This is a genomic window from Pseudomonas sp. P108 (assembly GCF_032613195.1).
Taxonomy (GTDB): Bacteria; Pseudomonadota; Gammaproteobacteria; order Pseudomonadales; family Pseudomonadaceae; genus Aquipseudomonas.
In genome coordinates this window covers 55,114-109,648 of record NZ_CP126692.1, presented here as the reverse complement: position 1 = coordinate 109,648, position 54,535 = coordinate 55,114, and the positions used below count along the sequence as shown (strand labels likewise).

General features: G+C 53.9%; 64 protein-coding genes (2 of these 64 running past the window's edge). 12 read left to right on the top strand and 52 right to left on the bottom strand.

The features are described 5' to 3' along the window. The 3 genes from QOM10_RS30105 to QOM10_RS30095 form a co-directional block, all read right to left on the bottom strand. Nucleotides 1–784 carry the beginning of a phosphoadenosine phosphosulfate reductase family protein gene (locus QOM10_RS30105; RefSeq protein ID WP_316918517.1) on the bottom strand. 1,409 nt of this gene lie to the left of the window's left edge, so only the first 784 of its 2,193 coding nucleotides appear in the window; its start codon is at nt 782–784; its stop codon lies beyond the left edge, outside the window. 512 nt (nt 785–1,296) lie between these two features. Further along, on the bottom strand, nt 1,297–1,725 hold the full coding sequence (locus QOM10_RS30100; protein WP_316918516.1) for a hypothetical protein: 429 nt from the start codon (nt 1,723–1,725) through the stop codon (nt 1,297–1,299). Next, nucleotides 1,718–2,206 carry a phage protein NinX family protein gene (locus tag QOM10_RS30095; RefSeq protein ID WP_316918515.1) on the bottom strand — a complete coding sequence of 163 codons (489 nt, stop codon included), beginning with the start codon at nt 2,204–2,206 and terminating at the stop codon, nt 1,718–1,720. The genes QOM10_RS30100 and QOM10_RS30095 overlap by 8 nt, the downstream gene beginning before the upstream one ends. 317 nt (nt 2,207–2,523) lie before the next feature. Here QOM10_RS30095 and QOM10_RS30090 point away from each other — a divergent pair, with 317 nt between their 5' ends. Next, the gene (locus QOM10_RS30090; protein ID WP_316918514.1) at nt 2,524–2,922 is read left to right on the top strand and encodes a hypothetical protein; all 399 of its coding nucleotides are present in this window, start codon (nt 2,524–2,526) and stop codon (nt 2,920–2,922) included. A gap of 263 nt (nt 2,923–3,185) precedes the next feature. Here the strand turns inward: QOM10_RS30090 and QOM10_RS30085 are convergent, their stop codons facing one another. The 10 genes from QOM10_RS30085 to QOM10_RS30040 form a co-directional block, all read right to left on the bottom strand. Continuing rightward, entirely contained in the window at nt 3,186–3,524 is a 339-nt protein-coding gene (locus tag QOM10_RS30085) for a hypothetical protein (protein ID WP_316918513.1), read from the bottom strand. Nucleotides 3,525–3,984: 460 nt separating this feature from the next. After that, a complete protein-coding gene (locus tag QOM10_RS30080; protein ID WP_316918512.1) occupies nt 3,985–4,605 on the bottom strand; it encodes a hypothetical protein in 621 nt (206 codons plus the stop codon). A gap of 443 nt (nt 4,606–5,048) precedes the next feature. Continuing rightward, nucleotides 5,049–5,540, bottom strand: a complete 492-nt coding sequence (locus tag QOM10_RS30075) for an RES family NAD+ phosphorylase (RefSeq protein ID WP_057451319.1) — start codon at nt 5,538–5,540, stop codon at nt 5,049–5,051. Then, nucleotides 5,537–6,004, bottom strand: a complete 468-nt coding sequence (locus tag QOM10_RS30070) for an antitoxin Xre/MbcA/ParS toxin-binding domain-containing protein (RefSeq protein ID WP_057451320.1) — start codon at nt 6,002–6,004, stop codon at nt 5,537–5,539. The genes QOM10_RS30075 and QOM10_RS30070 overlap by 4 nt, the downstream gene beginning before the upstream one ends. Nucleotides 6,005–6,090: 86 nt before the next feature. Next, nucleotides 6,091–6,429 carry a hypothetical protein gene (locus tag QOM10_RS30065; protein ID WP_316918511.1) on the bottom strand — a complete coding sequence of 113 codons (339 nt, stop codon included), beginning with the start codon at nt 6,427–6,429 and terminating at the stop codon, nt 6,091–6,093. A 255-nt stretch (nt 6,430–6,684) separates the two neighbouring features. Further along, nucleotides 6,685–6,999 (bottom strand): hypothetical protein, encoded by a 315-nt coding sequence (locus tag QOM10_RS30060; protein WP_316918510.1) that lies wholly within the window; start codon nt 6,997–6,999, stop codon nt 6,685–6,687. An 18-nt stretch (nt 7,000–7,017) separates the two neighbouring features. Then, nucleotides 7,018–7,260 (bottom strand): hypothetical protein, encoded by a 243-nt coding sequence (locus QOM10_RS30055; protein WP_101165661.1) that lies wholly within the window; start codon nt 7,258–7,260, stop codon nt 7,018–7,020. A 14-nt stretch (nt 7,261–7,274) separates the two neighbouring features. After that, complete coding sequence (locus QOM10_RS30050; protein WP_101165663.1) at nt 7,275–7,460, bottom strand: hypothetical protein; 186 nt, start codon at nt 7,458–7,460, stop codon at nt 7,275–7,277. A 519-nt stretch (nt 7,461–7,979) separates the two neighbouring features. After that, nucleotides 7,980–8,399: a hypothetical protein gene (locus tag QOM10_RS30045; RefSeq protein WP_133125547.1), complete on the bottom strand. Its 420-nt coding sequence runs from the start codon at nt 8,397–8,399 to the stop codon at nt 7,980–7,982. Then, complete coding sequence (locus QOM10_RS30040) at nt 8,396–8,743, bottom strand: hypothetical protein (protein WP_316918509.1); 348 nt, start codon at nt 8,741–8,743, stop codon at nt 8,396–8,398. The genes QOM10_RS30045 and QOM10_RS30040 overlap by 4 nt, the downstream gene beginning before the upstream one ends. A 151-nt stretch (nt 8,744–8,894) precedes the next feature. Here QOM10_RS30040 and QOM10_RS30035 point away from each other — a divergent pair, with 151 nt between their 5' ends. Continuing rightward, nucleotides 8,895–9,317 carry a hypothetical protein gene (locus tag QOM10_RS30035; protein WP_133125548.1) on the top strand — a complete coding sequence of 141 codons (423 nt, stop codon included), beginning with the start codon at nt 8,895–8,897 and terminating at the stop codon, nt 9,315–9,317. A 24-nt stretch (nt 9,318–9,341) separates the two neighbouring features. Here the strand turns inward: QOM10_RS30035 and QOM10_RS30030 are convergent, their stop codons facing one another. From QOM10_RS30030 to QOM10_RS30020, 3 genes are all read right to left on the bottom strand, one after another. Then, nucleotides 9,342–9,785: a hypothetical protein gene (locus QOM10_RS30030; protein WP_316918508.1), complete on the bottom strand. Its 444-nt coding sequence runs from the start codon at nt 9,783–9,785 to the stop codon at nt 9,342–9,344. Nucleotides 9,786–10,215: 430 nt separating this feature from the next. Next, entirely contained in the window at nt 10,216–11,007 is a 792-nt protein-coding gene (locus QOM10_RS30025) for a hypothetical protein (RefSeq protein ID WP_101165671.1), read from the bottom strand. 210 nt (nt 11,008–11,217) lie between these two features. Continuing rightward, nucleotides 11,218–11,598, bottom strand: coding sequence for a hypothetical protein (locus tag QOM10_RS30020; protein ID WP_057451328.1), 381 nt, complete (start codon nt 11,596–11,598; stop codon nt 11,218–11,220). Between the two features lie 1,009 nt (nt 11,599–12,607). Between QOM10_RS30020 and QOM10_RS30015 the strand changes: the two genes are divergently transcribed. Both QOM10_RS30015 and QOM10_RS30010 read left to right on the top strand, forming a co-directional pair. Beyond that, on the top strand, nt 12,608–13,633 hold the full coding sequence (locus QOM10_RS30015) for a hypothetical protein (RefSeq protein WP_316918507.1): 1,026 nt from the start codon (nt 12,608–12,610) through the stop codon (nt 13,631–13,633). A 1,298-nt stretch (nt 13,634–14,931) separates the two neighbouring features. After that, on the top strand, nt 14,932–16,209 hold the full coding sequence (locus tag QOM10_RS30010) for a sensor domain-containing diguanylate cyclase (RefSeq protein WP_316918506.1): 1,278 nt from the start codon (nt 14,932–14,934) through the stop codon (nt 16,207–16,209). 6 nt (nt 16,210–16,215) lie between these two features. On the opposite strand, the gene QOM10_RS30005 is transcribed toward QOM10_RS30010, so the two are convergent. Genes QOM10_RS30005 through QOM10_RS29985 form a run of 5 tightly spaced genes read right to left on the bottom strand, consistent with a single transcriptional unit; the run spans nt 16,216 to nt 20,475 of the window. After that, nucleotides 16,216–17,484 (bottom strand): hypothetical protein, encoded by a 1,269-nt coding sequence (locus QOM10_RS30005; protein ID WP_316918505.1) that lies wholly within the window; start codon nt 17,482–17,484, stop codon nt 16,216–16,218. Nucleotides 17,485–17,499: 15 nt separating this feature from the next. Beyond that, the gene (locus QOM10_RS30000; protein ID WP_316918504.1) at nt 17,500–18,162 is read right to left on the bottom strand and encodes a hypothetical protein; all 663 of its coding nucleotides are present in this window, start codon (nt 18,160–18,162) and stop codon (nt 17,500–17,502) included. Between the two features lie 19 nt (nt 18,163–18,181). Continuing rightward, nucleotides 18,182–18,487 (bottom strand): hypothetical protein, encoded by a 306-nt coding sequence (locus QOM10_RS29995; protein WP_057451333.1) that lies wholly within the window; start codon nt 18,485–18,487, stop codon nt 18,182–18,184. Further along, nucleotides 18,480–19,844 (bottom strand): hypothetical protein, encoded by a 1,365-nt coding sequence (locus QOM10_RS29990; protein WP_057451334.1) that lies wholly within the window; start codon nt 19,842–19,844, stop codon nt 18,480–18,482. Before QOM10_RS29990 ends, QOM10_RS29995 begins: the two co-directional genes overlap by 8 nt. Nucleotides 19,845–19,851: 7 nt before the next feature. Continuing rightward, a complete protein-coding gene (locus tag QOM10_RS29985) occupies nt 19,852–20,475 on the bottom strand; it encodes a hypothetical protein (RefSeq protein WP_101165679.1) in 624 nt (207 codons plus the stop codon). Nucleotides 20,476–20,913: 438 nt separating this feature from the next. Here QOM10_RS29985 and QOM10_RS29980 point away from each other — a divergent pair, with 438 nt between their 5' ends. The 4 genes from QOM10_RS29980 (at nt 20,914) to QOM10_RS29965 (ending at nt 24,974) form a co-directional block, all read left to right on the top strand. Beyond that, nucleotides 20,914–21,228: a hypothetical protein gene (locus QOM10_RS29980; protein WP_156395684.1), complete on the top strand. Its 315-nt coding sequence runs from the start codon at nt 20,914–20,916 to the stop codon at nt 21,226–21,228. Between the two features lie 1,070 nt (nt 21,229–22,298). Continuing rightward, nucleotides 22,299–23,351 carry a hypothetical protein gene (locus tag QOM10_RS29975; protein WP_133125550.1) on the top strand — a complete coding sequence of 351 codons (1,053 nt, stop codon included), beginning with the start codon at nt 22,299–22,301 and terminating at the stop codon, nt 23,349–23,351. 10 nt (nt 23,352–23,361) lie between these two features. Next, entirely contained in the window at nt 23,362–24,393 is a 1,032-nt protein-coding gene (locus QOM10_RS29970) for a ParM/StbA family protein (protein WP_057451338.1), read from the top strand. After that, complete coding sequence (locus QOM10_RS29965; protein WP_057451339.1) at nt 24,390–24,974, top strand: hypothetical protein; 585 nt, start codon at nt 24,390–24,392, stop codon at nt 24,972–24,974. The genes QOM10_RS29970 and QOM10_RS29965 overlap by 4 nt, the downstream gene beginning before the upstream one ends. Before the next feature lie 313 nt (nt 24,975–25,287). Here the strand turns inward: QOM10_RS29965 and QOM10_RS29960 are convergent, their stop codons facing one another. From QOM10_RS29960 to QOM10_RS29830, 27 genes are all read right to left on the bottom strand, one after another. Continuing rightward, nucleotides 25,288–25,737, bottom strand: coding sequence for a hypothetical protein (locus QOM10_RS29960; RefSeq protein ID WP_057451340.1), 450 nt, complete (start codon nt 25,735–25,737; stop codon nt 25,288–25,290). Then, nucleotides 25,734–26,249, bottom strand: a complete 516-nt coding sequence (locus tag QOM10_RS29955) for a hypothetical protein (RefSeq protein ID WP_316918503.1) — start codon at nt 26,247–26,249, stop codon at nt 25,734–25,736. The genes QOM10_RS29960 and QOM10_RS29955 overlap by 4 nt, the downstream gene beginning before the upstream one ends. Then, nucleotides 26,246–27,151, bottom strand: coding sequence for a hypothetical protein (locus QOM10_RS29950; protein ID WP_057451342.1), 906 nt, complete (start codon nt 27,149–27,151; stop codon nt 26,246–26,248). The genes QOM10_RS29955 and QOM10_RS29950 overlap by 4 nt, the downstream gene beginning before the upstream one ends. Before the next feature lie 82 nt (nt 27,152–27,233). Next, on the bottom strand, nt 27,234–29,276 hold the full coding sequence (locus QOM10_RS29945; protein WP_316918502.1) for a hypothetical protein: 2,043 nt from the start codon (nt 29,274–29,276) through the stop codon (nt 27,234–27,236). A 10-nt stretch (nt 29,277–29,286) separates the two neighbouring features. Then, the gene (locus tag QOM10_RS29940; RefSeq protein ID WP_101165694.1) at nt 29,287–30,666 is read right to left on the bottom strand and encodes a hypothetical protein; all 1,380 of its coding nucleotides are present in this window, start codon (nt 30,664–30,666) and stop codon (nt 29,287–29,289) included. A gap of 10 nt (nt 30,667–30,676) precedes the next feature. After that, nucleotides 30,677–31,552, bottom strand: a complete 876-nt coding sequence (locus tag QOM10_RS29935; protein ID WP_057451345.1) for a TlpA family protein disulfide reductase — start codon at nt 31,550–31,552, stop codon at nt 30,677–30,679. A gap of 11 nt (nt 31,553–31,563) precedes the next feature. Next, nucleotides 31,564–32,373 carry a hypothetical protein gene (locus tag QOM10_RS29930; RefSeq protein WP_156395686.1) on the bottom strand — a complete coding sequence of 270 codons (810 nt, stop codon included), beginning with the start codon at nt 32,371–32,373 and terminating at the stop codon, nt 31,564–31,566. Further along, nucleotides 32,345–33,046, bottom strand: a complete 702-nt coding sequence (locus QOM10_RS29925; RefSeq protein ID WP_234831345.1) for a hypothetical protein — start codon at nt 33,044–33,046, stop codon at nt 32,345–32,347. The genes QOM10_RS29930 and QOM10_RS29925 overlap by 29 nt, the downstream gene beginning before the upstream one ends. Then, on the bottom strand, nt 33,043–33,702 hold the full coding sequence (locus QOM10_RS29920) for a hypothetical protein (RefSeq protein ID WP_116893015.1): 660 nt from the start codon (nt 33,700–33,702) through the stop codon (nt 33,043–33,045). The genes QOM10_RS29925 and QOM10_RS29920 overlap by 4 nt, the downstream gene beginning before the upstream one ends. Next, nucleotides 33,683–35,044: a hypothetical protein gene (locus QOM10_RS29915; protein ID WP_316918501.1), complete on the bottom strand. Its 1,362-nt coding sequence runs from the start codon at nt 35,042–35,044 to the stop codon at nt 33,683–33,685. Before QOM10_RS29915 ends, QOM10_RS29920 begins: the two co-directional genes overlap by 20 nt. After that, nucleotides 35,037–35,423, bottom strand: a complete 387-nt coding sequence (locus QOM10_RS29910) for a hypothetical protein (RefSeq protein ID WP_082534437.1) — start codon at nt 35,421–35,423, stop codon at nt 35,037–35,039. The genes QOM10_RS29915 and QOM10_RS29910 overlap by 8 nt, the downstream gene beginning before the upstream one ends. Continuing rightward, nucleotides 35,404–38,292 (bottom strand): VirB4 family type IV secretion system protein, encoded by a 2,889-nt coding sequence (locus tag QOM10_RS29905; RefSeq protein WP_057451350.1) that lies wholly within the window; start codon nt 38,290–38,292, stop codon nt 35,404–35,406. Before QOM10_RS29905 ends, QOM10_RS29910 begins: the two co-directional genes overlap by 20 nt. Further along, nucleotides 38,289–38,789 (bottom strand): hypothetical protein, encoded by a 501-nt coding sequence (locus QOM10_RS29900; protein ID WP_057451351.1) that lies wholly within the window; start codon nt 38,787–38,789, stop codon nt 38,289–38,291. The genes QOM10_RS29905 and QOM10_RS29900 overlap by 4 nt, the downstream gene beginning before the upstream one ends. After that, nucleotides 38,777–39,097, bottom strand: coding sequence for a TraV family lipoprotein (locus QOM10_RS29895; protein ID WP_057451352.1), 321 nt, complete (start codon nt 39,095–39,097; stop codon nt 38,777–38,779). The genes QOM10_RS29900 and QOM10_RS29895 overlap by 13 nt, the downstream gene beginning before the upstream one ends. 11 nt (nt 39,098–39,108) lie before the next feature. After that, on the bottom strand, nt 39,109–40,671 hold the full coding sequence (locus QOM10_RS29890) for a conjugal transfer protein TraB (RefSeq protein ID WP_316918500.1): 1,563 nt from the start codon (nt 40,669–40,671) through the stop codon (nt 39,109–39,111). After that, a complete protein-coding gene (locus QOM10_RS29885) occupies nt 40,668–41,459 on the bottom strand; it encodes a hypothetical protein (RefSeq protein ID WP_057451354.1) in 792 nt (263 codons plus the stop codon). The genes QOM10_RS29890 and QOM10_RS29885 overlap by 4 nt, the downstream gene beginning before the upstream one ends. A gap of 2 nt (nt 41,460–41,461) precedes the next feature. Continuing rightward, a complete protein-coding gene (locus tag QOM10_RS29880) occupies nt 41,462–42,097 on the bottom strand; it encodes a hypothetical protein (protein WP_057451355.1) in 636 nt (211 codons plus the stop codon). Between the two features lie 2 nt (nt 42,098–42,099). After that, nucleotides 42,100–42,483 carry a hypothetical protein gene (locus QOM10_RS29875; RefSeq protein WP_057451356.1) on the bottom strand — a complete coding sequence of 128 codons (384 nt, stop codon included), beginning with the start codon at nt 42,481–42,483 and terminating at the stop codon, nt 42,100–42,102. A gap of 1 nt (nt 42,484) precedes the next feature. Then, nucleotides 42,485–42,895 carry a hypothetical protein gene (locus QOM10_RS29870; RefSeq protein ID WP_057451357.1) on the bottom strand — a complete coding sequence of 137 codons (411 nt, stop codon included), beginning with the start codon at nt 42,893–42,895 and terminating at the stop codon, nt 42,485–42,487. A 2-nt stretch (nt 42,896–42,897) separates the two neighbouring features. Then, nucleotides 42,898–43,242: a hypothetical protein gene (locus tag QOM10_RS29865; protein ID WP_057451358.1), complete on the bottom strand. Its 345-nt coding sequence runs from the start codon at nt 43,240–43,242 to the stop codon at nt 42,898–42,900. 91 nt (nt 43,243–43,333) lie between these two features. After that, nucleotides 43,334–43,675, bottom strand: a complete 342-nt coding sequence (locus QOM10_RS29860) for a hypothetical protein (protein ID WP_057451359.1) — start codon at nt 43,673–43,675, stop codon at nt 43,334–43,336. 102 nt (nt 43,676–43,777) lie between these two features. Next, on the bottom strand, nt 43,778–45,580 hold the full coding sequence (locus QOM10_RS29855; RefSeq protein WP_057451360.1) for a type IV secretory system conjugative DNA transfer family protein: 1,803 nt from the start codon (nt 45,578–45,580) through the stop codon (nt 43,778–43,780). Then, on the bottom strand, nt 45,577–47,757 hold the full coding sequence (locus tag QOM10_RS29850; protein WP_316918499.1) for a helix-hairpin-helix domain-containing protein: 2,181 nt from the start codon (nt 47,755–47,757) through the stop codon (nt 45,577–45,579). Before QOM10_RS29850 ends, QOM10_RS29855 begins: the two co-directional genes overlap by 4 nt. After that, nucleotides 47,754–48,251 (bottom strand): hypothetical protein, encoded by a 498-nt coding sequence (locus QOM10_RS29845; protein WP_316918498.1) that lies wholly within the window; start codon nt 48,249–48,251, stop codon nt 47,754–47,756. Before QOM10_RS29845 ends, QOM10_RS29850 begins: the two co-directional genes overlap by 4 nt. Before the next feature lie 203 nt (nt 48,252–48,454). Further along, complete coding sequence (locus QOM10_RS29840; protein WP_057451363.1) at nt 48,455–48,727, bottom strand: HU family DNA-binding protein; 273 nt, start codon at nt 48,725–48,727, stop codon at nt 48,455–48,457. A 71-nt stretch (nt 48,728–48,798) separates the two neighbouring features. Continuing rightward, nucleotides 48,799–49,080, bottom strand: coding sequence for a hypothetical protein (locus QOM10_RS29835; protein ID WP_316918497.1), 282 nt, complete (start codon nt 49,078–49,080; stop codon nt 48,799–48,801). Between the two features lie 10 nt (nt 49,081–49,090). Next, nucleotides 49,091–49,429 (bottom strand): hypothetical protein, encoded by a 339-nt coding sequence (locus tag QOM10_RS29830; protein ID WP_316918496.1) that lies wholly within the window; start codon nt 49,427–49,429, stop codon nt 49,091–49,093. Nucleotides 49,430–49,591: 162 nt separating this feature from the next. Between QOM10_RS29830 and QOM10_RS29825 the strand changes: the two genes are divergently transcribed. Beyond that, nucleotides 49,592–49,792 (top strand): hypothetical protein, encoded by a 201-nt coding sequence (locus QOM10_RS29825; RefSeq protein WP_316918495.1) that lies wholly within the window; start codon nt 49,592–49,594, stop codon nt 49,790–49,792. 149 nt (nt 49,793–49,941) lie between these two features. Here the strand turns inward: QOM10_RS29825 and QOM10_RS29820 are convergent, their stop codons facing one another. Then, nucleotides 49,942–50,526, bottom strand: coding sequence for a DUF2441 domain-containing protein (locus QOM10_RS29820; RefSeq protein WP_316918494.1), 585 nt, complete (start codon nt 50,524–50,526; stop codon nt 49,942–49,944). Nucleotides 50,527–50,697: 171 nt separating this feature from the next. Here QOM10_RS29820 and QOM10_RS29815 point away from each other — a divergent pair, with 171 nt between their 5' ends. The 3 genes from QOM10_RS29815 to QOM10_RS29805 all read left to right on the top strand — a co-directional run bounded on the left by QOM10_RS29815 (nt 50,698) and on the right by QOM10_RS29805 (nt 52,165). Further along, nucleotides 50,698–51,099: a TraR/DksA family transcriptional regulator gene (locus QOM10_RS29815; RefSeq protein ID WP_057451368.1), complete on the top strand. Its 402-nt coding sequence runs from the start codon at nt 50,698–50,700 to the stop codon at nt 51,097–51,099. A 394-nt stretch (nt 51,100–51,493) separates the two neighbouring features. After that, nucleotides 51,494–51,892 carry a hypothetical protein gene (locus tag QOM10_RS29810; RefSeq protein WP_316918493.1) on the top strand — a complete coding sequence of 133 codons (399 nt, stop codon included), beginning with the start codon at nt 51,494–51,496 and terminating at the stop codon, nt 51,890–51,892. A gap of 9 nt (nt 51,893–51,901) precedes the next feature. After that, on the top strand, nt 51,902–52,165 hold the full coding sequence (locus tag QOM10_RS29805) for a hypothetical protein (protein ID WP_316918492.1): 264 nt from the start codon (nt 51,902–51,904) through the stop codon (nt 52,163–52,165). Between the two features lie 579 nt (nt 52,166–52,744). On the opposite strand, the gene QOM10_RS29800 is transcribed toward QOM10_RS29805, so the two are convergent. The 3 genes from QOM10_RS29800 to QOM10_RS29790 all read right to left on the bottom strand — a co-directional run. Continuing rightward, the gene (locus QOM10_RS29800) at nt 52,745–52,987 is read right to left on the bottom strand and encodes a hypothetical protein (RefSeq protein WP_316918491.1); all 243 of its coding nucleotides are present in this window, start codon (nt 52,985–52,987) and stop codon (nt 52,745–52,747) included. A gap of 32 nt (nt 52,988–53,019) precedes the next feature. Continuing rightward, nucleotides 53,020–54,096, bottom strand: coding sequence for a hypothetical protein (locus QOM10_RS29795; protein ID WP_316918490.1), 1,077 nt, complete (start codon nt 54,094–54,096; stop codon nt 53,020–53,022). 213 nt (nt 54,097–54,309) lie between these two features. Beyond that, on the bottom strand, nt 54,310–54,535 hold the final stretch of the coding sequence (locus QOM10_RS29790; protein WP_316918489.1) for a hypothetical protein. The gene runs 272 nt beyond the window's last position; the window shows 226 of its 498 coding nt (coding positions 273–498); the start codon falls outside the window, past its right edge; it ends in the stop codon at nt 54,310–54,312.

Here is a 54,535-nt window from a genome sequence, read left to right as displayed (position 1 = left end):
ACAACTCGACCAACTGGTTGAAGTTGTCGTAGGTCTCGATCTTTTCCGAACGCACGTAGCCGATGAACTCGAACACGTCGAACTGCGAGAAATTGGCGATAGGGCTGAGTACCAACTGACCGTCTTCCATCACGTCCACCGCGTCTACGGCACTCTCACCACGGTTAGCCATTGCACGACCGCGAGTCGCCGATTCGTCGAAGCGGGTGCCGATCAGCGACACGATCTGAACGGCCTTGGCCTTTACGCCGGTCTCTGCCGCAATGTGCTTGCGCACCTGTCGCTTGAGTTTGTCCAGTGGGTAGGCCTTGGTCATTTGCTGGCATTTGGTGTTGTTACCCACGCTCATGATGGTACGACCACCAATCACCGAGACGAGGTAGTCCATGCTCAGCCCCGGCGAAGCCAGCCAGACTCGCATTGGAATACCGCTGACCTCCGCATATTCATTCATGCGCTTGATCATCAGCTTGTTGTAAGCCGTGACCACCGGATTTTCCATGAGGGTGTCTGAGTGACAGATATTCAAGGTCGGAACACTCACGCCCTCGGCGATCAGCTCACGCATAGCAATCAGCGCTATGGACAGTGTTACAGATGAGTCCTTCCCACCGCTCCAGGCCACGGACAGGTGACGGCCAGCCAGTACCTGCGCTTTGATGGCCTGCACCGCGATGGCAACCTTCTCCATCATGGATAGTTCCAGGATGGGCGCCGGGGCGGCGTTCTCAAAGGTGACAGTCTCGGTAACGTCCAAGAGTGCGATGGTCTGTTGCATGCCCATGTCGGTGAGTCCGTGGCTTGATTTCGATGTAGCCATCATCAGGGTGAAAAGGCTGTGTCACCGCCAAGGGTGCAAATCCCAAACAACTGCTCAAACCCCATACATGGAAGTGAGCAACACCCTAAGTCCGAGAGTAGGCTCCGACCCCGAAAAGGGTTCTGGGCGACCTGACTCCCAGACATGGGAAACGGGAATGACCGCGGCATGGGTACAAGCTATCGATCTAGGGTTTGAGGATCATCCCAACCCTGAACATTTATGCCGTGTGCGTGAACTGGGCGAGTGGGTGAGGAAGGAAGTGGTGAGCGTCTGGATGGATTGTGCGGCTGCTTACTGTGAGAGCAGCCAACCGGGAACAGCGGTCTCTTCCGAGCGGCACCGTTTCAGCGACGGCCTTCTTTCCCAGCGCTTGTGACGGGAATGCAGTCACGTCGCGCCCAAGCCCTGTAATGGGAATCGAGAACTGCAAGCGCAGCTCCGATTGCGGAGGGTGCTCGCAATCGGAGGAAGTCTTAGACGTTGGAAGGCGCTGGCGCTGCCCTGGGTGTCTGCGGCGTGAAACTGGGGCAACTGTAGTTCGGCCCGGTCTTTAAAGCGGTTTGCAGACCGTAGTCGTCATGGACGTGAGCAATGATCTGGCAACCGGTGGTGCTGGCCACGGCCTCACCCTGGATCGTGTCGATGAAGTCGCAATTACCGCTTGAATCCCACCAGCGGCATGTCTGGCAGACGCGCTTCGTCGATGTTGCCGCTGCATCGCGGGCCACTAATAACTCATCGAGCAGCGCGGCTACCCCGGAGTGACTGAATGGCCCCAGCATGCTGGTAGCATCACACCAGCGGTCTGGCTCACCTTGAACGCCCTCACTCAGGTACTGCCAGCCATCGCCAGTTTTGCGCAGCTCCACCTCACCGACCTGCAAGGTTGGGAAGTCACTCATCTGCGATGCCCCCAGCAATGGCAACTTCGGCGGAGCGGCTTGAGCAGATCAACTCAGCTGGCACGCTGACCACTGGCCCGCGAACGAACGCAATGATTGCGCGGCAAGCGGCAACCATAACGCCGTGACTTGTCTGGTGGGTCGTATCGCTTCGTCCGCAATGCGCGCTCCCCCAGAATTTGCCGTCGCCTAGACCAGATTCATGATTCCCCAAGACAATGGGATATTTCAGGATCAGAGGGCCGAGTTGGCTCCAGTTGGTGGAGGGGCTGTAAGTGAGCGTAGCTCGCGGGCCAGTAGATCCAGGGCCAATCTTGCACTTCATGCCATGCAGTTCGTCATGCCATATCCAGTAGCCGCCGTTCGCAGTGCGACCGAACGCCATGGGATCGTGACGGATGGGCAGCTCTTCGATGGTGGCCATCACCCAGTCCAGCGCAGCATCGATCAGGCTGCCTACTTGTACTTCAACCATTGCCATCGGTGTGTTCCTTGCTCCAGTGATGTGCCTATTGTCAGGCCATGGAGCGTGTGTCACCGCGCTGTAGGGCCGTCACACGGGAATGCTGAGAACCCAAACTAGGTTGTCAGGGCGAGGAAGAAGTAGGCATGCCCAGCCATGGTTGGGATTGCCGTACACGCGGCATTGTTATGCCCCCGCAAGACAGGGTTACCTGCAACCTTGCTTCGTTATACTTGCTTGTGAGAGTCCGACTAAGGTCAGAATTCCAGCCATGACGCCGTGGGCATTGCAAATGCTGCTACGGCATACTCAAACCGAAATGCAAAGGCGCAGTCGTGAACTCAGGACAGAAAAGAGGACTTTTCGCAGCATCGATAGCGATATCAATTTGTGTGGCTACAGTTTCACTGGCGGTCACCTGGAGCAACCACTTAGCCATCGTTGCACTGAAAACCGAACAAGACCGGCTTGATCAGGAAAGACTGAGGTCAGAGATAGCCCTCATGTCGAAAGCCTTTTTCAGCAGCATGAAACTTGCTGACTCTAAGGGTGGGCCTGATCTGACTGATGAGCAGTGGCGTGCGCGAGTCAGAGAATTCGCTAAGGCCTCGTGCAGTGGCTTTGAACAAGGCTACGCAGAGGCCGACAAAAGCAGAGCCAAGCCGGAAGATATAGCGATTTTTAACCCCATGATTATTGCGTGTGCTGGAATTCAAAAGACTCAGGACAACTGATCAATTCCCCAACTGCGAGACACAAATGCCTAGCAGCATTCTCTGCTCCCTATCCTGGGGTTTTAGAAGCTCTGCTACCCCAAGGGCTGCGTTGGGAAGTGCCGCTCTCTTCACCAACGGTAATGGACGTGAAACTCTGTGCCATCCAGCGAGCCGCAGCCTACCGCTGCGGCCAGAACGTCATCGACGTAGAAGTGCAGGTAGTGTGCTCTGTGACGCTCAGGCACGACGCTGGGCATTCGGGGAAAGGGTGTAGGCGCTCACTACTTGCTTACCTCTGAGTCGCTAGGCACCAGCGTGCAGGCACTAGCTATCATGAAGCCCACGCCAGCTATTTTGTGTTCGTGCTTCGGCCCAAAGGACTGGAGGTGAGCACGGACGCAATTGTTCAGCGCCTCGGGCGTGAAGCCTTCATTGAACTCAATGGTGCCGGGCGGCAGTTTGGTGCCGTAGAAAATGGCGGAAGCCAGTTCGGTGTAAATGTTTCCGTTCTTGAATTCATCAGGAATGTCAGCCCATGCCGGCAACAGTCTTTCAGTGGAGAAAGCCACTTCCGGCTTCGTGATGGACGCGATCTGCTCAGGGGTGAGGGAGTAAGCCATGCTCAGTCTCGGTTCCCATTTTGGGTTTGTGTATTTAGACAGTGGCCTGTGCTGAGGCCGGTTCGACAAGTGTACCTGTAGAACCGGCCCCCATTGCGTCAAGCCCGCTTAGGATTGGTGATCTTGACGGCTCACCAACGGTAATGGACGTGAAACACTGTGCCATCCAGCGAGCCGCAACCTACCGCTGCTGCCAGAACGTCATCGACGTAGAAGTGCAGGTAGTGTGCTCGGGTGTGCTCTGTGACCTCAAGGCGGCGCAGCTGAGCGACCGTGATAGGTGAATCTACCTCGACCGCCGCAAAGTAGGCCGATTCTCCCTTGCAGTGCCAAGGTCGGTTTATGGCGGAGATATGCGCTCCGTCTGGACAAAGGGGTGCAAGATGTTGAGCAATCCACTCCCGGATCGCATCGGCGCTGATGGCAGCGACAGTCGTTGTCGTGATCGTGTTTGTCACCATCACGCTGCCTCGCTCGACTCAGCGCACGCAGCAGGATTTTTCCAGCGGATTGCCTCAGCAATCAAAACCTCGAATTGGAAGCCAGGATCGGTGCTTACCTTCACGGTGTCGCCACGATTTTGTGCGATAGCCAGCGTGTAGGCGTCGGCCTGTTCTTTTTCCAGTAGTGAAAAGTACGCCTCGGGTTTGATGTTCGGGTTCAGGTGGTCATCGGCCAACAGCGAGCTGCCACCGTGGTTGTGGCTCAGCCCGAAAGTCATAGCGACATACATTGGCTCGCCGGCAGTGCGGTGCAGTTGACCGTCAATGATGAGCCAGTCGGTGGAACATGCCTGTAGGTGAGCTGCGATGCCATCCTTGCCCTCGTGTGCGCCGACGTAGATCCCAAAATGGGTGTTCGAGAGCATGGCGCTGTCGGTGATCAGGTTCAGCTCAGTGGGCATTACCGGGTAGCGCACTGCGCGGCGGTGTGAGCAGCCATGTACTGGCACGTCGGCCCATAGGCGCCCATCGAACCAGCGGTAGGAGACTGCCTCCATGTAGTTGCCGGACACAAAGTCCATTTCAGCGCCGAGAATCGCTACCGGTGCCTGCTCGCTGGTCACCTCACGGATCGACATGACTGCAACGCCGTCATCGAAACGCTGTGCGCGAGGCTTACGGCAGCGTGGGGGGATGACCTGGGCGACGTAGCTGTAATAGATAGTGCATTGCATGATGAGGCTCCGGTAGGGCTCGCCGGGCGGTGCCCAGCGCATTCGATACGCCCACTATCCACGCCCGATTGTTGTGTCATCGGTACACAGGCGCTCATCCCAAAAAATCCCCAGTTCACAGGTTCGGGTCGCAGGCGCGGTGGTAGTGATGCATTGACCAGACGGGGAGGGGCGTAGCGTGCTCTCAGGCTGCTCAGGGGTGAGCTGACACGGAACAGCGAGGTCTAGATCCGTTGTGTTGGAATAATCCCGACGCGGAGTGGGGGCAGCTGCGTGGAACCGCCTGCCGCCCCTAGGAGATTGTCATTGATCCCTGAAACCCACATCCGCCGCTGCGGCGTTGCGGGTCAGGGTTTAACTAGACGGGTGTCCAGACCGAAGCGCTCTTGCGCGATTAGCCGGTAATGGCCTTCTGCAAGGTCACAGCTGACCAGCAAGTTCCATGAATGGCGGGTGACTGCGGAAGGGATCAGCACAAAGGGATGCTGCGCCAGCAAGGCGTCAGCAAACTTCTGTTGGTTCGGTGACGCGCTGGCGCTCGACAGCCACACCGGGTTCGGTACGTCCTCTGGCTGCACAACGTGAATCAACGACGGATCGAGAACTTCGAAACAGGTCAGGACGTGCGGCACGGTGTCCAGGGCATCAAAGCCAGAATGCACTGCTACTTCGAGGATGGCGGTCGATGGGTCAGCAGATGCGTAAACGACGTTACGCCCAGCAGGGTTCCACCGGCCACCTATCTTGTGCGCACCGATGCCGCTATCCCATGTGTCTTTGAATTCCTCGCGGTCGAGGCGCCAAGCGTGCCAAGAACCTGACCATGGCAAAGGGTTCATTGGTATACGCCATATCGGATGCGCTCAAGGTAATCCTCGACGGCCTGAAACCCGACAGGGTTGTCGATCACGTCTAGGGGTACGGTGCCATCCAAATACTTGCAGGGGCGACCCAGCCATTCCTCTGCCAGCTTTTGAGAGCCAAACACGTTGATGGCATGCTCAAGCACCTTGGCATACTGGAATGCTACGGCGCTCTGTTGGGAATTGAGTTGGGCCGGCTGCTTGGCGCCTTGGCGCTGGAGCGTCCTGATCGACTTTCCAACGATGCGGCTCATGATTTTGTTGGTAGCAAACAACTCAGAGAGCGAAAGCATGTCCTGTACGTCTTTCAGGGCAAAGCCTTTGTTGGTGAGCTGGTAGAGCATCACCGGGCTGAGTTGGCCCATGTCGATGCGCAGCAGGTACTCGGTAGGCCTGCGGGCGGCTGGGGCTTTGTTGGTACGGGCTTCTGCGGTAAGCATGGGGTTATCCTCCATGTGCGACATATGACGCCAGTGTAGCGCCAATTGTCGCGTTTCGCACGACGAAGCGTTGAACGGTTGCTGAATCATGCGAATGCAGTGCCTCCAGCCAACTCACGTCCGGCATCAATGGCGGCATCAGCTTGCCGTGTTGTGAGGTCGTAGCTCAGGGCGATGGTACGAGCGCCGTCACCACAGAAGGTTTGGCGGTAGGCGTCCAGGCAGACGCCCGCGCCATAGTTTGACACTGCTCGCTTAGCCTTGGCCGTCATGTTGGTAGGCCCAGCGCCAGTACCCTTGTCGTCGCTATGCGACAGCAATACCTGATCCCCCTCAACCAACAGCACCCCAGCTTTCGGATGCCGCGTCATGTACTGGTTTGATTCCTTAATCCCGGACTCAGTGTTTGGGAACTGAGCAACCACAAGGTAGCTCCGTCCTAGATGTTGCACAAACTTCGGCTCGGGGGTTGGCATCGCTCATTCTCCACGTTGGTTTCGATGTGGTGATCATGAGGGGGAATGCGCTGTGTCATCGTTTCGGCGTGAAGATGCCCGATTCCCATGGCAGGGATCGAGGTTGGGCGTTGGGGCGAGAACGTGTCTTCGCTGGGAAGGTGCGGCTGGGTGGGTGACTCATTACTCGAAGCGCCAGTGTGAAAGCTGGCGCTCGTCCAAGAATCAAGCCCGCCCGGCTTTGTAATAACCGTCGGCCCACGCAGCTGAGTTCTTTAGCCCCATGCAGGCAAGACACTTATCGGCTGCCTTCCAGCCATACAGCCACTTCTTGAGCACGTCGAACGACATGTGAGGCTCAACGTCTGGGGCCTTTGCTACCACAGCCTGCAACTGGCGCAGGTTGGCGATTTCAGCCGCAACGCTGCAATCCATGCTGTCGAGGTAGTCTTCAACAAACGGGTTGCCGCTGTTGATGATGCCGGCCTCAAGCTGCTTAGCCATTTGAGCAATGTAGCCATTTTGAATCCTGGTGCTCATTGAGGTGTCTCCGAAGGCTCAGCCGGCGAGGGCGGCGCAGCTGCGCACAAAGTGATGAGGGTCATTGGCGAGTGCATTGCGAGCTTGCTCGTCACAGATGCTCCAGTGGTCATTGGCGACCTTGCAGCGCCCGATGCGATCCAGCGTTTTCAGGTCGGCAGATGTGATGCTTCCACTGCTGGCCAGTGCATCGACACGGGCCTCGCGCTCGGCATAGATGACTTTCGCTTCTTGTGGAGACGGTTGGCGGCGCTTGTTCATGACTGTCTCGCAAATCAGCGGGTGACGGCGCGAATTACGCCGGTAGGGGTTTCGTAACGGGCAAGATCGGCGCCGGGCGCGACCATGACGCCATTGCCCACGCCGGCCAGCTCGCGAGCCTCGTAAACTGCATAGGCCTCAGTGGCAACGTCCTTCTGATAGTACGTCTGCCCGTCGCGCTCGATTAAAACTCTGAACATGATCTATCCCTTAACTTGAGGGGGGTGGCTTTGAGAGGGGTAGCTTAAGAGGGAGAAGGGCGTGTCATTTTTGCACGCTGGCGCTGAGGACAAATGCTCAACACCAACTCTGGGAGTTCAGAACGAGGCGGGGAAATATCAGATCATTTCAAAAGCCGGAGACGACGGAGTGCTCGGATATGCTGCGTAAACCCCTTGCAAATGCACAGCTATGGGAATTTAGTCTTTTTGGGTTGTGTTACCTGAAAGTAGATCCGCAACAGCAGCCATTATGTGCCTGACGAATAGTGATGAGACGAAGAATCCCAAGAGGCCCGGCAGGCAGTAGGCCTGCAACGTGAAGTCTCCTTTGAAGGGGTTGGCGGCTACAGCTGCGTTACCGAAGGCTAGTATGCAGAGTCCTCCTATGATGAGGCAGATAGTGAGATTGCAGAGCTGAAAGGTATTCAAGGTGGCATCCTCTGATTGAAAGCCCAGTCTACTCACACCCTGATTGGCGTTCACTCGAACTGGTTCCGGTTACTCATTTCCGGTGCGAGTGATAATTCGAGGCCAAGATGCCGATTCTTTATCATCAGCCGAATCACAGCCACGCCCCACGCCGAGCGCTGAGGCGATCTGTGCCGAGAGTTCGCTGCCAAGCTCGATCAGCCTTGCGTCGTGCAGGATCGCTCCATCGCTGCTCGGGTGAGCCTTCCGGTAGAGGTAGCCAAGCGGATTACGAACCAACCCACATCCTGACTTGCCATCTGTGGACTCCAGGGCGACACATGGCCCGGTGTGGCAGTCCAGATATTCGCTGGCTAGATCGCAGGGTTCGACGGTGCAGCAGTAACCGCACCCATTACAGGGTTGGCCGAACTGGGGTTTGCGTTGTGAAAGCGGCATTGAATTCATCACTTGAACCTCACCTGCGCCATTCTGAGAAACCTCGATCACCGCTGGGTCATCCCTTTGATGGCATCAGCAGCGTCGTACAGCCCCAAGCGGTTGGCGAAGGTGTGTAGGTCAGCCAACTGATTGCGGTTGGAATCTTGGCGTTGCGGTTGCTGAGGGATGCCGGCAAGTATCTTGCTCAGATGCTGTGGCATGCTCCGGGCTGCCGGCGCGTCGTCGATCCGCTCACCGGCCCGGCTGAACACGGCATGCGGCTCCACGTCGAAATCATGTTCGTCCTGGGCGCGACATTGAGCGCAGGTGGCGTTCCGATCCCCATTGGGATCGTCGTCCAGGATGCAAAGCTCCGTCCCACAGTCGATGCAGTTACCACGGTCGTCGGTCATCACCACTACCTCTGAGATTTGTTGGTCGCCCATGATAGGCCCGAACAGGCCTGTGCCACCTTCGGGTGCTTTCTCGGCAGGCCAGATTCTCGCCCTTCAACATTGGTATTGAGAACCGGGCACGCTCAAAACCGAATGCCGGCAGCGAGGTGTGCCGCCGATCACCGAGTTGGACTATCTGCATCCACTTCGGGGGAAAGTGCGGGGGGGAGGCGTTAAAATCACCACCCATGGGCGCTATGTGCTTGCGCCGTCACTCCCGCCTCCAGGAACCCAATACGAAATGCTCCATGCTGTCATGCACCATTCGAACTCACAAAAGCCGTACTGTCTGCTTACCGTGATCACGGTCATGGCATTGGCTGCATCCATCCACGGTACGGATAAGGCAGTGATGGAAACTGGTTACCGGATGCTCGGGAAGATGAAACCGCAATACGTGAAAGTCATCCTCGACATTATCAACTCCCCATCACCCTTGAAGCACATGAACGCCTTCGTGGCCAGCCTGCCTGACCGAATCCTCACAATGAAGGTGCAGCATCCTGCGCTGCCGATGCTTAACGCCGGCTAAATGCGGAAAAATCTTCAAGTCAGATTATTGGGGGTCGGAGACAAGTGTAAGCGCTGTGGTCTCCACCCACGCAGCCGCTCGCAACCAATCTACAAACGCTTGCACGTCCTGGCCACTGTGCTCTTGCAACTTCCCCATCCGGCCATCAAATTCGCATAAGACAAACGCATCCCCTTCATAGGGGCCATCCTGAAAGTAGTCGCTACCTGTGTTGTCGGGATCAAGCATCTGCTCGATGTGCCGCCCATGCAGATCATCTAGATACTGGTCGGTGCGCCAGCCACGGGGAAGTCGCAGGGCCTCGCCCGCTTTCTTCGTCAGCCCGAAATAGTCCGCGTCGCCATTCTCCAATATCCCGGTCATCATCCAGTACAGTCGTCCAAGGGTTGGGTGAGTCGTGCTCATCAATACGTTCGGGATGAGTGCGGGCTCGGGGGCTTGGCTGCTTTTCCATTCGGCGAGAAGCATCCAATTACGAAACTCATCTGGGGTTTGCCCGCTGCGCTCCTGAAGTGACCGGAGTGTCCCGTGATACCCAACATGGGATTCGGTAGCTTGGGCTCCAGCGTTCCAACATTCTGAGCCCTTGCGCCGGGGGTTGAATACTTCCCTTAGATGATCACTGTGGAGCCGTGCCAGAGTTGAGTCCGCGCCCCAGTCACCGGGCAGCCGCAGCGCTAACCCAGGATTGGTCGTAAAGCCTATGAAGTCTGCCTCATGGTATCGGTCAGTTCGCTTGCTATGGCGCCAGTAGAGCGTACCGAGTTGTGGGTGGCTGGCGCTGATAGTCACTTCTGGGCGCATTGGTTAATCCACAATACTGGGGCTTGCCGAATAGCCAGTTTCATTTTTGACGCAAGTGCGCTGCTGGCGGAATTGTCCATGGTTGGTTTGCCAGTCATCCTGCCTTGGCTGTTAACTCTGGACGCTCTTGGCTGATAGAGCCGGGTTCACAGCGGTATGCTTGAATGGCGTTACGCATTGCCTCGTACTCTGGAAGCCGGGTATGGGCTTTCACCCACCTAAGAACCCTCTCGCTTTCTGCCTCACCATGCAGTGCTCTGATTGAGGTTAAGGCTTTGCTTTTGCACTCCATGGTGGCAAGCGGCCCAATTAGCTTGCGAGCGTCATGGCAGCGCTGCCGGAGCCGCCAACCTTGCTGGCGCTCACCCTGGCTATACGCCCGGTTCATTTGGCGGGTTAGTTCGAACAGGTGGTGGCGGGCAGACCTGAGTCGTGTCTGTTGACTAATATTCGCTCTACCAGTCTCAATGCCCCAGCTGGTGGTCTGTAACAGACCTGCAAGGGCGAATTCATGTTCCAGTGGCTGACTGTAAGGCACCGTCGCCCACTCGACGATCTGCTGGGCTTTGATAACCCTGCGTTGGTAGTCAAGCAACCCGTCCACAGCGCTCTCTCCACGCAACCTTTCGAAGGACTCGACCACAAGGTACTCGAACTTGATGTTCACCCGGTCGGATGCTTCGTACTTTAGGAAACGGGTCGTCACCTCTATCTCCTTCTGCATAGCGGTGTTCCCGTCGTTCTTGGCGGCGTCGAAGGCTTGCTTGTACTTCTCCATAGCAGCTGCGATGCGCCCCAGAACAACTGCGTGCCAAGGGCTCTTGAGCATGAACTGAAAGGCTGGTGCTTCGTCCTTGAATGCCTCAAAAGGCTGCGTGCTGGCCATAAGGTTTCGTCCAGGTGTGAGCGAAGCCTGATTCTATGAACGAGCTGCTGATCACTGCCACTCAACCCGCATCACTTACTCGCAGGTCGCATCTAACGTTGGGAACCGAGGGGTGCGCTCTTTGACCACGCGCTGTCATAGCTGGCGTTTTAGGGCGGGCGCTGTAGCGGAGCGCCGGTTAGGGGGCGAAGATGACGCCCCCCGATGTGATTACATGCCAGCCGCGTTCAGCAGGGGATTGCTGGAGTTACCGCCACCGCCGTTGGTCTTGTACGCATCGAGTAGCTTGCCGGCCTTGTTCCATTCGAACACAGCGGATTCAGCCTTGTTTTTGCCAACAAAGGGGATCGCGGTAATCAGGTTGTACTGGTACTGCCAGATTTCTTTACCCGCGACTTCGCTTTTCGAGCTGGGATAGCCAATGGCGCTCACAACCTGGCTCTGGGTCGCCTTGGAATCTTTCAGTGCCTGCACCTTTTCAGGGGCAACGTAAGTGCCGGTCTCGTAATCCAGAGGGCTACGACCGTTAGCGCAGCCGGTCAGCATAGAGACGGCCAGCACTGCTGCGGCCAGTAGGGTTGCCTTCTTCATTTCACTTCCTTTCTGTCAGTACATACCGCCATCAGCGGCTTAAAGTTCTTGGCCTCAAGGCCAGCGGCCAAGATGGGTGTCGCGGCCCTGGCGCTGCCGTGATGGCGATACCTGGGCATGACTGCTGGCTAGTCTGGGACTGGTGGCACGATACAACTCTTTGCCCGAGGATGCTCCCGCCGCCGTAATTATGCTCGCCTGCCATGGGTCGCCATCAGGGGCACCGTGAACAGACCATCGCGGTTGGCTCTGCGGGGTTGGTGCATAGCCTTGTCATTGATGCGCCGGAACAGATTTGATGCTCAGAATTGACGCATGAGTGCGCGCCTGATGCGATTTTGTGAGTCATGAGTGCGCTGCATATTGCACAGCCTCATGTTTTGGCTCAAAGCGTGGAAGCGCGACCAAACCAGAAGGGTCTGTAAGAGGCGGTAGTAACGCTCTTGGGCTGCTGCTGCCGTGAGGCAGGCGCAGCGCCCGGAGCCCTCGTTCAGCTTGCCAGCGCAGTCTGCAAGGGCACGTCGTGCGAAAGCGGGCATCGCTGGCCATACGACCACATGGAGAGCACCCGGAATGTCTGCATGCCCGGAGTGTGGTGGATGACCACATACCAGCCGGACGGTTGGTGGCACACGCCACGGAAGCAATGCTCGTTGTTCCAGTCAGCCAACTCCTGGCTGCCAAAATAGAACGAGCGAGTTGTAGGCCTCTCAGCGATAGCAGTGATTTCATTTGGCGTCATGGTCTTGGCCTTGGTTGTTGAAGTTGATGCGATCAGGGTAGGTGTTTGCAGGTCGTGTCATCGAGGCACGCTGCATCGTGGCTTCAATTGCTCACACCCCAAAAATGGAATCGAGCCGGGCTATTTTTTTGCCGGCTATCAATGAGGACTTCCGATTCAGTGCCCTTTGCAAACCCACTATCAGGATATGAGGGCACCGCATGTGCCTATTGCGTATGGCGTTGATACCGAATCCCAAGCACGGGGATGACGGCTAGTGAGGGTTTTATGAACGAATCGGCCTGCTTTTCCGACCTGAGCCTCTACGAACTCGACCGCTTCCAATGGCTGGAAGCGAATCAGGGGAATATTCAAGGGTTCACCACCGAGCGCGGTAAGGTACTTGCCGAGCATGCAGGGAGCATGGAATCGCTCAAGGCACACCAGATCATCCCTGGGTACATCAACGCGTTGCTGCTGAACAATGACAACCGGCAGTCGCTAGGGCAGAGCCTAAGCACTTACAAACTCACCACCTCGTGGATCACAGGGCAAGTGATTGAGGAAGCTCGCTCGTATGTAATGAGCCTGTTCAACGTGATCCTGAATGAGGTGAAGGTCTACACGATTGATGAGACTGTCATGCCTGCAACGAGCCACGGGGTCGTCTATAGCAACGGAACCCGTAAGCACGTCATCGCGGCGCCACGAATGTCCTTCGACCCCTATGGTGTGATGGTGCGCCAGTTTGCCATCGCGGCACACTACACATTGATGCGTGGGAAGCCTGGGCTCGCTGCAATGATGAGCGACGACCTCACCCAAGCAATGGTCGGCCAGTATGCAATGCTCAGATTCGCAGCTGATGAACCGGAAAAGTGCTCCGTTATGCGTCATCTGCATTTGCTCGTCGGATGGGAGTTCGCCAAAGGGCTTTCTCGAACCCCAGAATTCCCTTTGGGATTCATCACCTCAGACCTGGGTGAGCAGTTGATGCATGCCTACGGTACTGGGATGTTCAAGGCCCTTGTTACCGAGCAGTACGAGAGCGCGAGCAACGGTCAGGCCATGTGGTTCGGTAGCTGTAATTTCACTGGGACAGCGATGGCACTGAGCTTTCTGGGTGATGATTATGGTATGGCTCGATTCATGGAAATCGACACGGGTGATCGGAAGCTCGCGGACAAGCTCATGGAAGCGTTCCCCGGCCTGGGCATGAATGATTTCGAGGCCATGCAGGAAGGGTTCAACGCTCGGCTGTCGTCGATCATCCGTTCAGTAAGCGAAAGCGAGCCTGTCGCCAGCGCTGTCTAAGCTCACTGTGAATCGGCCGCGACAGGCGCGGCCACTCCTACTTATCTGGGAGGCAGGCTGAAATAACCTCTCCTGTGGTTTCTTCCCTTGTTGCAGTGCAGCCAGCTGGGCAAGCACCTCTCGTATGCCCTGTCGCAGTACCACTGCTGTAGCTCCGTATCGACCAGCATAAGCCCGCATTGCAAGTTCCCATTCCGGGATTTGGTGCTTCGCCGTGGTCAGATCGAATTGCTCAGGCCTGAGACTCGGAAATCGCATTGCAGGATAGGAGTTAAAAGGGGAGGGCAGAGCCCTAGGCAGAAATGCTGGCCATGGCGTCTGCGACAGTCCGAAAGCGACCTACCGGTGATGCATGGCGAACGCCATCACGCACCGCGATCAACCAGTATTCCTGTGTGGATGCAGCTGTCACGCATAAGCCAGTCCAACTGGCCGGCAGCGTGCGCCCATCGCGATCAACAACACGGTCTATCTGTCCAGATTTAGACATGCACGCGTAGGGCATATCGAGTGGATTTAGACGCGGTAGTGGCGTATGCCTGCAAACCGCATGGGAGCGATGCATAAGGGTTTACCTCAGATGTAGGGGGACGCCCTAGGGCGCGGTACGTGACGCACTGGGCAGATATAGGGTTCCGAAAACCGTCAGGCACTTACTTTCATTCTGCCGGCGTGTAGGCCGTAGGTGGTGCGTTAAGCGAGACCGGTAATTATGTCGGGCGGGTATCGCCGTCTCCATAGATTCAAAGGCTGCCCATAAAAAATCGTCGCACCCCAAATTGGGAAGCCAGACCATGACGAGACTCGTCTCCCATGTTCTGTTTTCGTGCAGCGCCTGCAAGATGGGGTGCCCCATGCGGCACTGAAACGCCTCCTGCACCGATCCCTGCAATCATCTGGCAGATTCCTCGAAAACGGCATCCGAGTCGGTGCCGGTTCCGAACCGCTGGAGCTGAGAAGATTGTCAAAGTTGTGCTTGGGAAGCCGGTTCTGAAATCCGTGCGTAGGAGCCCGGCTCGCGCTTCCAAATCTGGGAATCGACGCCTCGCACCGCGAGCCAGGAAGTGGAGTTTGTCGTCTCCGATTCTGGCGACCGAGGCGGAGTGTCATGCCTTTTTTAGAGGGCGAGATTCACGGTTTTGCAGAAAAAAACAAAGCCGGAATCCCCCATCCTTGAACAACACTTTGCGAGGGTGTAGGCAACACGGTGTGACCAAGCAGAATCACGCCTGAAATCGGGACATGTTCTCTTAGGCGGCAGACAATAGAAGTGTCTTTACTACTGCCACGGTTGCCCCATGCCTAATAGTCACAACAGGGTCACAGACTGCACTCCAATCGTGATGTATCTCCGCGCCGACGATTGCGCCGCAACGGGTACAGCGGAGTATTTAGCTGGGCTTGGAATGCAGGTTGCTGAGGCTGATCTTGCAGGTGCCAGCTTTCAGCGAGCGGTGAGTGTCGCCGAAGTACCAGTGCTGCTGATGGGGCACCAAGTTCTGGACTGGCCGGTATCGTTCTCGACCCTATGTGGGCAGCTCGAAACTGGGGGCGAAGACAGGCTTATCATCGTTATGACTAATCGGCACATTACATTCAGTGAGAGGCACAGACTTTCTGCCCTGGGGAACGTCAGGATTACTAGCGTACAGGAGGACAGTAAGAGGGTTCGTGACATGATCCGAGATTGGATGCGTGACAGGACAATGCTTGGTTACCGCGTGCTGCTGGTCGAGGACAGCAAGACAGACGCGTACTTGGCCACCAAATACATGGCTGAGGTTGGTGTTGACGTTTTGCATATTCGCAGTGCTATGGAAGTGCTCGATGCAATCGAGGACTTCCAGCCTGACCTTATCATTAGTGACTTGCACATGCCTGATTGTGAAGGTGACCAGATGGCGCGAATCATCAGGCAGGACAGGGATGCAACCATGCCTATCATCTTCCTCTCCGCCGAAGGTAACAGCGAGAAGCAATTACTGGCTCTAGCTGCCGGCGCAGATGGCTTCATTCGCAAACCCTTGCACAAAGAGCCATTCATCAAGGTACTCAAGTCCACTATCCGTCGATCAGTCGCTCTTGAGAACAGAATGCGTCGTGATCCGCTTACAAACCTGCTGAACCGAGCGCAGTTCGATACCAATCTTCGACGTATGGCAGAGCGAGGTGAACAATGCGCACTGGCGGTTCTGGACATTGACCATTTTAAATCTGTCAATGACTTGCACGGGCATCCAGTCGGCGATCAGGTGATCTGCCGGCTAGCCAAGTTGTTGGAGGACGGAGTTCGAAGCACGGACTTTGTGGGGCGTATGGGGGGGGAAGAATTTGCGCTTCTTATGCCTTCGTGCGATATGGAAAATGCATTGGCCGTGCTCAACAGGCTGCGCGTCCAGTTCAGCGATCAACAATTTCTCCCAGAAAGTGGGAATCCTTTCTGCTGTGCATTCAGTGCAGGACTTGTGACGCTCGGCGCTGACTATCACCTTTCATACAAGGCCGCAGACGACGCTCTCTACGAGTCAAAAAAAGAAGGGCGCAACCGAGTTACGGTGCGCCCCTCGTTAGCCTAGTGAGTTTCAGGCTGTGATGGTTGAAAAACCAACATCTTCCTCGTTAGCCGCATCGCCTTTCTCGCGTGAGCGCACGGATGCATGGGATGGCTGAGGTGCGTTTTGATTCGTAGTGCGATCAGATGACTCTTGATCCACATGGGCCTGTTCAAAAGTACCTTCCAGCGTTACCTCATCATGTTCATCGTGAGTCAGAAGCGCTTTCCTCAAAATCTCGTCATCATCAAACCGTGCAACCGGGAAACCGTCCGGCATTTCAACTCGATCCAAATGACCCCGAATGTCGCCGTAGGTTAGAACGCTACGGGTGCGCATCAGCTTAACCAACTCAATGAGAACCTTCTGGTTGACGAGACATGCTGCATGACAGCGGTCGTACACGCTACGGCGCAGCATGGTGATTCGTGACGCCTTAATTTGGGCTTCATGAATATTGGCCGGCGTAGCATTGAAAGTCCTGTCATGCCCGAGCATCAGGTACTTCGCTGCCAGTTCATCAAAAGAGGTCAGATCATCCAGAGCTGCTTGGCTAGATGAACCAGTCAGCACCTGCTCAGCAGCCGACCCCATCATGAGCATATGCAGACGCCAGTACATGAAGTCGGCTGTCCAAACCAGGTTGGTGTTGCTGTACACCTTGGCAACACGATTGTTTACATCCAGTTCAAGGCTAAACGTGTCGTCGAACAACACGTTCGATCCCGCATAGCCGATAGCACGACCGGCTTGGTGTGCCAGTAGCCGAGTAAGATCGGCAACAGTCACTTGAAAAGTAGGCATTTGCGCAACCGACTGTTTTATGCCGGCGACAGCCGTGAGGGCCTGACTGTTGGTGGCGTCAGGAACATCAGGCGTTTTAGATGGGAAGGCGATGTAGGAACCCGCAACGACCAGAGCTAAGGCGCCGACTCCTGTGGCAACTAAGCCAACATTCCCTGCCACATACTCCGCTGCCGGTGCCCAGCTGATGTAGCAAAGGAAGGATAGGCAGGTGATAGCCCAGCTGAGATTCAGTGCTGAAACTACCCCCTTACCTACCGCTCGTGCTACATCCCCAGACTGCGCGACCACGATCTCACGCACCAGCAAGAGGGTGGCGATGACCAGAGAAAGCAAAATCGCTGCGGTGCAGGCGCTGGCTACTTCGTCGCTGGGTTTGGAGCCATAGCTGTAAACGGCAAGCATATACAGGCCCAGAAATCCCACGTTGAGCAAGCAAGGTACTGCCCACTGTGGGAGTAACGTTCCCGCATCCTTTAGATTGTGCAATCTCATAGTCTCACCGCTTCGTTACAGGGATTGGAGGCCGGGATTGGCCGCTTGGGTGGCGCTGGTGTCAGGCGAGTGGATTTGCTGCTCGGCTGCCTGGGCTTGCGTTTTGTGTTGAGCAGGTGCCGGGGTAGGGGCGGACTGCGGCGCTGGCGCCTCTTTGACAGGTGGCTTGCTGTTGCTAGCAGTGGACGGTTTTACCGCTGCCTGGGTCTGCTCTTGACGGGGCTGTTGTGCATCTTTACCACCTTTACCGCCGTTGCCGGCATTGTTCTGTGGCTTCTGAGGTTGCCGTGTCTTCGCTTGCGCGTTTCGCGCCGAAGGCTGACCAGTAGCTTTACTGGCAGCATCACCGTTTGGTTGAGAATTCCGTGACAGCGTTGGGCGTTCAGCGCGGGGGGCGCGGCGTTGACTGCTGTTGCGGTTAGTCGCCTCGATTTCCTTCTCGACCTGCGTCAATTCCGATTCCAAAGCGCTCAGAGCGGCTTGCAGCCGATCCATAGCGCGACGGCCTGCATCGCGGACTGCTGGAGTGGCCATCGCGATCTGAATCGAGCGCTGTTCGAGCCGAGAAATACGAACGGTGTTTTGAACCATGCGGGCGCTGGACTCGCCAGTGATGGTGATATTCCGAGTCGGCAGGTTCGGGTTGAACTGATTGGATTGAGTGCTTGCTTCAGCCATGGATCGACTTCCTTACGTGTTATTGAGAGTTTCCGAGAGTCCGCAGCAACGTCCACGTACTCACTTCGTCCGTGCAGCTTTGGAAGAAGCGGGACAAGTCGCGGCTGTGTTTCATAAGGGATGCGGTGTCATCGGTTACCACTGCCCCCCAGGCGTCCACCCAAAAGAGGTGAGCCACTTTGTATGGCATGTAGCAGACCTCTACATGCCGATAGTCTGGATCGCGGACATACACCTTCCCGATGTACAGGCAGAGCAGCCCAATGACGATCAGATTCAGGATCTGTCGAAATGGGCCACTACGCGATGGTGCGGATTCAGCCATGCTGAACCTCCTTCTCGATGGTGATGGTGTAGCCAGTACGACGTGTGACGTTTCCAATGGCTTCATTCAGATTGAGCCCGGCACGCAACAACTCGCCTAAGAGCCGACCGGCCTCCAGGCGTAGATCGGGCCGGATGCCAAACCTTGCGGCCAACTCGTCAAAGACGATCTTTGAGGTTGGAGTAAGGCAGTCGGCGGTAGCGTGAATACGGTTGATTGCCTGTAAGTCTGGTGCGGCCACTTGATACTGGGCTCTGAGCATTAGCGCGAGATAGCGGCCAGCGTTCATGCGCTTGGCAACTTGAGCTTTTAACGTTTCAGATTTGCCGGCACGCAAGAGCGCATCCGCATCATCCATACCAGCGCCGAGCGGAATGATGCTGGTGACGATGTTGAGGGTTTCACAGTTCTTGATGGAGAGCAGTGCTCCGTTCCAGCCAGCGTTGTCACCATCAACCATGTGGGCAACTTCGCTTATTCCACGCTGTTGAAAGTGGAGGGCTTGCGCTGTATTGATCTGCGCCCCACCCACAGCGCAGCCCCAAATATCCGAAAGTTGTAAGGCCCAAGCGTCCATTGTGCCTTCGACACAAACCAGCACGCCTTGCTTGCGCTGGTTGTACAGGTAGGGGATATCCTTTTTAAGCTTCGCCGCGAATTTATACTTCTTAACCTTTCGATCACCCGCACCGACGGGGATACGACCCCAGAGTCGGTCATCACCGTCAGGGTGGGGCCAATATCCGATTACCCTGCCGGCTAATCCAGGGATAACAGTTCCGTTATCGTCCAGTTCGACATAACCGCGTTCCGCAGCATCATTGAGCGTGTAGCCATAGGGCTTCAAGCGTGCGATCAAATCTTCCGGCGTTGTGTAGTAACCAAGGCGCATCGCCGCCATTTGCTCGTTCGTGTAACCACGATCAGCTTGGAATTGCTTGAGAGCCGACGGGTTCTCGGATGCGAGCTTCTGGGTGATTAGCCAAACCGCTTTACCTATCCGAACATCATTGTTCGATGCTGCGGCAGGGGTATTCGGCTGATTCCTTTTGGGAGGTTCCACGTTTGCCGCTTCACAGAGGATCGAAAAAATTTCGGACTGGGTATATCCGCACGCAAGCATGGCATCCCACACGCTAGTGGTCTTGCCGCACTCATTCTTCCGGGGGCAATTGATAAACGCGCTGGTGGGGTAATAGAACCCTTCTTTGGCCTTGCAAGCAGGACAGGTCAGCGGGTAGGAGCCGCTGTTTGTCTTCGGCTTGGGATCGAGGCCATTGAGCAAATTGGCCTCCACAGCATCCAGTCGTGGGTACACCTCTTTACGCAGGAATTCTGATGGGGAGAAATCTGACATTTACGCCTCAAGCTGCCGAATCGTCGCGATGTGCTTGCTTGCCCAAAAGGGCAGTGAGTTCAGCTGCCGACCACCCAAGCTCATTCAGCACAGCCTTCATCTTTTTCTGGATGCTTTGGCGATACCGGGTAATCAGCTTGGGAGTCGTGCCGATCTCCAGCGCCACCATCGAACGATCTTGGTAATTCAGTAGGAGGTTCCGAAGCACATCAACCTCACGGCTGGTTAGGTGGTGACGGAACATTTCGATCATGCGGTGTATAAGCTGAACCTGTTCCTCGGGAACGAACTGAGACTCCGAAAGGAACTGTGGTTGGTAATTCGGGTGGGATTCGAGGTAGGCGTTCACGTCGGCCAGAAACGGGTGCATCAACGAGTGCGACACCAGCATGTGAGAGTCGTCCACCTCTTCGATATTGCGATCAACGTAATCGATGTAGAGAAGGTCAGTCGGGGCGATACTTCCAAAAACCTGATCAGCCAGTCGGCAGCGGATCAAGCGGCGCAGGCTGCCATAGATGAAACGATCCCGATTTTCAGGCGCTGTTGCAGCGACGCAGTTGTCAAGAATTCCGGGCAGCGCGTCGTGCAGCATGGGGTACACCTCATGCAGCAACTCTTCGTTGTCCATCTTGGCTAGGCCAAAATTCCTGTACGCACGGAGTGCGTCCCTGGCTGCCATTATCAGAAATCCACGGGCTGACTCAGCAGTTAAAATCTGCCAAGGGTCAAGGTTTCGTAGCTCTGTATCAGTCAGCTCAGCCAACCACGTTGTACGGTATCCCACGGCGTGCCTCCTACAAGCATCCGTCGATTGGAACGACAGCAGCCGCTCCCCCCTTCTGTTCAATCTGTGTGTGGGGTCTATGCCCCGCCGACGCGAATGCGTTCAGCTCGGGATTGATTCTTGGGATTTGGGGACTTCCATGCAACTCAACTGGATGCAGTTACACGTACCCCCCCTTACAGGGAACCGTGGCCATGCTGTGAAAAATGCGGTGGAGGTGTGTAGTGAGGGGGCGCAGCCGTTATAAAGATGTGACTGATGAATGAGCCCAAGGCGTTAGACATGAATACACAAACCCAACCCGTACCTGCCCTCAGTACAGCCCTGGAGGCGTTCGCTCAAAAAGTTGAAGGGCGCCTTCACGCTTACGTCAAAGAAATCCATCACGGGAGACCAGCTATCTCGTGCATTTGGAGCGAAACGCCAAAAAAGACCCTCAAGGATGTGGTGTGCATCTGTGACGAAGGCTTCGACGCTTTAGCTGTAGTGCGAGCTGGGAATAAAGGTATGAAGGCCTCGGAGCAGGTGGTGAAGATGCTCATAGAGTTGTACGAGAGCCAGAACGGCAAAGCAGCGGGTGAAGGGATTGAGTTCTGAGCCCAGACAGTGACAAAAGAGCCGGCCATGTGCCGGTTTTTTTGTGCTTAAAGAAATGCGATTCGAGGTAGTTCGTGGAGCGAATGCAAAGAGAAAAGCAGGTGTGATTTCAATAATTACATTAGACGGCTATTTAGCTCAGAAATCTGGTCATAAATTGCAGTCCCCGAGCGCCAGTCAGGTTATACATTAATTCTTTGCCTATATTCTTATCGGTAGGGTTTAGATCGCTTATTTGGTCTCCAAGCGCCAGCCAAAAAGAAAGGCACACGGCAGCGAAATGAAACACCTTAGCCAATTATTAATCTGGTGTGATTTATCTGGAATATCTGGTCATTTTTTGCCGAGCACTGTGAATTGCAGTCTCAGACCGGCTAGGCCAGGGTGCGCATGAGGTGGTGAATTGCTCGGCAATGGGGGGAATCTCCGCTTGTCGTCCAAGGGGAGTTTGCCCAGGTCAGTAGCAGCAGAAGCGGCGCTGACTGGATGGCATTTTTTCAACTCGGAAATCGTGTCCTCGACTTGAGAAATCCTTTGCGGCTGGCAAGCGATCTGAGGCTCACTGGTGCGCAACTGGTGGCAAGCGCTTAGAGACAGCAAGAAAGGGATTCCCAATGAGAGCCACAGCGTGCCTAGGAATCCCGAGGATTGAAGGGCGCCTGCTGTAGAAGCGCAAACGTCCACTCTGTGTTTGGTAACTCCCCGCTAACGCAATCCGTATGCATCCTGAGTCCAGGTGCGGTCGCTCACTGGTGGGATGTGGAATCCTATGAGTTTCCGCAAGAGTTATGTCGGTGGCATGGGGTTTTGCCGGAGTCTCCTCGGCGGCGGTGCGTGTCGGCCCAAGTATGTGGCGAAGTGTTTCTATGGAATCTCTAGGAGCCGTACATGCGTAGGGTTGTTCGGATGAAGGTTTGCGAAAGGTGCTTAAGGGAATGGCAGTGCTATGCCGACGCAAATCTTCACTATTCGTCGGTGCGCCACAGAATCGGCCAGGAAAAGCCAAAAAAGAGACATATTGGTGCTGTCTGCACATCCTATGAGGCGTTGAGTAAAAGCATCAAGTTGGGATGAATCGAGAACTGGTTCCCGCGACAATCTGGTATGTCGATCAGGAACGTGTACCGCCAATGAGCCCCAAGCCTGTGCCGCCCGCATACGAGAAGGGCGTATATGTCGCTCAGCTTGAAGCTGCGCGAGGCCGAATCAAAACCACCAAAACTCAGCTACTGGACTGGCTGCAAAAGCTGGATGAGCACGCTGCATCGGTGCTCGTCCACTTGGAGCCGATGATGCGTGGGTTCCCTACTCTGAAAGAAGATGTGAAATACCGTCTGGTTTACGACATTCATTCAGGGGAAAAGCGATACGGTTGCTTAGGTATCGCTCTGCGGTGTGACGCCATGCGAACTGATCTTTGCAAGCTCAATCAGCAAGACCTCATGAAGTCGCTACAGCCATTCTTCGGTAGCGTTGATGCCAAGCAGCACGCCGTGGCATTCCAAAAATTGAACAGGCTCAACGATAGAATCGCCGGCCTAAAATTTCTGGGAGCTGAGTTCCCTCAGTCTCTTGGTAGAGGGGCAGTGTTGCCGCGTTGGTTTGAGGGGTTGAGCACCTATGGATTACGCTGCTTACCACTCATAGAGGATGCTTTTGCAGAATTCGAAATGCTATCCGACGCCCTTGATGAGGCGATGTTTGAGTTCAATTCAACGATGGGGGCGGTGAGGTACAGGTCGATCCGTTGCACCTACACACTCGATGATTACGATTTGCTCGGGCCTTCAAATCCTGCGTTAAAGGTTGTCACCAGTATCAACCGTGCGACGAAACATCGACGCTACAACGTAATGACTGACTTCAAAAAATCACTGAAACGAAAGCGTATCGCCCAGGAACTCAAGCGCCAGCTTGGCCGTGATCCTGAACCATCGGACGTATCCAATGCATTGAACGCGCTCCGTCCTCGTAAAGAGTCGGAGTGGATCACCAAAGAGGTGATCAAGGCCTGCTATTTCGGTAGGTCTATTAAGGAAATCTTCTCAGCTCAAGAAAATCTCGTAGCCGTTATGCAGCCCTGGAACCAAATCAGGACGCAGCTGCAAGCACTACTTCCATGAAGGGGAAACCATGACAACAGCAAACGAACAGGCACTGATCGCTCTTGATTTAGGCAACGGTACGACTTCGTACATTGCCGGTAATGGCAAGAAAGGCAGCTTTGCGTCCCTGGTCGCAAGTTACAAAGACACGAGCGGCTTGGGAATGGGAGTCGCGAAAGAGGTGTTCACCACCAAAGACGGCAGGAGTTTCCTTGTAGGTGAAAGCTGCCGGGATGCGGGTGCGCAGTCGCGTAGCACAGACTCATCATTCTATTCGTCCGACATGATCCGAGTCCTGCTACTCAAGGCGCTCAAAGAATGCGACATCAAGACACCAATAATCGTAACTGGACTGCCAACAGAATTTTATGACCAGGAGGTCAAAACGTTCGAAGAAAACATCAGAAAATGGGCCAAGGGGGAGGGTTATCAGGTAAGGGCTGTGAAGGTAGTCCCTCAGTGGGCAGGCCCATGGTTTGATGACGAGTTGGAGAATGAGAAGGGTGAGCGCATCCCTCTCGACACGGTTATCAAGGGCAAGTGGGGCATCGTAGATATTGGCCAAGGCACAACTGACATTGGCCAATTCAACAATGGCCGAGTCTCTGACCAACGCCATGGCGAATCCAAGGGCGTGTCCGATATCCATAGGGCAATCTTCACCACATTGAAGGCAAAGCCGGAAGGGACGAAAACCGGGGTGATACCGAAAGAATTCACCTTGGACAAGCAGACCACCGAACACACCGTAGACCAGTGGATTCGCGATGGCTATATCCCTTGGCGGGGACAAAAGCTCGACATGAAAGCCATCAGCTTGCCGGCCAGGAACGAGTTCGCGAAGGATGTTCTTCCTCGTTGCATTGAGAAGGTGTGGGGCTCGACTGATTTTCTGACCGGCATAATCCTCGCTGGGGGCGGAGCCACTGTGCTCGGCATTGAAGTTTTCAAGCAGTACATTAACTGCCCGCTTTACAAAGCTTCCACGCCAGAGCTGAGCATTGTCCGAGGCTTTTTCCGATTCGCGAAAACCCAAATCCTGCCGAAGATTGACCAATGAAAGATTCAGTCCAAATCAAGGCAGAGTTATTTGAGGGTCGCCACGATGCGTTGCTAGGCTTTTACGAGCGGTACAGCAGGCTGTTTGTGAACAAATTGCTGCTCAAACTCTGCGAAGGCATCATGCCGAGTTACAAGCCAAGCCTTGCTCTGTTCGATCAGCAGCCTGACGGTGGCAATGCGAAGGGCCGGAAGGTGTCCATCTTGATCGATAAGGAGTCATCGCCATTGATGTTCGCCTTTTATTGCGGCTTACCTTATGGGTCGCGGACGATGGTCATCGTGAATCTCATGAACAGCTACGTTCAGGTCGCCGAGGCTGATCCGAAACTGATGGAGCGTTTGTACTGGGACTCTTTCGTACCGGCTCCGCGTGTTGTCGATACCGAAACGGCCCCAGCCTTCCCATCAGCATCTGAACCGCACGATCCTGAGACACCGGCTTTACCGCGATCAGGGTCAGGGGAGGCAGTAGGTGGGCAGCCAATGAGCCCTGTAGGGGCGAAGGCCCATGAGAATAAGGATCAAGATACTCCAGTACCGCAATCTGATCCTTTAAGTGAATTAGATACCGGCCTTTGATCCTCTTTGAGCGCCCCTGCAAGGGGCGCTTTACCCTACAGTTCGCGCTCGTTTTCGACCCAAAAATGTAGACCGTCATCCGCTAGCACGATGCCCAGTCGAATAGGTTGGCCCCATTGATGGTAGGTGTGAATGAGACGGCCAAGTTCTGTTGCTGAACCGTGTCCGGTCATCAGTGGAACATCACCAACATCGCATTGCAAAATTGCAGTCATTGCGCTGGGACAGAGTAGGTAACAGGTTCTGCGACCGGGCATAGCTGAGGCTACTCTGTTCAGTTCGATGGCGAGAGAATACGCGTCCTGAGTTTTGATCATGGCCGATGAATCCAGTAATTGCCGTCGGCAGCGCAAGAGACTTCGAAACTGCTGCTCTGCTTCGCCATCCAAGCGAAAGCCATCGGCAACGAGCCAATGTTATCGGCCCGTAATGGGGGAAGGGCTGCTGAGACCTTGCCTATCATGGTTAACGAAAGCGTGCTTGCATCACGCGTCATTGGTACGACCAAAAAGCGATAGACTGAGTGTTGATCCTGCTCCAGCAGTGTTCCAACAATCTGTAGGAAATCCCCAATGGCAAGGTTGTGCAGGCCTTTGTCAGCTGTATTCATCAACGCCATGCGCCGCACGAATAGATTTGCCGGCAATGGCCATTCATCAATCATGTGATCAGATTCGAAACCCAATTTGTCATGACCATCCCAGTACCGATCCTCCGGCTGATAGAACAAGTCGTTTTCGTGGTCAGTGTGATCCAGACTCATCGCACTTGCGCCTTGCGGTAGATTTTGGTGTGAGAAATCCATCCCTGGCGAACGATTGCTGAGGGCACAGATTTCACCTTGCCCTCGTACATTTCTGGGACAAAGCGCTTGAGAAGTGGAATTTGTTGAATTCCAACCTCTGCGAGCGCGGCTTCAATTTCACCGCGCCCCTTGGCATCAGCTGGGAGGTCGTCATACAGAGCAATCAAATCCATCACATCCTGCTCAGGTGCTTCTCCTGTGGCGGGTGGTACGAATAAGAAAGGAGATTCAGGCAGTTTTCGCGTCTCGTGTACCGCTGCTGCGACAGTCCCGATCACCTGTGGGTAGGGTACAAATCGAATTTCATTCACAGCGTCAGTGACAGATTTTGTCCAAGGCAAAGGATACTCAAGATCGGCAGCAGTCGTTATCAGTTCGACCCCTCCTGGGATCAATGCTTTGGCGTGTTCGCCGATGCTGATCCTTACGAGGTTGCCCTCAGCGTCGAGACAATAGCTGAAATTAATCACTGCTTTGCTCCTACGCCCAGCGTGTCGCGTGCGTTCTTGTCTAGCAAATCCCAATAGGGTGGCGTGTAGAAGGACTCATACTTCGCTGTGACGATCTTGGGTATTTCAAGGCTGTCAGCGTCAAGCTTCAAATGATGGATCAACGAATTGATCGGCTTGTCTGCACCCTGGATGTAGTAGCTGCCTAGGTTTGAAAAGTAGGCGTCCACAACCTTGCCATCCGGGCTAACGATGAACCAGTGGCGAGCCCAGCTATCCCAATATTTACCATCGGGATCATCGAATCCTTGAGCGCGTTGGAAGTCGTTGCTGGCCATGTAATCGCCCCCGGCCTTTTTTGCGAAAGGCAAGTAGGGCTTGAGCCAAGCGTCGTAGCGCAAGGATTTGGAGCCATTACCGTGGCGAGTTGCCGGCGAGTAAATGTACAGGTCAACCTGTGGGCCGTGTGGTTTCAGGAAAAGCGGTATGAAGTTATCAGGGACTTTATCGAGGTCTTCAACAAAGGCGGCGCTCGGGTTGGGATCATACTGGAGCCAAGCTACCCGCACTTGGTCGTGTAGGTGGTTGGAGTAAATGAACTGCTTCACACGCTCGATGGCGACAGCATCAGTGGCAAGCCGATCTACGATAGGTTTCCCTCCCTTTGTCCAGCCGGGTGCGGCCATGTACACCATCCATGTGTTGGGCTGTCTGTATGGCTGCGGGTGCTCTTTCTCCTTGAACGTCCCAAACGATTTGAAGACCGTGCTCTCACGACCTGGAAATGTCATGGGGAGAACGTTGACGTTCGATGGCTTGTAGGTAGCCTCGCTGAGACCCGCAGCGTTCTTTGACGGTTCCTCGCGACAGCCGGTGGCTAATGCGCAAGCGATGAGTACAGCAGTGATAGCAGTGATTTTCATGGTTTCCTCCAATGCGTTCTTTATAACGGCTTCCCTGCTCGAATCAATAAAAAAGGCCCGGAATCCGGGCCTTGTCGTTGATTTATGTTGTGGGTTGAGTTGGCGGGGGGTTTAAGGACTTGCTTCCACCTACCGGGCCACCACCTGATCCAGGATTGCCACCGTTGCCACCGTTGCCACCGTTGCCTCCACCACCGCCACCACCGCCACCACCGCCGCCACCTCCTGTACCTCTCGGGGGCGTGGACTGGTTCTGCGATCGATTTCCACCATTGGCAATTTGAGTGACCTGCCGGCTGATGCTGGAGATTGCATTGCTCATGCCTTTAGCTGCTTTCGCGCCCTCTGCGGCTTTGGCCATCTTAGCCCCGCGACCGAAAATTCCAGTCGCAAGTGAGATTGCTGAGCCGATCATGCTTGCACCTCGACCCGCTGCTGAATGGCCGGCAGATGCAGGGTTGAAGCTGGTGACTGCACGAACATCATCCCAAAGGATGAACTTTGCGATTGCAATCTCACATACGCAAATAGATGCGTAAATGATGGTTTCTGCGCTCATCGCACTCATTGATGAGGAAAGGTCAACACCTCCTGGGTTCATAGTTTCAGTTATGACCGTGTAGGCCTTATTGAAAGAAATAAGGTTTGCGCTCACGGCGAGAAGTAAGTTGTTGATAAAAACAACAAGGAACGGGAATGCCATAAGTTTGGAATACGAGACCAGAACCTTTGGCCCGAACATTACTGAAACCAGAGCGAAAACAGGGAAAGTGATGAGCAGGATAGCTACAATCATCGCCATCGTTGATATGGTAATGGGTATGCCATACTCCAGCATCCATTTGTCGAATACGTTACTCACCTTTGTTGATGCATCGTAAATTGAATCGCCTAGTGACTCCATCAAAGACGCGTCAACTGTTTTGTCGATACCCATATCCTTTAGTTCTTCGGTGATCTCATCATTGATGCCACGACGAACCTTGTTAGAGGTCGAAAGGGAAGTAAAAGCACCGGTCAGATCCAGATTTTCATACCCAGGAACGCCTCTTGAGCCCTCTCGCAAACTGCTCATGGTTTCGGAAGCGACCTTATAGAGGTCATAACAGTTCTTTGGATAAAAAACATAATCCTCTTCTGCGCCAGCTGTTGTAGATGCGGCTCCAGGAGCTGTCATTTCCTTATACGGTCCACTTGATGACGAAAGCTTTTTGAAGCTATCACTGTTCGAAGTCGATGCGCTGCCGGTATCCGAAAGAGAGGCTTTCATGTATGCCGTGGTAGGGATGCGATACCCCTTTTTGCCATCGATGGTGCTGTTCGATGGTGGCAAGTCTTTTAGGAATTGCTCGCCCTCAGTCCGCTGCGACTCTACTTGTTTTGCTTCTATTACTGAGGCTTCGTATAGCGCCATGCCTCCATACATGTCGCTACCCATCATTACAGCTGTACCCCAATCCGTATTACGGTTTGCAGCTTTGGATGTGTATTGGCTCAAGGTGGTTGTTTCACTCGCAGCCATGCCCAGAGTATTGGCGCCTAAGCCGATGCTTTTCAGCATCGTCTTTTCTTTAGGCGTTTTAGCTTGTTTCAATGCCTCTGAGCCGCACTTTTGCAAATAGTCCTTTACTGCTTCTTTTCCCTCACTTTTTAGAAACTTCTCAGCGAACTTGGCGGCTTTATCGTTGAATGCCATCGCAATAGCATCTTGGGTAGGGCCTCCGCCACCGTTTGCTTCATTGATAGAAGCTTTCCAGCTGGCGTTGACCACATCCTGAAATACCTGAGTCATCGAGCCAGCGAGGAAGTACGAGTAATAAGCACCGACGCTCAGTTCAGTGCCAGAAGCACTACCAAGGTTTTTCGTTTCAGTCGTGGGGCTCAGCAGGAAGCCAGCTAGAAACACCATGCCAAAAACACTAATTGCAGTAAGCAAACGGTCTACCGGCGCCTTGATCATGCAGAAGGCTGCCCACGCCAAACCGAGCGAATACAGCACGCCAACCCCGGCCTGCCTCAGCCAGGGGGCGAGGTAGGCCATGGTGCCGAAATAGTATTGAATAAGCCCCTCAAAGTTACCAACGATGGACTTGAGGTACATCCACTCAACAAAACTCGAATCCATATCCGTCTACTCAGGTGGTTTTGAGGATTTCGTTTCGCTTCAAGTCCATGTTTACCTCTTCCGTCAGGGTCGAAAGTTCGGCCTTTAGAGATTCGATGGCGTGGACATACTGTTGCTTACGAAGCTCGGGCAGTACCTGATCATCTGATTGGTTCTGGATGCCGGTGAGAACTGCCACTTCAAGGTTGCTGACGATGAAGTTCAGGTCTTTGAGCGCGATGAGTTGTGCAAGGCTGCGGATCATCGACAGTCCCTGAGCAGGGTTGGTCTTCATCAGCAGGTTCATCTTGCGGTGCTGGGCGACCGAAATCGCAATACTCGTGCGGTTGTAGATTGCTTTGAAACCGTCGGTTTTCACAAAGTCGGCTTCGTCTGCGCCAGCCACTTCATTGATCCAACCTTCGTGGCTAACAACCAAGTCGGAAGCCAGCTTGCGGAGCGTCAGAGTCCGAGGAATGACGCCACTCTGGCCTTCGTCGCTGATTTGGTAGTCAGGCAGCAACTCTGCATAGTTCTCGATTACCTCGCATGGAGTACCACTGGATGCAAGGATCATCGTTCGCAACCCTTTGCCTTTTACGTTGTTGCACGCTTTGGTGCGCACGCCGTTGTTTGCAGCGCCGGCCCCGCTACCAGTAGAACCTGTAGAACCGGAACCAGATCCGCTGCCCACTCCAGTAAACGAGACAAGCCCACCCGTCGCGCTGCTTACCTTGCCAAGGTACTGATCCGCCCGTTGAGACACTGTGTTTTTAGTGTCCTTCATCACTTTCGTTACGCTGCTCAAGAGACCATCGTCGGACATACACTCGGGATCTTTAAACCCAGCGTCGGCGGTGCAGCGTGCCTCAGCCATTGCCTGTGCTTTTTCCTCCGCCGCTTTATCAGCAATTGCTCGTACACCCGAGCAACTAAGGTTGGTGAGGTCAAGGCCGAATTGGCTGACGCCATTTAGTTCGTCGATCACAGCTTTGACAGTTGGCTGTGAGTACGCGAGGAACATGATGGCCAGCGCAGGTGCTTGTTGAATGAATTGCTCGACCATCTGGGCGTATTGTGCCAACTGGCCGTCGATGACCCCGCCAAGGTTGATGCCGTCACAACCGACGCTTACCTTGCCGGAGCTGTACCCGCTTAGTGCGGTCGTTTTATCAGGAAAATAAGGGGTGTAACTGTCCAGCTTCGCGCCGTCAGTGAGAGTTGACGCGCCGCGAACGACCCGACCACCGAAGGTTTGGACATTCTCCATGCTCATTGTCCAGGGCGAATTCGCCTGGTTATCAGCGTAAGGATCGCTGACATTGGCATTGGTGGCGGCAGAGCTTTGTGCAGAACCAACAACGCAAGTCAGTGCCAAAGACAATGACAGAACTATTTGCTTGAGTTTCATTAATGCCGTCTCACTTCTTAGCGCTGATGACGTGGGTGATGCCTTGCAGGCTTTCTTCAATTTGTGTGATGGTTCGAACACCCAACAGCTTCTGGCGCTGTTTCATGGGTACGTTGTCGATCCATACAGATGGCCACTTTTCTACCCCAGACTTGAGCGCGTTGCTTGCCTCAAGGGGGTTGAGCATCCGTCCAGTCAGGCCACGGTCGGTAACTTTGGCTTTGAAGCCTTCCGCGTTTTCATCCACTTGAAAAATTGTGATCTTGAGGTCTGGATAACGCTCTTTGAGCTTTTGCATTGTCCCGAGTTGTACATCGCACGCGCCGCACATGCTTTGAACGAACACAGAGATTGCAATGGCCTTGGTGTTAACAGCCTTTGGGCTGTCGAAGATTTGTTTCGCTTTGTCCAGGCCAATCAAATTTTTCAGTGGCCCAGCTTCCCACAGAGCATTTTTGTAAAGACTGGCCGACTTCTTGTACTCCCCCCATGCGGAGTCTTGGAACTTGAGAGCAGCCATAGCAGCTTCTGGGGTTTGCTCAAGCTGGAGTCTGATCATTGCGGATGGAGTGCCGGGCACGAAATTGAATTCAAGCCCTGCGGCGTTGGTAACCCGTAGTGGTGCGTTTGGATGTTTCTTGGCCTGTTTGTTGATTTCCGTGCAGTTCTTCATCCACTGCATGTTCTGGCAGTCCATGATGTTCGGCAGCTTTGCAAGCTCTGCATCTTCCTTTTGCTGCTGATAGTCAGCGGCCTGCTGCATCGCGCCGGCAATAGCACGCGACAACACGTCCTCGGTGGCGGGGTTGTTAGAAAGTGCCCATGGCGTGTTGAACAGCACGCCCCCGGCGACAAAGGCCAAGCAGAGTTTGATTTTTGAGTTCACGGATGCCTCGCTCATAACAGAGTGGAGATAAGGGAAGAAAGGGAAGAGAGGTCGTTTACTACCTTCGCTTGCCCGCTAGGGGGCAGCACTACAACGGAGGGCAGTTTTTTCACCCCATGTTGGGCAGCGAGTTGACCCTTGAAGTCTGGGGTGAAGCCTTTGGGTGGTAGATTCGTGCCGCCAATTGGTGGGCCGTCAGGCTTCCAATCCGCAGGATTAATGACGACAAAAAACTGAGTTTTAATCTTGGCGCCGAATTGGTCTTCTAGTCCCTGAGTCATGCGATACAAGCTTTCTGCTGTAGCGTCAGGCTTAGCTATAAAAACCATGACCTCGATCCTCGGTATCTGTGGCAAATCAACCATGTTGTCCGTATAGCGAAGTACCTCGGCTTTGTACTGGGCCAATTGGGCATTTGCCTTAGCTATGTCTGCCTGCGTTGGAAGACCGCTAGTGCCAGCGATAGTTGGCACGCCATTGTTCGCTTGCTGGTCTATCAGTTTCTTCACGCGTTCGAGTTGCTGCTTAGCGCCGGCATGCCCCTTTGCTGCTGCCACCGAGAAGAACTTGACTGCCCGCTCCAGGTTGTCTCCATACTCAGGTGAGCGGAGCATCATTTCGCCGAGGTAGAACATCGACTGAACGTCACCACCTTGAGCGAGCGGGAACATCAACTCCCACGCCTTAGATTTGTCGCCACTGCGCAGCGCTACCAGACCCTGTTTCAGTTGATCCGATTGGGTGAGTAGTGGCTTGTCAGATGCATAGGCAGAGCTGGTCAATAGCACTGCGCTAATTAGAAGCAAATGCAGAAAACGCACGGGCTCTCTCTCTCTCATAAATAGGGAGTAACTTCTTCATGTACGCAGCACGGGCTTTGGGTGTCTTTGAGTGATAATCCCCTGCTGCCTCTATGTCTGAGCGGCCCGCTCGTTTGTGGGATGCAATCAAGGAGGCTGCATAGTCGAGGTTGTAAGCAGGATCGAACCACTGCTGAACTCGGGCGCGGCTCACTCCATGGAACCGATAGTTGACTTGTGCGATGCCTATGTCGGTATTAACGACCCATAGTTGTCGAACACGGGCTTCGCCTACAGCGACTGATCTTCCATCATCGGTTCTGAGAACCACGCTACTGGCACCAGCACGTTGTTGTGCTGCTCTGTAGGCCTTGAGAAATGCCCAGGCGTGAGCTTCGGAAGGGAAAAACTGCCGCAGTGTTTCATCCTTGGAAACTCCGATTTTGACCAACCATGCATTGCGGCTGATTTGCCATAACGCCAAAATCGCGCGTTCCTTGCTTTCGAAGTAGAACCCCTCGCCATCGCAATTAAACGCCCATGGTTGTCTTTGGGTTTCTTTCTGAACAACAGACCGCATAACGATTGGATCAACGCCATGCCTGCGTGCTGCTGCGTCTATCATCGCGTCATATGGTTGAGCGAACGCAGGTGCGGCGACGAGTGCGAGCCCGGCGATCAAAACCCTGATCACACCAAATCCTCAATTGTCGAGAAGCGGTGTTTCCTGAGCCACGCCACTGCGCAATCACGCCGAGGTGCGCAAGCTTCCATCCTCCTGAAAAGGGGGGGATGGGGATTGTAGTGTTTCGTTCCTAAAATCTTGTGGAGGCCTTCGTGATAAATCACATAGGCCAATACATAGCGGGGGGCTTTATACCCGATGCTCGACAGGGCGGGATGTACAAGAATTTCTTCAACATCGTTCTTGATTTCGATGCTGGCAACAGCTGGAGCAACAGCCTCGGGATCTGCCTTCCAGATAGTTTGGGATGTATTGAACCAGATTGGTTCTTTGAGGTGCCGGATTGCACTGGTGTAGAGACCGTTGATGTGCCTCAGTTCATAGTGACAAAAGGGCTGTAGCAATTCCTTAGCTGATTGGAAGTCCTTTTCTGCGTAGGCCTGAATCGCTTTGGCCACCTGAGACTGCTCGTCAGGTGGTAAAAGCTTGAGTTCTTCGGAGGGGTCGCGTGGCTCAACAGCGCTGGGATAGTCCCAGCGCGCTTTGACCGTGAGCCGGTTGTTAAACCGTTCCTTGTTGATGGCTGCGAAGCAATTCTCAAGCAGGAGAAGATCCTTCTGCGTGGGAGAGATTGTCAGTGTGCGTTTAGCCTGCTGAACAGCCATTTGGAGAACTCCAGAACTTGTGAACTACGACGCCTTCGGCGTTCTGTAGATCAAGCCTGTCCCCAACGATATTCACGCGCAGCCCCTCGATGAAGTCACCTTGGCCAACCATAGTTTCACTTCCCCGGTGGGTGATGAAAGCATGCGGTACACAGGTGGTGCAGTTTCGAGCCGCCTGGGCTACGGCAGTCACGCATACTTGCGGACGGGCCACGACCTTTTGTGCGGTTGCTACGCGTTTCGTTGAGGGCGAACGCTGCGGGGTGTGTGCCGGTTGAGCAGCTTTCTTCGGAGGCGATTTGCTAGCCGCGGCTTTCGACTGACCTTGGTGGTCTTTCGAAGCTTTAGCTGCGGCAAGGTCATTGTTGAGCTTGCTCACCTGTGATTCCAGCGTTCCAATCCGGCCATCCTTCTCGGCGATCTTCGCTTTGAGGTTGGCCACTTCAGCTTTCGCGCCCTGATCTTGCAGTACGCCAGCTTTACTATCCGGGTTTTGAGTTTTCGTTCCACTCAACTCGGTGGAGTTACTATCACCCCCAGAAAATGGGCTCGTCGCATCGGCCCCGATGAGTGCAAGCTCAGCAGACGCATCGGTGGAGTGCTGCGGTTTTGCCAGATTAGGCGTAGTTGGTGCTGGTACGTTTGTTGACTGCTTTGCAGGTAAGTCAGGAGGGGATGCAGGTGTGGTCTTCACCTCTCCGCTGAATGGATCGAGGGTTTGAGTCGTTTCCACTGGAGCACTCGCAAACTGCTCATTGAGGTCAGCAGTCACCGCTTCTGAGCCCAATGGGGAGTTCGCAGGATCGCGAGTTGGCGCTTCATCAGTTCCGAAACCCAGCGTTTTAGCTGCCCCGGACGCAGCAACTTCTATCGGTGCATCTGGCTCTGGCTCTTTGCCAAAATCAAATGCGGGGCTGTCTACCGTACTCTCGCCAGCAGAAGTCGAACCTTGGGTAACCTCGGTTTGTGCGGTTGGAGGGGAGAGTGGCATCGAGTCCTTATTCTTCATGACCCATACAGCCGCGATGGCCATGGCTCCGAGAACTAGCAACTTCTGCTTTGTGTTCAGTCCTTTGCGTTTTGGTTTCGCTGGCTGAGCCTCGCCTTCGATGATAATGCCGTCTTCCAAATCCTGATCGTCAACTGCGGAAAGGCGCTCATCATTCTTTGGCGCGTTCGTGCCACCGTTGTCTGCCAGATCATCTACAGCGGCATTCTCGTCGCCATGCAAAGGACGCCCTTCTGCCCGCGCCTTCGCCTGCTCATTGGCGTTCTGGACGGTTTTCAGGCCCGCTTTGAGTTTCGCGCCGAGGGCTTTCAAAGGTGAGGATGTATCAGTCATTGCTTGCTCCTAAAGCCGGCAGATAGGTCGGCGCTTCTTCGATAAAACGTCCAGGGGCAATCTGTACGCATTCTTCATGGCTAGGTACGAGCATGCCGTTGACGACACGCCCAGGGATTTGAACTCCGCACTGAATGATTGGAGCTTCCCAAGTAAAACGATCCCGCGCCCGCATCTTTCCTTTCATATCAACAAGTACGTCTTGCACGCCTTTTTCGTAGGCGCGCCGTTCTTGTACTGTTTGAGGGGCGGAGATTTTTACCTGCTGTTTAGCTTTCTGCTCATCGACAATGCTTTCGCGAGGTTCATAGTTCGAAGAACAGCCGGAAGCCAGCAATACAGGTAAAACAAATGCAATGTTAAGCAGCTTCTTGAACATGGAACCTGGCTCCGTATGGGTATTCTTTAGCGAGTTGAACAATGGCTCGCTGGCGTGCCAATTTTTCGTCAACGTCTTGAGACTGCATAATCTCTTGAGTTTTGGTTTCGCGAAGCGCGTAGTCATCAGGGCTGGAAGATGCAATCCACAGCGAAACTGAACTAGCAAAGAGTCGGAACACACCGGAGTAGTACAGACCCTGCGTAGTACGCATGCGGTAGAAGACCTCCGAATAAAGCGGAGGCAAGGAGGCTAGTGAGCGCCAGAGAAGCACTTCCTCGTCGCTGAAACTCAAATGCTCCTGTGCAATTTTGTAGTCTGACTCGGAACACGCCAAGAAGAAGTAGTGACTAGTGTTCTCCAGAATCCCTTCCTGGTTATCCCCAGACCCCTTTGCCTCGGCTTTCAGAATCCGAACAAAGTCGTTTACGGTCTGACTAATGAGCAGGCAGCCGGCGTTGTATTTACGCATTTCACGGTAGAAGCCCGCCAGAGCAGCGGCTGCTGTTGGCGAGGAAAGCGTTGCCCATGCTTCATCGACCGCAATCAGTTTCTTCCTTGGTTTAGGAAGAACATATTTACAGTACATGTCGATTTGACGGAACAAGGCCAACGTTACGATGCCGAGAGCGTCAGATTTAGCCATGCGCTGGGTTTCAAGAACGGTGAAATCATTGTCCCAGTCTACTTGTAACTTACCGTCAAAGATTGCCGCGTATGGGCCGTTGCCATAGAACAGATATAACAGTTCGGCTAGGTTCGCACCCTCAAGGTCTGTAAAGTTCGTCGCTTGTAGCTTAGGAATGAAATCACTCATGATCGGCTCATCATGAGGTTTGGTTTCAACCCACTCGCTGAAAAACTCAAAGAGTGCGTTGTACAGCAAGGGTAAGGTTTTTGCGTGTACTACTGCGTTCGAATCACCGTTACCCGTCGTCATTGCCATCATCAGAAGGTTGGCAATGAACATCAGGTCAGCGTTGTTAGGCATCGCATTGTTACCTTCCTCGTCTTTGCTCAGCGAGAAAGGATTGATGCAAATTGGGTATATGGTTCGACCAGTGACAGGCTCAAGAAAGGGCTCTGTTGCCAATCGAATATAGTTGCCGCCCAAAACAATACATAGTGATTCGTAACTGTCACCTTTATCGATAATCCAAACCTTGGGCCTGTATTTAACACGCGTACCCATGAGTATGTTGTTAAATGCGAAACTTTTTCCGCTGCCGGTAGTACCCACTATCAAAGAGTGCCCGGTAACAACTAAGCTTCCAAAAAGATCCAAGTATATAGGTTGCCCAGACCTATTGTTCATTACAATGCCTGGATCAGGCACACCTTGATACTCCATGAAAATAGGGCACATGTGAGAAAGGCTTTTCGTCAGATGTGGAGTATCGCGACGAAGTAGTGAGCGGCTTTTCTCAACGTAGTTTAATGGCAAAGATGAGCGTATAACTGCATCACCGCGATCCTTTTCCGCCTTACCGATTCGCCATAGCAATGATTCCAACTGATCACATTGGCTATCGAGCCTTTTGGCGTCAAAGCCCATCAGGCAAATATGAATAGAGGTATCAAAGAATTGCTCTCTGCCCACAACGTTTTCTGCCGAGACCTTTTCATATACCGCATCTAGGTCTTCTTCTTGTTGCTGTAGAGTAAGTTTGTCGCCAATACGCATACCTTTTTTGGACGCGATTAGACGACCGCGAGCAGCAAGTCGGGCCAAGACCTTTGCCTTGCTGGGCACATACCAATTGAGAGTGATAAGAGATTCACTCTCAATACCACGCATGGCCCGCTGAATCATGCCCGGCCCGGATTTCGGCGGTTTTCCGACGACGGAGGTTGCGCGAACGTGGTAATCATGGCCGCCGTCTTTTATCTTCCAGCCGTTCTCACTCGGAACCACTGAACTGAACATTGGTGCGGTGTTGAGTGCTTGGTGACCCGGTGTCAGTGATGGGTCTTTCAAGCACTCATAGATCGGCATATCGGGACGATATACTGGCGGCTCGATGTTGTAGTAACGCACAGGGTTCATCAATTGGTACTGCCAGTTGATGTAGCCTTGACCATTCAATTCCTCGGGCATGAACTCTTGCGCCGCAAGTGCCTGTGCAATGCCGTTGCACAGTAGCCCGAATTGATCAGAGTGCTTGTGATAGGCGTCGAACGCTAATACATCAGCATCTGCCAAGCCTACCGACGCCATGACGGTCTTCCACGTCTTGTCGATAAACTTGCCAAACATGTACTGGGGTTCCCACATGAAAATCAAGTAGAACGACGTCACATACGGGTAGCGACCTTCATTGATTTCACGGTGGATTGCAGTTGAGACGTTAGCTCGCACATCGTCGGATTCTTCATTATCCAAGTCAGCCAAGGCAGCTTCGCGCATCTTCTCAAGAGTCGCGGGAGTGAGTTTTGCGAAGAAGCCGTTCGGCGCTGTCGCAGCCCCGTATTGCCTCTCGATGATCGAATCGGCAAGTGCGTGTTCGAATTCTCCTAGGTCTTGATCCAGATTGTCAGCGTAGTGCCCCATCACTCCCCGGATGTCTCGATGAGTATGACGAACGAACTGGCCGCAACTGCCATATGGGTATTTGTTGAGAGCTTCGCCGAATGCGTCGCAGACACCATGTAGCTGATCATTGTTAAGCATGGCGCCAGAAGCGCCTTGGATACGCCAAATCTTGGCGAAGCGTCCATCTACGGTATGGAAGTAACAACCGTCCTCTTCGAATAAATACGCATCGCTGAGTAGTTCGATGGGCATGCCGCCCTGGTATCCACGACGGGCTAAGGCCTGCAAGTCGGTATCGAACATGTGCAATTCGTCGCGTTGTGTCGTCTCGCTCATTGCGCGGCTCCTTTGGGCAATGCCACCAGCGCCCGACTTTCTTGGTACACGGTGAATTGCGCATCTGTAACGCGTGTCAGGTACTCAGCGAGGTCAACCAACGAGTTGGGGCGGGAATTGATCTTCACGATTTGCTGTTGATTTACCTGTGGATCGAACACGGCGTCATAACCGCTGGCCGCAGCCGCAACCATTGCGAGTTGACCAACCGTCAGGTCGCGTACTTTGAACACCTGGGCCATCGGCACCGGGTCGAGTTCAGGGATTTTTTGGCGATCTACAAGGTTCTCGCGGCGCTCGAACAGCTTTCGGTAGAGCGCTACATCAGGTTGCAGGTGAGTAAGGTTCTGGCTACTTCCCAAAATCTGCTTGGTGTGAAATTCACGGATCGCATCCATCTGTTCCTGGGGTATACCTTGAGGAACACCGTTCAGCTCCTGGGCATTCAAGGCAGTCGCAGCTGCGCAGAAGGCTAGAGACACAATTAGTCTGCCCATTGCGCTTCCTCGATAACGATGTAGTCCCAGTTGCCGCCGTGTTTGATGCCGGTCTTTTTATCTGCATAGGGAACAACCCAGACCGGCGCTACTACATCTGGCTGTCGGATTGGATAGTAGGGGTCAGAGCTTCCCAGCTCTGGTCTTGCTCTCAAACCCTGACGCAGGAGGCTGACCGTCTCGCGCTGCGCGGTTTCATGAACTGTGTCGTAAATCTCATCCATGGACGCCTGATTGTGAAAGGTCGGCTCAGAAGAACAGGCCGACAGCATTGTCAGGAGGGCAATCGCGAATAGTGGCTTTTTCATTCCTGAATTCCTCACAGCAGTACGTCGCCTTTACCGGCATCTAGGTCGAACGCTTCGGCAGGCTTAAAAACATGAATGGGTTGGTCAGTCACAAACCGCAACCGGATGCCCGGCTCGACCACCACGGTGTCAATAGCAGCGTTGGCCTCTTGCTCAAATCGGCCAGCGATTTTGTTAAAAATTGCAGCGATGCCCTGGGTGGTGGCGGACTTTGTTGCACTGCCAGTCAGTTGTTGCACAGAAGAAGCGCCATTGGAGTCCAAGCTGTTTTGTGTTGTGTATTCAGCCTGGGAGAGAGCGGCTGCGAATGCCGCGCCCGCAGCTGCCATGGACTCAAGCGCCAGGGTTCTACCTGATGCCTTATCAAGGCGACCGTACACATCTTGCTCGTTGTCTCGCGTGTCTACGATGTAACCAGTGCTCGCTGCCATTTGTGAGTCGCCGGCTTCGTCCCAGTAGCTCATTTGCTCAACGCGAATATTCGCCCTGCCTGCGCTACTGCTTGAAGTTCGGCGCCCTGAACACAGGGCCATGAGGTGAATTGAGCCTACGTCTACTGATGACCCGTTTGGCCCACGGAAAATGCCTCGAACAGGCAACACAACTGGCCGTGCTGGGATCTCAGTTTGCTTAGCCCCAGGGGAGTTAGCGCCAATTGGGCAGGCCACACCATGGAGGGTCGTGACCTCAACAAAGGAAAATGCCGGAATGGTGATCCGCTCCATTTTCGTGCCGTTGTAGGTCTGCCCGGTCGGGTTCTTATTGCTCTCAGCTTGGGCAGCGTATGCCTCTGCTGCGTTGTCGTACTGCTGAGGTCGAGGTGGAGCGGCGACTGTCGTGGACGCCTGTCCCCGATCAGCATTTGGGTTGTTGTAGTTGCCATTTTGCGGGGCAGGGGTGCTCATTGAATTGAACAAGTCCTGCTCGCTTGCATTGAGCGAGTCTCCACCGCTTTTCTTCGAGACAGTGGTTCCGATGTTCGTAGGTTTTAGAATGAAATAGTTCGGCCCGTATGGGTTACCTACTGGTGCCTGACTGCTGCCTATGTCTTGTTGTGGCTTAGGCGCGCTCATGTTGAAATTCAACTTATCGAAGTTCAACCCTCCGTCCATGCTCAAGTCAGGCATGTTGTCAGGCAGGCTTGGTGGTGACTGCAACACCTTCTTATCGTTTTTATTAGCGTTCTGGTATGTTGCTTCAATACCGTTAGAGCGAAGATTTACGATTTCGTCGGAAAGAGTTGCGACCTGCGCCTTGAGGGTGTTGTTGCTGTCCTTCCACTCTTTTCTGAGTGTTTCGTCTCGTTGATTAAAATCACGTTCTTGCAGAGCCAGTTTCTGCTCAAAAGATTCCATGCTTTTCGCAAAAACAGTCAAGGCAGCGTCACGGTCTTTTACGCTGATATCGTTGATCTGATCTGTGCCAACTTCGATTGGTTTAGCACCCACATCAACTGGCTGCACTGTTGTCGGCTTTCCACCGAAAATAGTTGCGCCGAGACCTAATGCCAATACACCCCCGGCGATTAGCAAGTTCTTTTTGTTGAGTGCTTGTTCTTTCTTGTCATCGCTCATTTCTGTTTCTCCGAGACGATAAACAGAAGCCCGCGATGACTATCGGCGTACACCTCAGTCAGGAATTCGGGAGCAGGCCCCAAAATTCGCGATGTTGGGATCATAGAAACTTGTCTTGCGAGGCCAAGTGTCTCTCGGACTGCTGGATTGCTGTAGTCCATTTGGTCAATTGCCACTTTGGTGGCAGTTCGGCCTTTGTTTATTACTTCATAAGTTGTCCCGATATATTTAGGCCCGATGTATTGGCTCTGCAATACGAACTCGACTGAGCCTTGACGGAATACGACACGCTCTGCTTTGGACATGGCTGAAAAATCGGCCTGGCGATAACCGCTTGGAAGTTTGCCGTCGAACAAGTAGTTCATCAGCCCCTTCTTTTTCCCATTCACAGTGGCCGCGAGGCTTCGATCCGCAAGTGGCTCGCTCTGAATGGTCACCTCGCTGTCAGCGCAGCCGGGGCGAGTAATCAGTCGCAGCTGATAAGACTTTTTGGTGCCGCCGTCAACGGTCACCATCCCTGTGTAAATAGGGTCATCTGCGAGAAATGAGATTCGGTTGTTGATCGGGGTTCTGTAAAAATTCATACCCTCTGGAACCTCTACCAAAATCCCTTCGAGATAGGGTTCGGGAAAGGTCACAAAGGCCCGTTGAGTGTCGTTGCTGATGAACACGTCTACTGGTTTACCATCATAAACAACAGTACGCGCCGAGCGGTTGCACTCGTCCTTCGCCATCGCTGGCATGCTGATAGCTGCTGCAACCAGGGCAGCTAGAAATGTCTTTTTCAAACTCAAATCTCCTGCACGATGAAGTCATCAACTACCAGCGCCCAGTCATAGTGAGCGGACGGTTTTACTGGTTTGATAAGGATCTTCACGTCATATTTGCGAGTGCTAAAAACCTTGTTGATCGTCGCTCGAACTCGCTGGCCTTTGAACGACACGATGTAGCCCATGCCGGGTTTGTATTCGATTCGATACTTCGAATCCGGCGCGAATACTTGCGTGATTTCCTGCTCGATAGATTGGCGGGCCAATGTCTTTAACGGCTGCTCTTGCTTAATACGCAAAGAGGGGGTCATGAGCCGCAGAGCTTCGGAAGCGTTTTCCTCGGCTGAGTCAGGTGTAAAGTTGTAGTAGTTCTGGATAAACCATGTAACGAATCCTTCGATGTGTCGTCGCGGTATGGCTTTTTCACTCACAAATACGCCTTCCGCATTTGGATAGCCATACATCACACGGTCTTCACTCAAGCGAGTGTTGGCGCGGTTCAACTCTACAATTTGAAAGACAAGAAACGAGATAATAAGGGCGGCTGCTGCGATAACGAACAGCAGAACTACCATGATTCGACTCTGACGCAATTCTGATGCGCCGAGGATGTTGAACATTTTGAGCGGTGGGCCGTATCTGGTTGGTTTCTGCATTGTTAGCGCTCGTATTTATGGCAGTAACTTGGGAGTGGCAGAAGCCCACTGGTAACCCAAATATTGTTAATCTTCTTCACTGCCCAATGTAGTAACCGATACAGTGGCTGGATTCGTTTAATCGCAGGGTTTTTAATGGCATTCCCTAAGCCAGTAGCGACAGCCACCGAGAGAAAACCCGGTGGCTTTCCTGCTGTCATCTTTTTGTAGAGCCACAACAAGAAGCCGGCACAGACCAAACTGAGGATTGGGTTTAGCCCCATCGTTTTCATCACTGCAATTGGAAAACCTGCAATGAGGTAGTCCTCGGGTTCGAGACCCGCAAGTCGCAGTGGCGAAGTCGCATATACGAAGGTGTCGCTCTCTTGTGTGACTCTTAGTTCCATATCAGGTAAACATCCCTGCTACGCCGCTAGTAAGCATGGCGGTAGTGGTTCCCGAGCTGCTGCCGCCCATCCAGGACTTAAAGCCGTCAACAACCAACTCACCGAACAAGAAGATGCAAGCGAGGATCAATGGAACCTGCCATCCGCGTCCGCTGAAAGCCAAGACGCACACGGCCAACCAAATCATCGAAACCCAGAACAAAGGTGTTGATAGGAACTTCCACCACGCTCGGGCCGAGCTATCCAAGTTGGTGCCAACTTGCGAACTTGGTTTGGCTGTGCCGTCGAATGCTGCAAAAGCCATATCGGGCATCAGCATCAAGAGCGATAGTGCGAACAATGCAATCAGCATCATGCCGAGGCGTTGATGCTGAAGCGTTCCGTAACGAGGCAAAACGTTGGCGATGACCAAGGTTATTCTCCAGATTGGATAGGGGTGAAAAAGAGGCCATCAGGCACCAAGGTCTGGTGAGCCATACGCTTCTTTTCTGGGGTGAGTAACACCGTCATGGTGTCTTCCATCGGCCTTAACTGTTCCAACATCTGGCGCAGGTTCAGTCCGGGAAGCTGGTAAGCCGCCTGGGCTTGTTCGAGTTCCTTTCTTGCAGCTGAAAGCGCCTGAGAGGCCCGAGCTAGGTGCTCAAATGACTTCTGATACTCAGGGTCGCGCTGATCGATAAGGTACGGATCAGCAGCCAGTGCTGATCCGGTGAATAGGGCTGCAACGATTGCAGCAATACAGAGAGGGAGGGCGCGCATAAAATATCTCCTTTGCATATTCACAGTGCAAAGGCGATGGCCCCTTTTTGAGGGCTAAATACGCGTACTGCTAAAAATAATTTTCTCGTGCTTACTCACGGGCTCTACGGTAAGTCTCGATCACCCAGATGCGAGCCTTGTGAAACAGAGTGAGGGACATTTTCGCCAAGAAACCGAGTAGGTGAACAGTAACGAGCGATGCCACCAGTTGGATGTAGGTCATGACGTTTTTGAAGACAGATGAGCACACTGCCTTGGTCATGCCTCTTGTAGGAGGGAAGGCCAAAAAAATCAGGATAACCACCAAGATTGCTACCCCATAGGCAATGGGGCCATGCCTCGCGGCTTGGTAATCGATGGTATCCATCAGCCAGTTAAAGACTGGGCCTAAGTCGTAGTTCCACTCGCGATAGTTGTCGATCCAGCTTGCCATGCACACCTCATTACCCGCGCATGCGCGGATATTTGTCCGTCGTTAATGCTTGCCACACCAGAAGACCGTGTTTCCCGCGCATGCGCGGGAAATGGGTCACCTTTAGGTTCTTTCGAACAGTTGTTTGTTTTTCTTCGTGAACTCATCCCAGGCATAGATCCCCGAGCGACCTTTGGGCCGACGGCGCACCAGCTGCATATCGCCGAACTGAACGTTTGGGAATTTATTGCGTACCAGTGGCATGCGAATTCGATAGGTTCCTGACTTGCCAACCAGGATTCCGTCGCCTTGGTCAAGGGTCGAGAAGTCTTCCGGTTGGATCATTTCCTCTCGCTGAGATTTAGTGGAGACCGTCGCGCTTTCGCCGTCGTTCTGGTTTGCGACTAGCCCGGCCTCGTCTGACGCGTGACTGTTGCCGGTCGATGATCCCTCTGCTGTTGACTCCATTTTCGTGATTACAGAACCGGCGAGCTTTACAGCGAACTCCCGAGTCTTGCTGTCCCGAACGTCGCAGTACAGGTGGTGCCAACAGTTGCCCAGTACCATCTCGACGAAGGCTGGAGAAATGTTCTCCAGGAAGCCGACGCCCTGGAACGCAATGATGATTGGCACGTTCGCCGAGCGGGCCAGCTGGAATAACTGCACCTGCGATTCATCCATGAATGATGGGTATTCATCGAAGATGGCCGGGTTCATCGCCAGAGGCTTGGATTTCTCCAGCTGAATCTCACCGACTGCTCGGGCAAGGTCGGAAATGAACAGCTTGCCGAACAACTCCACACCATCCTTGTCAGCAAGGCTGGACATAGAGAGCACGACAACCTCGTTGTTGAGGATCGATTCTTTCAGGTCTACATCAGGTGCATAGGTGTTTACGATGCTGGAATATTCGGAGTGCGCGAAGGAAGACAGCTTCGAAATCAGACCTTGCGTAAGAGTCTTGTACTGGTTGTAGTTCCATCCTTCTTCATCATTTTTCCACCAGTTTCGTAGGTAGCTGTACAGCCAATCCATACCCTCGCGGTGATACTTACTCTCTTCTGGCCGAATGCGCTTCGTGTAGGCCCGCAGTAGGTCAAAATCGGAAAGCAGCGCGATCATGTCCTTGATGTTGAAAGCTGGAGAACCTGGCTGGAGCTTCAATACCAGTGTCGCGGCGGTAAGCGTATAGCGGGCAATGTCCGTCCAGAATTCCTCGCTGGAGTTCGCCTGGATTTTCATTAGCGTGGATAGGGTGGCACGCACACCACCGGAGTACACAGGATTGTAGGTGTGGCTCTGCTCGGGATATTCGAAGTTGATCAGCTTGAACTGATCTAGGCGGTTGGCCTCTTTCATCATTGCGTAGATCGAGCCGGCGAAGTCAGAGTCGCTTTTCGCCTCAACCAGGATCAGCCCAGCGCCTTTTCTAATCTGCTGTTGGATAATGCTGAGCAGAAGCTCCGTCTTACCTGTGCCGGTCGCGGCGAGCAGGGCGACGTGCCGAGTCATTTGGTCATCGGTGAGCATGAACGGCATCATCTGCGGATACACATCATTGAGCGTCTTGCGCACGTCGTCTGCCGTGACACGACCTTTTTGATTGCGTACTTCCTCGATGTTGTCTTTCCACTCCTGGTAGGGCATCACTTGCCCGAAGTAGGTGCTTCTACGGAGGTCGCAATCCGTCAGCTCAGCCTCTTCGAACTGTGAGTCCCACACTAGGGGCTTATCGATTTCCTTGGCTTGGGTGTTGATGCCAAGAGTGATGTACGCAGCTGCCAGCCCCATGGCGATCACCATAGGCGCCGGCATGAACGGAATCGCCGAACCCAGTAGAGCGCCGGATAACGTCATCTTGCGCTGCCGATCAAGCTTCTCGCGTTTTTGTTCCTGCAAGTCTTTACGTGCGGAGCGGATGGTCATTTATCAGATACCCAGTCTAAGAGCTTGGAGCGAGTTCTGTTGGAAGGGCGATCTGCGATTCCATCAGCCAATTGCGCGATTTCGCCAACCACGATGAGCGAGCGAATAGATGTGTTGATCAGGCTGCTCAATAGCTCTTGATTGATAGCATCACGTTGATCACCGATTGCTAAAAGCACGACAAGCTCATACCGACGGCCCCGTATGAATTTTGGAGTCATGACCAGACCATCGAACACATCTATCCGGTCGTCAGCTTCAACCGAGACCTCGCTGCCACTTGCGGTAAGCAGTGTCAGCTGCTTCGGCGTGATGGCGCTTGGCCAATAGACTGAGAACGCTGGGCATGCAGAAGACTGCAACGGCTGGCGCACTACAACCGGCAAGCCTGCATGATATTGGCGTCCCTGGAAGGTCGCCGGGAGCGAGTCTTGGCCGTACTCGTCCACTATTGCTGCCTGAACTTTCTTCACCACATCGTGAGCCGTGTTAGGAGCCACGACGCGTATGTCCGAGAGCGGGTCAAGGTTCAAAGCACCCGCTGTCTCTTTCAAAAGCTCGGGGAGAAAAGTGGGTAGGTCATCAACTGAGCACTCCAGCCAGGAGAGAGGCTGCGTGGGGTCAAACGCCTCAAAGTCAGGAGTTACCTCGCCAGCCCATACCTTCTCCTGAGCATCGTGCTTGTTCGATTCTGGCACCCCCCAGAAGCGTGAGTGGAAGGCTTTGAACTGCTGGCTATCAAGCAGGTCAGCGAAAGGTTGCCCAATCGAAAGACTTGGGAGGTCTCTTGGACATCCCAGTAGGTAGAGACGGCCATTCTGAGGGGCAGCCTCGATCAGGTAGTTCATTTCCTCTATACCCAACGCGTCGGCGCCGAGCACGACAATCACGTCGGCCTCGACTGGGTTGGTGCCACGCTGGAGAGGGATGCCAGTCTCGTCATCCAAGCCAATTAATTCAGCGTAGGTCATGATCAACGAACCGCATCCAATGCTCTTGCGTGCCTCGGCGATCATTTCCAGGGTGTACGTGGTGAAGACGGCATCAGCTCCGTATGCCTGGAACATCAACGAGAGAGCTTTTGCAACGAACAGCTGATCTTCGTATGTCTGGCACTGGACGATGGCAAAGCACTCGGCCAAAAGCGAGCTGAGCCCCGTCAATAGCTGCTTACTTGCAGCTTGCTTGAGCTTCATCGGCTTGAGCATTTTCAGCCCCATCTGCTCTGACGGCACAAGGTCAAGCTCCAACTCTTGCTCGTCGAGCTGCGACCACTGTCGGATCAACTCGAAAAGCTGCTGCTCTGCATCGTGCAGGTGCTTGAGTTGTACGCGCCGGTCTTCAACATGGATCAGACCCAGCCGGCGCAACTCGGCGACAGCAGGGGGCAGAAGCGGGCGCACGGTATCGGGATGAACACGTAGCAACTTCACCACAAGTTGCCCCAGCTGAGGCCCCTCAATCACAGAGTGACCGAGCCAAGCCTCTCTGCGCAAAGCTGCAATTACAGCCCCCCTGATGGCTGACTCGGACTGGTTGGTGACCCCCAACTGATTGGCAAGCGCCATAGCCTTTGGAAAAGGCAAATCATCGAAGTGGACGTACAGGGCGTAGGTGTCCGTTTTGATGATTTGGTTGAGGTCTGCATCGTTGCCGTAGTAGCGGGCCAGCTTCGAAAGCTTGTAAAGGGGAATGCCCTTCACCTCGATTTTGGACAGCGCCAGCCGATCAGACCGTTTGGTCTTCCAGCCTTCGATAAGCCGCTCAATGTCGCGCTCAGGTATCCCTGCATCCCCGATGAGGTCTGGAGAGCGTTCAAGAACCTCAATGGTGTTCTCCCCGTAATGCTCAACCAGTTTTACTGTTGATGAGCGCGCCGCCCCGGTCAGGGCGGTAAGGTAACCAGAGATTGCTTTTAGCGAACGCGGGGGGCGGGAAGTGAATTTGCTGACCTCGAAATCACCACCCTCGATATCAGGTACTCGTTGCCCGTAAAGAATGAATTCCTCATACAGAACTGTTTGGCCAAAATCACCAGATGCGGCAAATAGTGATCCGTCTTCTCGACGAAAGCTTCCAATGCCCCATGGGCCTGTAGCGGATCGAAAGACCACATCAACGAGAGTCCCTTCCTCTCGATTCTCAGCCTTGGTTTCGGGGTTCGCTGTTGCAGTCATGTGCCTCCTTTAAACCCTTTCCCAGACTCGACTCGGCGAACAATGCCGTCTACCCGACCCGTTGCTCTGTAAAGGCCGCTCCAACAGGAGAAAATGGTGTCCGCTGCATCCACAGCATTTGGGTCGGACTGGAGCAGGATGGTCAGACGGTCGAGGTCAACAACCACTTCGAGGCAGTAATGCATCGCTATGTGGATGTTGGGCTTTTCACTCAAGTCCGGAAGCTCGACAGGCGTGCCCGCATATTCAGCCAATACCGACTCGAAGTCCGTGAAGAAGTATGGGCGCATGGCGCGATGGATCTGAGCCCAGGCCGCATCCATATTGATCTGCACCTGTTTGATTGCGCCTGCACGGTGTTGCATTGGGGTGCTGCGAATCGCGCCGCTCATTTTGACCATGAACGGGATCAGCTGGTGGGGTGGTGGGCGCTTGTACAGGCCTTCGTCAGGAATCAGAAAGGACTGCGCTTGCCGGGTATAAATTAGTGTCATGCAGAACTCCGGTTGCTCTAGTAGTTAGTGGGTGGCGAAAGTCCCCAATTTTGAGGGTGCCTAGCAAAAGGAGCCAAGTTTTGATTTGCGATTGTCTAGATCGCACCTCGAAATACACTTGCCAGCTTGCGAAAACGACAGAGCCCCGCATTTGGCGGGGCTCTGGTGGGGTGGGGGTGTTACGCGCCCAAGGCTGCTGTCGCTTAGTTCACGGCAGCTTTCAGCGCTTTACCGGCTTTGAAGGTCGGGTTCTTCGCGGCTGCAATTTCAATGCTCGCCCCGGTCTGAGGATTACGTCCGGTGCGTGCAGCGCGTTCGCGAACCTCGAAGGAACCAAAGCCTACCAGAGTGACCGCATCGCCAGCCTTCAAGGCCGTAGTAATAGCTTCGATAGTGGCGTCCAAGGCGCGGCCAGCCGCAGCTTTTGGCAGGTCAGCGTTGGCGGCGATTTGATCGATCAATTCAGTTTTGTTCATACAGATTACCCTTTGTGGTTTCCAGTTATGGCCACGGTTTTGTGGCCCAGGTTGTTGAAGTCATCTTCGAGTCAGAAGAAGTCAGCACGAATCGTGGTTACGATCATCCCAAGGTAGAAAGTGGTGCTTGCTGCCATGATGATGGGGAGGGAGGTGGGCCAGCGGTATCGAGCACCGCAGATGAGGAATGCTTGGGCACATGGGATCAGCGCCAGCTTTATGTAAGGGGCGCTGGAGAAAATAGGGCTCGACACTGGCACCCAGCCGCTTGCGGTTACGGCCAAGATGTACAGGAGCGCGGTGTAAGCGAGAAAACGCTTGTTGCTGATTTCTTTGGTCAGTTTGTTGAGCATTGGAGTTCTCCTATGCGAAGCCAATCGAGTTCAGTTCTTTCAACTGGGCTATGGCCGTAGTGATCATGAATCTATCAGCCTCACTCCAGGACTGCATTTCAACCCGTGACACTTTCTCCAAGGTTTGCTTGAGCAAATGCGCTGCTCGAACGGGCGGCAATACCGATGCGTTGATCTGGGTCGGCACGGGGACGGATGAGCCATTACTGAGCACCCAGAATGCCCAATGTTTGACAGCTATACCGGTTTCTTCTGCATACCGTTTTGCCAAGTCATTGAGAATGGCCGGCGCCAGCTGGCCAAACACGAACTCAGCTGAGACAGGCGCTATTTCGAATTCCGCTTCCATAAAGATTCCTTTGGTACATGCCTACACCATAACGGCTCGATTCCCAGAATCCGCCCTGACGACCAAATTTTTCACATTGCATAAGACCGTTCCGCATCCGGGTTGTAAGATCAAACGGTGCCGAGGATTTTCGGCCCTAGACAGGAGCTGTGCATGAGTCGAATGAGTGAAGTGTTGAGCATCGCCGAGGATATTGCCCGCCTGCGGCAGTCCGACAAAATCCCTGCAACAAACCTGCTCGCCCGCTGTAGGGCAACATTGATCTATGGCGATGAATTCAAGGCTGCATTGGCGGAAGCGATTGAGGCAGGCCGGTTGCAGGAAACCGAGGATGGGCAACTTCTACTGCTCAACCATGGATAAATAGGCTTGTGGCTGCTTCGGCATGACAGGATTGACTGTCAGCATCCAAAAAGCGCTCTGCGCGGTGCGGGAGGTGGAGAGGGTACTACAGGGGGTGTTTCACCCCTCCCATCACACGCACAAGGCTATCCAGCGACATGGACACGATTTCAGCGCACCACTTCTAGCACAGTCATGGCACCTTCCAGCAGTGTCTCGCTCCGCGATCCTTTGACCATTTCACCGCGCCAGTAGCGGTGCGCGCTCTCGATCAGTTGAGGCATGGATTGCGAGTCCTGCTGTAAGTGACCTTCTGAGGTTGTGTGCAACCGACCCTCCACAGAAACACGAAGTATCTGTGCTTTGCCTCTGCCATCCAAACGCTTCACCCAGCTACGCGCCTCATCAAGAGACTCGCTAACCCAAATACAGCGGGCTCGGGATGGGAGAGCACTAAAATGCGCTGTCCTAACAGACTCGAACACCAGCTCGCGTATGATTTTGATGTGGCTTTCCATGATGTGGTGGACTTGAGGCATCACCTTGGCAGCGTGGTTGTTTGCAGTATCAGACCGAAAGAACTCAAGCAATGGGTACGCTTTGCTACCGACGGGATAGACGGAGTGAAAGTCCATTGCCACCTCATAGAAAGGGTTGTGTTCCCGTTTTGCGGTATCGATGACCTGCCCCACAGCATGCAAACTTTTCTTCGTGTAGCCGGTGTCGTGATCAACATGGAAGTAGATATTGTTCATGCCAGTAGAGCCCATTCACAAGGGGTCGATATTTTCACACATCTGTCGATAACTGAGTGGCTGTGATGCATGAGCAACTGCGCTCGGTTGAGTGGATTAAAAGATCATGCTCGTTATCCTGAGTCGTCGATGACCCTTCGCCGAAGGGTTTCCAGCTTGAGAGGTGGCACGATGACCGAAGAACAACTGCTGGCGCAGAGCGCCGACGACTACATGAACGCCGAGCAGTTGGCGTTCTTCAAACAGCTACTAGGGACGAAAGCAGACTCGATTCGGGAACGCATCCGCGCCAATCAATTGCTTTGCCAGATCGAACGCCAAGCTGATGCCTCGGACGCAGCCAGCATTGAAGAAGATCGCACAAAGGCGCTGCGGCTGATCGACATGGACAATGGCATCTTGGCCAACATCAAAGCAGCGCTCGATGCCATGTCCGATGGGCAATACGGGTACTGCCAGGACACAGGTGAACCCATCACACTCAAGCGTTTGTTACTGATTCCTGAGTCGCTGCTGTGTGTTGATGCAATGGAAGCTCGTGAGTCGCGTAGCCGGCATCAACGAGCAGCTTGACACCTCTCTCAATCACATACGGGCGCTCTATGCGCCCGTTGTATTTTGTGGGGAAATTGTTGGTTAATGAAAATACAGCCAGGGCAATAATGCGATTGCGCTAAATTTTGCTGGTGTTGTGGCTGTTTGTTGGGCGTGTTGAACGCGCTGCCAGCGTTTTCCGTTGACGGTGATTTTGCCGACGCCCTCAGCGAGCGCGTTGAAGCCTATGCCGACTACCAAGCCTCCCAGGCGGCGAAACGGCCTGCCCACTTAGAAGGCGCCGCTTCGGCGTCCACTGCCGGCAAGATCGCCGGGTAGTTGGAAAACCCAACGTTTACCATATGCCCCGCCGACAACGTGGGGAAAACCCAGCAAAGGCGCCGGATTAACCGGGCGCAAATGAGGAACGACGATGACTATTACACCGTTAGAACAAACTCTGATCGACAACGCCCGCTCCCATCAGGAGTCGCTTGCCGCCTACTATCCCAAGCATCAGGCTGGCCCATTCAACGAGGACGATCATGCTGATTATCTCAAGCACTCGGGCGCACTCACGGACTTGGTGTCTCTTACCCACTTCAACAGCGGCTTGAGCTACGAAGCTGCCGAACTGTTGCGTCAAGTGGAAGCCGAAGACGTTGCGACGTTCAGACAGCATTTTCCTGTTGAAACACCGACTGCCGACAGCATGGTAAACGAGACCAGTGCTGCCACTAAGCTGGTGTCCGCAGATGGTAAAGCTTTGCCCGTGATCGTGTGTGATATGGGCCTCTACGGGGCCGGGCTCAAGCAAGATCCGAATGCATAGGAAACCGTTTTGGAAGCCATCAAATTCAACCGACAGAAAGCCCGCGAAACGCCGGGCGTGGCCGTGGTGCAGGCTGTAGACGATCACCGCGTGGAAGCAGCTCGCATCGGCTTGAGCCAACCTGAAACCATCTTCGGGCTGTCGCTACAGGCCAAACGCCATGGTAGCCGAGTTGATTACTACCTGGATGGCGTGCGCATGGCTCGCGAAAGGGTGCTGTTCAACGTCACCATCCGCGTTGTTCGCGACAACGACGCTAAACCAGCACAGTGACCCAGGAAAAACCCGCTGCACCCACAAGCCCGCCCAGTTGCGGGCTTCGCCAGTAGTGACAGGGCGCTTTCGGCCCCTATGATCGAGCACGAATCAATATGCCACGCACTTATTCTCCAGGGTACTGCCCTGACAAATGCTCTGGCGGTCAGTCAGATCCGTGAGTCTGTAGGATTACTCACGGAGTATTGGCCAACCCGATACCCATCTACTGCATTCAGCCCGCACACCGGTCTGGTGTAATTGGCCGAATTTCTCCTGAACTTAGTGCTCCATTAATCCCCTCATTCAGGGTACTGACAGGCCTTGTGAGCTTTGAACGAAAAAAATCCTGTCAAGCTGATAGAAACGGGAAGCCCAACTATTTCCATGAGGCTGAAAGTATCGGAGCCCCAAAGAAGGCGGAAAAACAGACCTATAGTCATAACTCCGAATAGGAGTGTGAACAGATCGTAGCCCGGAACGCTCAGTGCCTCGCTGCCATGAGTGAGCCAGTCTTTGAAGTACGCGCACTTCTGACTTCGAGTAGGTACATGGGTGGGGGCCTTCGTGCTCATATCTGTCGATGCTCCTGAATTTTTACGGGCGCGAAAGCTCGCGTTTTGGCGTGCTGGTGGTACAGCGATCTTCTCCATGACCAACGGCTGCGAGCGCCGCGTCCAGCTCCGCAGTTGCGCGCAGGTCAAGAACGCTGAGTAACTTCTCGGCGTCATTGGCCGCATCTACAGGGTCTCGGGACAGAGCGGACGTAAGAGCATTTTTGAGCCATTCGCTTGTGTCGGGCGACTCAAGCAATGCCTTGATTTCAGTATTGAAGTTCATTTTGTCCTCTTAAGGCATTACCGACGTGCTGCTTACGTGGAAGGGATAATCATCCAGTTGTCAGGCATAGATTTGAACCGGGGACGGTCGGGGAGAGGCATCTGCGCCGTTTCTCGTAGCAGGCTCCAGAACACTCCAAGCGCGACGTTCTCTACGTCGGCCAGGTTGGTGCTGCTCACAGAGTCGAAAGTCATCAGATCGACGAGAGCATCTGCCAGCGGCGCTCGTTTATGGGTGACGAACCACGGCACGATCTTAGCTTCCATGACAATCCAGCCAACAGAGGTATAGGTTGATTCGCCTGTCACCAGCTGTTGTGGAAGGTTGTTCAGGATCAGGACAGGACTGCTGTCCAGATTTCGGGTTCGTTTTAACTCGGCGAGCACGTTCCAAAACACTTCGTCTCGTCCCCAAGCCGGATGTGCTGTAAACCGAAGTGCAAAGCACTCGACGCTTCCCAAGTCTGCATCCGCTATCCAACCTACCCTGGCCATGGAAGCATGTGGGTCGATCTTTGGGCAACCAGACAGATCAGGGCGATAGTTCCAGCCAAGGAAATGGAACAGGTTGAAGATGACCGCTGGATGTGGGTAGTGCCCCAGGCGTTTTGTTGAGTCTACAGTTTCGAGCCTTTGGCCAAGTGCATGCCGGCGCTGTTCCTCCAGCACGGCCTCTATCTGCGAGGACGGCTCCTGATCGTCCTGGTAGTAGCAAAGCGTGGGGTCGAAGTAAGCCTTCTTCTCGCCGTCGAACATGCATTCTCGACTACCAACTGGGCAGAGCGAGAGAAACAAATCGGCAGCATCTGGAAGAATTCGGTACTCCAAAATCAGGGTCAATCGATCTTCTCGGAACCGCACCATACGCCGTCGTGCGTACACGGCGTCTTCCATTTCTACGCGTAAATCAGGCAACGCGCTGTGGGGGAGGGAACGCCAGAGGGCTTCGTAGGTGCTGGCGCCGGACAAACTCGCGGCCACACGTTCAGCAAAATGAGCCTTCTTGGGGAAGTACGTGCTGAATGCCTGAACCCACTGTGATAGGTCACGCCTGCTTCTCCAGCGCTCATCATGGGCCATGGTGGGTGTCGCTGTGCTGTGATCCTGCATTACGTTTCCTTAGCTCGGCATTGAGCCGCAACAATAACGACCCACCCTTGTCTGCTCGCATAACGGGCTATGATCTTTGGGCAAAAAAAAGCCCTCCATGAGAGGGCCACACCTTGGGGGTTCACTTCCTTGAATTGAACTCGTACCAATGTAGGAGTAAGGGGGCAGCGGCGCTACTCAACACGATGCAGTTACTCCACCCACAATTTGAGGTTACTGCTGGATAGGCGCCGAACGCTGGCCAAGTGGCGCCACCTTCACGTCGCAGGTGTAGCTAAGAGGGTTCGTCTGTGACTGCGGTGTGCATGGTTTGTTAGAGACGGGCTGCACGTCGAAGCCTGTGGCCCTGAATTCGAAAGTCAGGTTGTTTACTCGCGGGCCACCCAGTGCCTCCTGCTCGATGCCTTTCCAGAATGTGAACGCCCCGGCTGCCGCAACA

What these genes read in the sequence shown, in the direction of transcription:
- QOM10_RS30100 (WP_316918516.1), bottom strand. Translation starts at nt 1,725, where the DNA reads ATGAGTGACTTCCCAACCTTGCAGGTCGGTGAGGTGGAGCTGCGCAAA.
- QOM10_RS30095 (WP_316918515.1), bottom strand. Translation starts at nt 2,206, where the DNA reads ATGGCAATGGTTGAAGTACAAGTAGGCAGCCTGATCGATGCTGCGCTG.
- QOM10_RS30085 (WP_316918513.1), bottom strand. Translation starts at nt 3,524, where the DNA reads ATGGCTTACTCCCTCACCCCTGAGCAGATCGCGTCCATCACGAAGCCG.
- QOM10_RS30080 (WP_316918512.1), bottom strand. Translation starts at nt 4,605, where the DNA reads ATGTCGATCCGTGAGGTGACCAGCGAGCAGGCACCGGTAGCGATTCTC.
- QOM10_RS30075 (WP_057451319.1), bottom strand. Translation starts at nt 5,540, where the DNA reads ATGAACCCTTTGCCATGGTCAGGTTCTTGGCACGCTTGGCGCCTCGAC.
- QOM10_RS30070 (WP_057451320.1), bottom strand. Translation starts at nt 6,004, where the DNA reads ATGCTTACCGCAGAAGCCCGTACCAACAAAGCCCCAGCCGCCCGCAGG.
- QOM10_RS30060 (WP_316918510.1), bottom strand. Translation starts at nt 6,999, where the DNA reads ATGAGCACCAGGATTCAAAATGGCTACATTGCTCAAATGGCTAAGCAG.
- QOM10_RS30055 (WP_101165661.1), bottom strand. Translation starts at nt 7,260, where the DNA reads ATGAACAAGCGCCGCCAACCGTCTCCACAAGAAGCGAAAGTCATCTAT.
- QOM10_RS30050 (WP_101165663.1), bottom strand. Translation starts at nt 7,460, where the DNA reads ATGTTCAGAGTTTTAATCGAGCGCGACGGGCAGACGTACTATCAGAAG.
- QOM10_RS30040 (WP_316918509.1), bottom strand. Translation starts at nt 8,743, where the DNA reads ATGACCGACGACCGTGGTAACTGCATCGACTGTGGGACGGAGCTTTGC.
- QOM10_RS30030 (WP_316918508.1), bottom strand. Translation starts at nt 9,785, where the DNA reads ATGCTTCTCGCCGAATGGAAAAGCAGCCAAGCCCCCGAGCCCGCACTC.
- QOM10_RS30025 (WP_101165671.1), bottom strand. Translation starts at nt 11,007, where the DNA reads ATGGCCAGCACGCAGCCTTTTGAGGCATTCAAGGACGAAGCACCAGCC.
- QOM10_RS30020 (WP_057451328.1), bottom strand. Translation starts at nt 11,598, where the DNA reads ATGAAGAAGGCAACCCTACTGGCCGCAGCAGTGCTGGCCGTCTCTATG.
- QOM10_RS30015 (WP_316918507.1), top strand. Translation starts at nt 12,608, where the DNA reads ATGAACGAATCGGCCTGCTTTTCCGACCTGAGCCTCTACGAACTCGAC.
- QOM10_RS30010 (WP_316918506.1), top strand. Translation starts at nt 14,932, where the DNA reads ATGCCTAATAGTCACAACAGGGTCACAGACTGCACTCCAATCGTGATG.
- QOM10_RS30005 (WP_316918505.1), bottom strand. Translation starts at nt 17,484, where the DNA reads ATGAGATTGCACAATCTAAAGGATGCGGGAACGTTACTCCCACAGTGG.
- QOM10_RS30000 (WP_316918504.1), bottom strand. Translation starts at nt 18,162, where the DNA reads ATGGCTGAAGCAAGCACTCAATCCAATCAGTTCAACCCGAACCTGCCG.
- QOM10_RS29995 (WP_057451333.1), bottom strand. Translation starts at nt 18,487, where the DNA reads ATGGCTGAATCCGCACCATCGCGTAGTGGCCCATTTCGACAGATCCTG.
- QOM10_RS29990 (WP_057451334.1), bottom strand. Translation starts at nt 19,844, where the DNA reads ATGTCAGATTTCTCCCCATCAGAATTCCTGCGTAAAGAGGTGTACCCA.
- QOM10_RS29985 (WP_101165679.1), bottom strand. Translation starts at nt 20,475, where the DNA reads ATGGACAACGAAGAGTTGCTGCATGAGGTGTACCCCATGCTGCACGAC.
- QOM10_RS29980 (WP_156395684.1), top strand. Translation starts at nt 20,914, where the DNA reads ATGAATACACAAACCCAACCCGTACCTGCCCTCAGTACAGCCCTGGAG.
- QOM10_RS29975 (WP_133125550.1), top strand. Translation starts at nt 22,299, where the DNA reads ATGAATCGAGAACTGGTTCCCGCGACAATCTGGTATGTCGATCAGGAA.
- QOM10_RS29970 (WP_057451338.1), top strand. Translation starts at nt 23,362, where the DNA reads ATGACAACAGCAAACGAACAGGCACTGATCGCTCTTGATTTAGGCAAC.
- QOM10_RS29965 (WP_057451339.1), top strand. Translation starts at nt 24,390, where the DNA reads ATGAAAGATTCAGTCCAAATCAAGGCAGAGTTATTTGAGGGTCGCCAC.
- QOM10_RS29960 (WP_057451340.1), bottom strand. Translation starts at nt 25,737, where the DNA reads ATGAGTCTGGATCACACTGACCACGAAAACGACTTGTTCTATCAGCCG.
- QOM10_RS29950 (WP_057451342.1), bottom strand. Translation starts at nt 27,151, where the DNA reads ATGAAAATCACTGCTATCACTGCTGTACTCATCGCTTGCGCATTAGCC.
- QOM10_RS29945 (WP_316918502.1), bottom strand. Translation starts at nt 29,276, where the DNA reads ATGGATTCGAGTTTTGTTGAGTGGATGTACCTCAAGTCCATCGTTGGT.
- QOM10_RS29940 (WP_101165694.1), bottom strand. Translation starts at nt 30,666, where the DNA reads ATGAAACTCAAGCAAATAGTTCTGTCATTGTCTTTGGCACTGACTTGC.
- QOM10_RS29920 (WP_116893015.1), bottom strand. Translation starts at nt 33,702, where the DNA reads ATGGCTGTTCAGCAGGCTAAACGCACACTGACAATCTCTCCCACGCAG.
- QOM10_RS29915 (WP_316918501.1), bottom strand. Translation starts at nt 35,044, where the DNA reads ATGACTGATACATCCTCACCTTTGAAAGCCCTCGGCGCGAAACTCAAA.
- QOM10_RS29910 (WP_082534437.1), bottom strand. Translation starts at nt 35,423, where the DNA reads ATGTTCAAGAAGCTGCTTAACATTGCATTTGTTTTACCTGTATTGCTG.
- QOM10_RS29905 (WP_057451350.1), bottom strand. Translation starts at nt 38,292, where the DNA reads ATGAGCGAGACGACACAACGCGACGAATTGCACATGTTCGATACCGAC.
- QOM10_RS29900 (WP_057451351.1), bottom strand. Translation starts at nt 38,789, where the DNA reads ATGGGCAGACTAATTGTGTCTCTAGCCTTCTGCGCAGCTGCGACTGCC.
- QOM10_RS29895 (WP_057451352.1), bottom strand. Translation starts at nt 39,097, where the DNA reads ATGAAAAAGCCACTATTCGCGATTGCCCTCCTGACAATGCTGTCGGCC.
- QOM10_RS29890 (WP_316918500.1), bottom strand. Translation starts at nt 40,671, where the DNA reads ATGAGCGATGACAAGAAAGAACAAGCACTCAACAAAAAGAACTTGCTA.
- QOM10_RS29880 (WP_057451355.1), bottom strand. Translation starts at nt 42,097, where the DNA reads ATGCAGAAACCAACCAGATACGGCCCACCGCTCAAAATGTTCAACATC.
- QOM10_RS29875 (WP_057451356.1), bottom strand. Translation starts at nt 42,483, where the DNA reads ATGGAACTAAGAGTCACACAAGAGAGCGACACCTTCGTATATGCGACT.
- QOM10_RS29865 (WP_057451358.1), bottom strand. Translation starts at nt 43,242, where the DNA reads ATGCGCGCCCTCCCTCTCTGTATTGCTGCAATCGTTGCAGCCCTATTC.
- QOM10_RS29860 (WP_057451359.1), bottom strand. Translation starts at nt 43,675, where the DNA reads ATGGCAAGCTGGATCGACAACTATCGCGAGTGGAACTACGACTTAGGC.
- QOM10_RS29855 (WP_057451360.1), bottom strand. Translation starts at nt 45,580, where the DNA reads ATGACCATCCGCTCCGCACGTAAAGACTTGCAGGAACAAAAACGCGAG.
- QOM10_RS29850 (WP_316918499.1), bottom strand. Translation starts at nt 47,757, where the DNA reads ATGACTGCAACAGCGAACCCCGAAACCAAGGCTGAGAATCGAGAGGAA.
- QOM10_RS29845 (WP_316918498.1), bottom strand. Translation starts at nt 48,251, where the DNA reads ATGACACTAATTTATACCCGGCAAGCGCAGTCCTTTCTGATTCCTGAC.
- QOM10_RS29840 (WP_057451363.1), bottom strand. Translation starts at nt 48,727, where the DNA reads ATGAACAAAACTGAATTGATCGATCAAATCGCCGCCAACGCTGACCTG.
- QOM10_RS29835 (WP_316918497.1), bottom strand. Translation starts at nt 49,080, where the DNA reads ATGCTCAACAAACTGACCAAAGAAATCAGCAACAAGCGTTTTCTCGCT.
- QOM10_RS29830 (WP_316918496.1), bottom strand. Translation starts at nt 49,429, where the DNA reads ATGGAAGCGGAATTCGAAATAGCGCCTGTCTCAGCTGAGTTCGTGTTT.
- QOM10_RS29825 (WP_316918495.1), top strand. Translation starts at nt 49,592, where the DNA reads ATGAGTGAAGTGTTGAGCATCGCCGAGGATATTGCCCGCCTGCGGCAG.
- QOM10_RS29820 (WP_316918494.1), bottom strand. Translation starts at nt 50,526, where the DNA reads ATGAACAATATCTACTTCCATGTTGATCACGACACCGGCTACACGAAG.
- QOM10_RS29815 (WP_057451368.1), top strand. Translation starts at nt 50,698, where the DNA reads ATGACCGAAGAACAACTGCTGGCGCAGAGCGCCGACGACTACATGAAC.
- QOM10_RS29810 (WP_316918493.1), top strand. Translation starts at nt 51,494, where the DNA reads ATGACTATTACACCGTTAGAACAAACTCTGATCGACAACGCCCGCTCC.
- QOM10_RS29800 (WP_316918491.1), bottom strand. Translation starts at nt 52,987, where the DNA reads ATGAACTTCAATACTGAAATCAAGGCATTGCTTGAGTCGCCCGACACA.
- QOM10_RS29795 (WP_316918490.1), bottom strand. Translation starts at nt 54,096, where the DNA reads ATGCAGGATCACAGCACAGCGACACCCACCATGGCCCATGATGAGCGC.